This window comes from Pseudomonas sp. RW409 (assembly GCF_003184125.1).
In the GTDB taxonomy this organism is placed as follows: Bacteria; Pseudomonadota; Gammaproteobacteria; order Pseudomonadales; family Pseudomonadaceae; genus Aquipseudomonas; species Aquipseudomonas chlororaphis_I.
In genome coordinates, this window is sequence record NZ_QHHP01000002.1 from 211248 (window position 1) to 268161 (window position 56914).

The 56914-nt window shown below is 60.9% G+C and carries 52 protein-coding genes (2 of these 52 only partly in view); 35 read left to right on the forward strand and 17 right to left on the reverse strand.

Annotated features, from left to right (window positions below):
- On the reverse strand, positions 1-928 hold the start of the coding sequence (locus DK261_RS01065; protein WP_038630710.1) for a glycosyltransferase. 1667 nt of this gene lie to the left of the window's left edge; only the first 928 of its 2595 coding nucleotides appear in the window; the start codon lies at positions 926-928; its stop codon lies beyond the left edge, outside the window.
- 263 nt (positions 929-1191) lie between these two features.
- On the opposite strand from DK261_RS01065, the gene tcdA reads away from it, so the two are divergent.
- Positions 1192-2007, forward strand: coding sequence for a tRNA cyclic N6-threonylcarbamoyladenosine(37) synthase TcdA (gene tcdA, locus DK261_RS01070; RefSeq protein WP_162098622.1), 816 nt, complete (start codon positions 1192-1194; stop codon positions 2005-2007).
- Between the two features lie 99 nt (positions 2008-2106).
- On the opposite strand, the gene DK261_RS01075 is transcribed toward tcdA, so the two are convergent.
- The 4 genes from DK261_RS01075 to DK261_RS01090 form a co-directional block, all read right to left on the reverse strand.
- Positions 2107-2511: a SufE family protein gene (locus DK261_RS01075; protein WP_009047204.1), complete on the reverse strand. Its 405-nt coding sequence runs from the start codon at positions 2509-2511 to the stop codon at positions 2107-2109.
- Positions 2508-3713 carry an aminotransferase class V-fold PLP-dependent enzyme gene (locus DK261_RS01080; protein WP_110175167.1) on the reverse strand — a complete coding sequence of 402 codons (1206 nt, stop codon included), beginning with the start codon at positions 3711-3713 and terminating at the stop codon, positions 2508-2510. The genes DK261_RS01075 and DK261_RS01080 overlap by 4 nt, the downstream gene beginning before the upstream one ends.
- A gap of 76 nt (positions 3714-3789) precedes the next feature.
- Positions 3790-4824 carry a 2,3,4,5-tetrahydropyridine-2,6-dicarboxylate N-succinyltransferase gene (gene dapD / locus DK261_RS01085; RefSeq protein ID WP_009047206.1) on the reverse strand — a complete coding sequence of 345 codons (1035 nt, stop codon included), beginning with the start codon at positions 4822-4824 and terminating at the stop codon, positions 3790-3792.
- A 34-nt stretch (positions 4825-4858) separates the two neighbouring features.
- Positions 4859-5167 carry an arsenate reductase gene (locus DK261_RS01090; RefSeq protein WP_231999350.1) on the reverse strand — a complete coding sequence of 103 codons (309 nt, stop codon included), beginning with the start codon at positions 5165-5167 and terminating at the stop codon, positions 4859-4861.
- Between the two features lie 280 nt (positions 5168-5447).
- Between DK261_RS01090 and DK261_RS01095 the strand changes: the two genes are divergently transcribed.
- Complete coding sequence (locus DK261_RS01095; protein ID WP_016705305.1) at positions 5448-7094, forward strand: Na+/H+ antiporter; 1647 nt, start codon at positions 5448-5450, stop codon at positions 7092-7094.
- Between the two features lie 123 nt (positions 7095-7217).
- Here the strand turns inward: DK261_RS01095 and dapC are convergent, their stop codons facing one another.
- The 3 genes from dapC to map are packed head-to-tail and all read right to left on the reverse strand — an operon-like array spanning position 7218 to position 11989.
- A complete protein-coding gene (gene dapC, locus DK261_RS01100; RefSeq protein WP_009047209.1) occupies positions 7218-8417 on the reverse strand; it encodes a succinyldiaminopimelate transaminase in 1200 nt (399 codons plus the stop codon).
- Positions 8418-8456: 39 nt separating this feature from the next.
- On the reverse strand, positions 8457-11159 hold the full coding sequence (locus tag DK261_RS01105) for a [protein-PII] uridylyltransferase (RefSeq protein WP_038630713.1): 2703 nt from the start codon (positions 11157-11159) through the stop codon (positions 8457-8459).
- A 47-nt stretch (positions 11160-11206) separates the two neighbouring features.
- Positions 11207-11989: a type I methionyl aminopeptidase gene (gene map / locus DK261_RS01110; RefSeq protein ID WP_009047211.1), complete on the reverse strand. Its 783-nt coding sequence runs from the start codon at positions 11987-11989 to the stop codon at positions 11207-11209.
- Positions 11990-12396: 407 nt separating this feature from the next.
- Here map and rpsB point away from each other — a divergent pair, with 407 nt between their 5' ends.
- The 23 genes from rpsB (at position 12397) to ispD (ending at position 38543) form a co-directional block, all read left to right on the forward strand.
- Positions 12397-13137 carry a 30S ribosomal protein S2 gene (gene rpsB, locus DK261_RS01115; RefSeq protein WP_007924078.1) on the forward strand — a complete coding sequence of 247 codons (741 nt, stop codon included), beginning with the start codon at positions 12397-12399 and terminating at the stop codon, positions 13135-13137.
- A 204-nt stretch (positions 13138-13341) separates the two neighbouring features.
- Positions 13342-14208 carry a translation elongation factor Ts gene (gene tsf / locus DK261_RS01120; protein WP_009042383.1) on the forward strand — a complete coding sequence of 289 codons (867 nt, stop codon included), beginning with the start codon at positions 13342-13344 and terminating at the stop codon, positions 14206-14208.
- Between the two features lie 208 nt (positions 14209-14416).
- On the forward strand, positions 14417-15160 hold the full coding sequence (gene pyrH / locus DK261_RS01125) for a UMP kinase (RefSeq protein ID WP_007924076.1): 744 nt from the start codon (positions 14417-14419) through the stop codon (positions 15158-15160).
- Positions 15157-15714 (forward strand): ribosome recycling factor, encoded by a 558-nt coding sequence (gene frr / locus DK261_RS01130; protein WP_009047212.1) that lies wholly within the window; start codon positions 15157-15159, stop codon positions 15712-15714. Before pyrH ends, frr begins: the two co-directional genes overlap by 4 nt.
- Positions 15715-15730: 16 nt before the next feature.
- Complete coding sequence (gene uppS / locus DK261_RS01135) at positions 15731-16486, forward strand: polyprenyl diphosphate synthase (RefSeq protein ID WP_009047213.1); 756 nt, start codon at positions 15731-15733, stop codon at positions 16484-16486.
- On the forward strand, positions 16486-17292 hold the full coding sequence (locus DK261_RS01140; RefSeq protein WP_028681758.1) for a phosphatidate cytidylyltransferase: 807 nt from the start codon (positions 16486-16488) through the stop codon (positions 17290-17292). The genes uppS and DK261_RS01140 overlap by 1 nt, the downstream gene beginning before the upstream one ends.
- The gene (ispC, locus tag DK261_RS01145) at positions 17289-18479 is read left to right on the forward strand and encodes a 1-deoxy-D-xylulose-5-phosphate reductoisomerase (RefSeq protein ID WP_110175168.1); all 1191 of its coding nucleotides are present in this window, start codon (positions 17289-17291) and stop codon (positions 18477-18479) included. Before DK261_RS01140 ends, ispC begins: the two co-directional genes overlap by 4 nt.
- A 52-nt stretch (positions 18480-18531) precedes the next feature.
- Positions 18532-19884, forward strand: a complete 1353-nt coding sequence (gene rseP, locus DK261_RS01150) for a sigma E protease regulator RseP (protein WP_016705310.1) — start codon at positions 18532-18534, stop codon at positions 19882-19884.
- Between the two features lie 74 nt (positions 19885-19958).
- Positions 19959-22346: an outer membrane protein assembly factor BamA gene (gene bamA, locus DK261_RS01155; protein ID WP_009047217.1), complete on the forward strand. Its 2388-nt coding sequence runs from the start codon at positions 19959-19961 to the stop codon at positions 22344-22346.
- Between the two features lie 45 nt (positions 22347-22391).
- Complete coding sequence (locus tag DK261_RS01160; protein ID WP_007924063.1) at positions 22392-22895, forward strand: OmpH family outer membrane protein; 504 nt, start codon at positions 22392-22394, stop codon at positions 22893-22895.
- A 3-nt stretch (positions 22896-22898) separates the two neighbouring features.
- Positions 22899-23954 (forward strand): UDP-3-O-(3-hydroxymyristoyl)glucosamine N-acyltransferase, encoded by a 1056-nt coding sequence (lpxD, locus tag DK261_RS01165; protein WP_110175169.1) that lies wholly within the window; start codon positions 22899-22901, stop codon positions 23952-23954.
- A 109-nt stretch (positions 23955-24063) separates the two neighbouring features.
- The gene (gene fabZ / locus DK261_RS01170) at positions 24064-24504 is read left to right on the forward strand and encodes a 3-hydroxyacyl-ACP dehydratase FabZ (protein ID WP_007924058.1); all 441 of its coding nucleotides are present in this window, start codon (positions 24064-24066) and stop codon (positions 24502-24504) included.
- Positions 24501-25277: an acyl-ACP--UDP-N-acetylglucosamine O-acyltransferase gene (gene lpxA / locus DK261_RS01175; RefSeq protein WP_007924057.1), complete on the forward strand. Its 777-nt coding sequence runs from the start codon at positions 24501-24503 to the stop codon at positions 25275-25277. Before fabZ ends, lpxA begins: the two co-directional genes overlap by 4 nt.
- Positions 25278-25279: 2 nt before the next feature.
- Entirely contained in the window at positions 25280-26410 is a 1131-nt protein-coding gene (lpxB, locus tag DK261_RS01180) for a lipid-A-disaccharide synthase (RefSeq protein WP_110175170.1), read from the forward strand.
- Positions 26411-26421: 11 nt separating this feature from the next.
- Positions 26422-27054 (forward strand): ribonuclease HII, encoded by a 633-nt coding sequence (rnhB, locus tag DK261_RS01185; protein WP_016705311.1) that lies wholly within the window; start codon positions 26422-26424, stop codon positions 27052-27054.
- Between the two features lie 69 nt (positions 27055-27123).
- On the forward strand, positions 27124-30648 hold the full coding sequence (gene dnaE, locus DK261_RS01190; RefSeq protein WP_110175171.1) for a DNA polymerase III subunit alpha: 3525 nt from the start codon (positions 27124-27126) through the stop codon (positions 30646-30648).
- A 140-nt stretch (positions 30649-30788) separates the two neighbouring features.
- Positions 30789-31736, forward strand: coding sequence for an acetyl-CoA carboxylase carboxyltransferase subunit alpha (locus DK261_RS01195; RefSeq protein ID WP_101281884.1), 948 nt, complete (start codon positions 30789-30791; stop codon positions 31734-31736).
- A gap of 119 nt (positions 31737-31855) precedes the next feature.
- Entirely contained in the window at positions 31856-33184 is a 1329-nt protein-coding gene (gene tilS / locus DK261_RS01200) for a tRNA lysidine(34) synthetase TilS (RefSeq protein ID WP_101281885.1), read from the forward strand.
- 274 nt (positions 33185-33458) lie between these two features.
- Complete coding sequence (locus tag DK261_RS01205; RefSeq protein WP_007924045.1) at positions 33459-35090, forward strand: CTP synthase; 1632 nt, start codon at positions 33459-33461, stop codon at positions 35088-35090.
- A gap of 5 nt (positions 35091-35095) precedes the next feature.
- Entirely contained in the window at positions 35096-35941 is an 846-nt protein-coding gene (kdsA, locus tag DK261_RS01210) for a 3-deoxy-8-phosphooctulonate synthase (RefSeq protein ID WP_110175172.1), read from the forward strand.
- A 157-nt stretch (positions 35942-36098) separates the two neighbouring features.
- Positions 36099-37388 (forward strand): phosphopyruvate hydratase, encoded by a 1290-nt coding sequence (eno, locus tag DK261_RS01215; RefSeq protein ID WP_009047225.1) that lies wholly within the window; start codon positions 36099-36101, stop codon positions 37386-37388.
- Between the two features lie 172 nt (positions 37389-37560).
- Positions 37561-37839: a cell division protein FtsB gene (gene ftsB, locus DK261_RS01220; protein WP_007924039.1), complete on the forward strand. Its 279-nt coding sequence runs from the start codon at positions 37561-37563 to the stop codon at positions 37837-37839.
- Positions 37836-38543: a 2-C-methyl-D-erythritol 4-phosphate cytidylyltransferase gene (gene ispD, locus DK261_RS01225; protein ID WP_041985738.1), complete on the forward strand. Its 708-nt coding sequence runs from the start codon at positions 37836-37838 to the stop codon at positions 38541-38543. The genes ftsB and ispD overlap by 4 nt, the downstream gene beginning before the upstream one ends.
- A 177-nt stretch (positions 38544-38720) precedes the next feature.
- Here the strand turns inward: ispD and DK261_RS01230 are convergent, their stop codons facing one another.
- On the reverse strand, positions 38721-39617 hold the full coding sequence (locus DK261_RS01230; RefSeq protein WP_110175173.1) for a LysR substrate-binding domain-containing protein: 897 nt from the start codon (positions 39615-39617) through the stop codon (positions 38721-38723).
- 106 nt (positions 39618-39723) lie between these two features.
- On the opposite strand from DK261_RS01230, the gene DK261_RS01235 reads away from it, so the two are divergent.
- The 8 genes from DK261_RS01235 to rpoS all read left to right on the forward strand — a co-directional run bounded on the left by DK261_RS01235 (position 39724) and on the right by rpoS (position 46919).
- Complete coding sequence (locus DK261_RS01235; RefSeq protein WP_007924035.1) at positions 39724-40836, forward strand: S-(hydroxymethyl)glutathione dehydrogenase/class III alcohol dehydrogenase; 1113 nt, start codon at positions 39724-39726, stop codon at positions 40834-40836.
- 82 nt (positions 40837-40918) lie between these two features.
- Positions 40919-41770 (forward strand): S-formylglutathione hydrolase, encoded by an 852-nt coding sequence (gene fghA / locus DK261_RS01240; protein WP_162094495.1) that lies wholly within the window; start codon positions 40919-40921, stop codon positions 41768-41770.
- 52 nt (positions 41771-41822) lie between these two features.
- Positions 41823-42296: a 2-C-methyl-D-erythritol 2,4-cyclodiphosphate synthase gene (ispF, locus tag DK261_RS01245; protein WP_007924033.1), complete on the forward strand. Its 474-nt coding sequence runs from the start codon at positions 41823-41825 to the stop codon at positions 42294-42296.
- The gene (gene truD / locus DK261_RS01250) at positions 42293-43351 is read left to right on the forward strand and encodes a tRNA pseudouridine(13) synthase TruD (protein WP_009047228.1); all 1059 of its coding nucleotides are present in this window, start codon (positions 42293-42295) and stop codon (positions 43349-43351) included. Before ispF ends, truD begins: the two co-directional genes overlap by 4 nt.
- On the forward strand, positions 43339-44088 hold the full coding sequence (surE, locus tag DK261_RS01255; protein ID WP_009047229.1) for a 5'/3'-nucleotidase SurE: 750 nt from the start codon (positions 43339-43341) through the stop codon (positions 44086-44088). Before truD ends, surE begins: the two co-directional genes overlap by 13 nt.
- A 41-nt stretch (positions 44089-44129) precedes the next feature.
- Positions 44130-44765, forward strand: coding sequence for a protein-L-isoaspartate(D-aspartate) O-methyltransferase (locus DK261_RS01260; protein WP_172833404.1), 636 nt, complete (start codon positions 44130-44132; stop codon positions 44763-44765).
- Positions 44766-44974: 209 nt separating this feature from the next.
- Complete coding sequence (locus tag DK261_RS01265) at positions 44975-45808, forward strand: peptidoglycan DD-metalloendopeptidase family protein (protein WP_007924027.1); 834 nt, start codon at positions 44975-44977, stop codon at positions 45806-45808.
- Positions 45809-45914: 106 nt separating this feature from the next.
- Positions 45915-46919: an RNA polymerase sigma factor RpoS gene (gene rpoS, locus DK261_RS01270; protein WP_007924026.1), complete on the forward strand. Its 1005-nt coding sequence runs from the start codon at positions 45915-45917 to the stop codon at positions 46917-46919.
- 438 nt (positions 46920-47357) lie between these two features.
- Here rpoS and DK261_RS01275 read toward each other — a convergent pair whose 3' ends face one another.
- The 4 genes from DK261_RS01275 to DK261_RS01290 form a co-directional block, all read right to left on the reverse strand.
- Positions 47358-48563: an ISL3 family transposase gene (locus tag DK261_RS01275; protein WP_009047489.1), complete on the reverse strand. Its 1206-nt coding sequence runs from the start codon at positions 48561-48563 to the stop codon at positions 47358-47360.
- Positions 48564-48716: 153 nt separating this feature from the next.
- Positions 48717-49577, reverse strand: a complete 861-nt coding sequence (gene asd, locus DK261_RS01280) for an archaetidylserine decarboxylase (protein ID WP_016704504.1) — start codon at positions 49575-49577, stop codon at positions 48717-48719.
- A 16-nt stretch (positions 49578-49593) separates the two neighbouring features.
- Positions 49594-50409 (reverse strand): thiosulfate sulfurtransferase, encoded by an 816-nt coding sequence (gene rhdA, locus DK261_RS01285; protein WP_038582587.1) that lies wholly within the window; start codon positions 50407-50409, stop codon positions 49594-49596.
- Positions 50410-50452: 43 nt separating this feature from the next.
- On the reverse strand, positions 50453-51991 hold the full coding sequence (locus tag DK261_RS01290; protein WP_110175174.1) for an HDOD domain-containing protein: 1539 nt from the start codon (positions 51989-51991) through the stop codon (positions 50453-50455).
- Positions 51992-52157: 166 nt separating this feature from the next.
- Between DK261_RS01290 and motA the strand changes: the two genes are divergently transcribed.
- Positions 52158-53009 carry a flagellar motor stator protein MotA gene (motA, locus tag DK261_RS01295; protein WP_007921402.1) on the forward strand — a complete coding sequence of 284 codons (852 nt, stop codon included), beginning with the start codon at positions 52158-52160 and terminating at the stop codon, positions 53007-53009.
- A gap of 3 nt (positions 53010-53012) precedes the next feature.
- A complete protein-coding gene (gene motB / locus DK261_RS01300) occupies positions 53013-54029 on the forward strand; it encodes a flagellar motor protein MotB (RefSeq protein ID WP_038630459.1) in 1017 nt (338 codons plus the stop codon).
- A gap of 51 nt (positions 54030-54080) precedes the next feature.
- On the opposite strand, the gene DK261_RS01305 is transcribed toward motB, so the two are convergent.
- From DK261_RS01305 to rsgA, 4 genes are all read right to left on the reverse strand, one after another.
- Positions 54081-54572, reverse strand: coding sequence for a toll/interleukin-1 receptor domain-containing protein (locus DK261_RS01305; protein WP_038630460.1), 492 nt, complete (start codon positions 54570-54572; stop codon positions 54081-54083).
- A complete protein-coding gene (locus tag DK261_RS01310; protein WP_038630461.1) occupies positions 54572-55531 on the reverse strand; it encodes a caspase family protein in 960 nt (319 codons plus the stop codon). The genes DK261_RS01305 and DK261_RS01310 overlap by 1 nt, the downstream gene beginning before the upstream one ends.
- Positions 55532-55533: 2 nt before the next feature.
- Positions 55534-55941 carry a TIR domain-containing protein gene (locus tag DK261_RS01315; RefSeq protein ID WP_038630462.1) on the reverse strand — a complete coding sequence of 136 codons (408 nt, stop codon included), beginning with the start codon at positions 55939-55941 and terminating at the stop codon, positions 55534-55536.
- Between the two features lie 230 nt (positions 55942-56171).
- Positions 56172-56914, reverse strand: partial view of a small ribosomal subunit biogenesis GTPase RsgA gene (gene rsgA / locus DK261_RS01320; protein ID WP_009046685.1) — the 3' portion only. The gene runs 289 nt beyond the window's last position; only the last 743 of its 1032 coding nucleotides appear in the window; the start codon falls outside the window, past its right edge; its stop codon occupies positions 56172-56174.

Below are 56914 nucleotides of genomic sequence, written 5' to 3' on the forward strand. Positions count from 1 at the left end.
GGATCGCCACCACCGGGCCTTCGAAGTTGAACTTCTGCTGGCGCGCGGCGTTGAACACGCCCCAGTAGGCGCCCACCGAACCTTCGTCGCTGGCCTTCCACGGCTGGTCGAAGGCTTCGATCACGAAGTAGTTGTAGCCCTGGCGGTTGAGCTTGTTGACCAGGTTACGCAGGTAGATCGCCTGATCCGCCGGGCTGGCGTCGGCGCCGCCACGCATGCGGCCGTTGCTCGGCCAGCCCACCTCGGACAGCAGCAGCGGTTTTTTCGGGAACATCTTTTTCAGGTCACGGGCGCGGTCGAGGACGAACTGCCCGGCCTTGTCCATCGGGATGAATTCCCAGTAGGGCAGGACGTGGGCGGCGATCAGGTCGACGTGCTGGGCCAGTTCCGGGTGTTCTTCCCAGACGTGCCACTGCTCGGAGGTGGTGACTGGCACCTTGACGGCAGCGCGCACGCGATCGAGCAGGACGCTCAACTGGTCGGCGGTGATTTCCTTGCGGAAGATCGCTTCGTTACCGACCACCACGCGCACCACACTGCGCGAGTTGTTGGCGATGTCGATGGCGCGGGTGATTTCACGCTCGTTGCGTTCCAGGTCCGGGCTGATCCAGATCCCCAGGGTCACGCGCAGGCCGAACTCTTCCGCCAGCTTGGGGATGTTCTCCAGCGTGCCGTCGACCGAGTAGGTGCGAATGTTGTCGGTCAGCTTGCTCATGATCTCCAGGTCGCGACGCATTTCATCGTCGGTCGGGAACTGGTCTTTCTGCGGGAACTGGCCCAGCTGGAAAGGCGAGTAGGAAAAGCCGGAGATTTGTGCAGGCCAATTGGGGGCGGAGACCGGGCGGTTGACCAGTGCCCAGAAGCCGGTGAACAGGGCGGCGATTGCCAGAACCACCACCAGGTTGAGTCCAAATTTACGCGATGACATAGCTATTTCGGGTTCCAAAGGGTGTGGAACGGGGGAACGGTCGGCATGCGCCAAGCGGCGCGCATCCTACACTGGCCTTCGGCTGAGCGTACAGCGCACAGGAGAAGGCCGCAGGTTGGGCAATCCAACTCGATTTAAGTTCTCGGCGACGAAATTTTCAGATTGTTCCCTCATTAAAGCAGCCCTGACTGCCATTCATAGGGCAAAGATGCTCTTGGCGGACATCGGCCCTATAATGCGCGCCGGTTTTTGGGGTAATGGTCATGAGTACAGAAGATCCGCGGTTTGCTGGCGTCGCCCGTTTGTATGGCATCGAGGGGCTGGAGCGCTTGCGCGCCGCCCATGTGGCGATCGTCGGGGTCGGCGGTGTCGGTTCCTGGGCGGCGGAAGCCATTGCCCGTTGCGGCGTGGGCGAGATCTCGCTGTTCGACCTGGACGACGTCTGCGTCAGCAACAGCAATCGGCAGCTGCACGCCCTCGACAGCACGGTCGGCAAGGCCAAGGTCGAGGTCATGGCCGAGCGCCTGCGTGGGATCAATCCGGCTTGCACCGTGCATGCGGTGGCGGACTTCGTCACTCGCGAGACCATGGCCGAGTACATCACGCCGAATATCGACTGCGTGATCGACTGCATCGACAGCGTCAACGCCAAGGCGGCGCTGATCGCCTGGTGCAAGCGGCGCAAGATCCAGATCATCACCACCGGCGGCGCGGGCGGGCAGATCGACCCGACGCTGATCCAGGTCTGTGACCTGAACCGCACCTTCAACGACCCGCTGGCCTCGAAAGTGCGCTCGACCCTGCGTCGCGACTACGGTTTTTCCCGCACCGTGACCCGTCACTACAGCGTGCCTTGCGTGTTTTCCACCGAGCAACTGCGCTACCCGAAACCGGACGGCAGCATCTGCCTGCAGAAGAGCTTTGTCGGCGATGGCGTGAAACTCGACTGCGCCGGCGGTTTTGGCGCGGTGATGATGGTGACCGCGACCTTCGGCATGGTCGCGGCGACCAAGGCGGTGGACAAGCTGGTGGCTGGCGTGCGGCGCCCGGCGGACCGGGTCAAGCCCGCGGCCGTTTGACTCTGTAGGAGCGGCCGGTCGACGCTCGATTGCCCGCGAAATGCGGTGTGTCAGATAGACCGCTATCGCGGGCAAGCCTCGCTCCTACAGGGATGGGCGTCAGGCTGAGAGCTCGCGCATCCGCTGCAATACCGCATTCAGCCCATTGCTGCGCGACGGTGACAGCTGGCGAGACAGGCCCAGCTGATTGAACCAGTCCGGCAAATCCACCCGTTGCAGCTCCTCGGCGGACAGACCGTTGACCCGCGCCAGCAGCAGGGCCACCAGGCCACGGATCAGGCGCGCATCGCTGCTGGCGGCGAACTGCCAGTGACCGTCCTGCAAGGTGCCCACCAGCCAGACCTGGCTTTCACAGCCATGCACCCGATTGGCCTCGACCTTGTCGGCTTCAGCCAGCGGCGCCAGGCGTTCGCCCCATTGCATCAGCAAGCGTGCGCGCTGTTCCCAGCCGGGGGCGCCCTGGAAACTGTCGAGGGCGGCCAGGGCTTCGGCGGGCAGGCTCATCGCAACAGCTCCAGGGCCTGATCGAGGGCCTCGAAGAAGCGCTCCAGATCCTCGGAGTCGTTGTACAGCGCCAGGGACACGCGGATCGCCCCGGCCAGGCCGAAGCTTTTCAGCAGCGGCATGGCGCAGTGATGCCCGGCACGCACGGCGATGCCCTGTTCGGTCAGCAGGTGAGCCAGGTCGGCGTTGTGCACGCCATCGACCACGAAACTGACCAGCGCCAGCTGCGGCTTGCCCAGCAGGCGCAGGCCTTTGCGGGCCAGCAGGCCATGCAGCAGGTAGTCGTGCAGCGCGGCTTCATGGGCGTTGACGGCGTCCTGGTCGAGGCCGCTGAGGTAATCCAGGGTCGCGCCCAGGCCGATCACACTGGCAATCGGCGGTGTACCGGCCTCGAAACCCAGTGGGGCGGGGCGGAAGCTGGCGTGCTGGTAGTCGGCCTGCTGGACCATCTCGCCGCCAAACTGCCAGTGACGCAGGCCTGGCAACGCCTCGTTGCGTCCGTAGAGCACGCCGACACCGTCCGGGCCGTAGAGCTTGTGGCTGGAGAACACATAGAAATCGCAGCCCAGCGCCTGCACATCGTGGCGGCCGTGGACCACGCCCTGGGCGCCGTCAACCACGGTCAGGGCGTCGTGCGCCTTGGCCAGGGCCAGCAGCTGCGGCAGGGGTTGCCAGGCACCGAGCACATTGGACAGCTGGCTGACGGCCAGTAGCCGGGTGCGCGGACCGATCAGACGGGCCGCGGCGTCGAGATCGATCAGGCCGTCGTCGTCCAGCGGCAGGACCACCAGGTTGAGGCCGCGACGGTGCGCCAGTTGCTGCCAGGGCAGCAGGTTGGCGTGATGTTCCAGGGCGCTGATGACGATCTCGTCGCCCGGGTTGAACTGGTGTTCCAGGCCATAGGCCAGGAGATTCAGCGCGGAGGTCGCGCCGTGGGTGAAGATGATCTGCCCACGGTCACCGGCATTCAGCCACTGCGCCACTTTGTGCCGGCTGTTCTCGAACGCCTGGGTGGCGTGAGCACCGGGCAAGTGCTGCGCGCGATGCACGTTGGCCGCGCCATTGGCGTAGTAGTGCGCCAGGGCGTCCAGCAGGGCTTGGGGTTTTTGCGTGGTGGCGGCGTTGTCCAGGTAGGTCTGGTCCTGCCGTTGCAGGGCGGCGATGGCCGGGAAGTCGGCGCGCCAGGGGGAGGGTACAAGCATGGTGGCAGAACTCGTTTGAACAGGCCGGGCGCCGATGATAAGCGCCCGGCCGGTTTCAGTGGAACCGAATCGCTGCTTAGTTGTGAGCGTGCAGCGCTTCGTTCAGCTCGATGGCCGATTTGTGGGTCTTGCACTCCACGGCACCGGTCTCCGAATTGCGGCGGAACAGCAGGTCAGGCTGGCCGGCCAGTTCGCGGGCCTTGAGCACCTTGACCAGCTGGTTGTTCTCGTCCAGCAGCGCCACCTTGGTCCCGGCAGTCACGTACAGGCCCGATTCCACGGTGTTGCGGTCGCCCAGCGGGATACCGATGCCGGCGTTGGCGCCGATCAGGCAGCCTTCGCCGACCTTGATCACGATGTTGCCGCCGCCCGACAGGGTGCCCATGGTCGAGCAGCCGCCGCCCAGGTCGGACCCCTTGCCGACGAATACGCCCGCGGAAACCCGGCCTTCGATCATGCCCGGGCCTTCGGTGCCGGCGTTGAAGTTGACGAAACCTTCGTGCATCACGGTGGTGCCTTCGCCGATGTAGGCGCCCAGGCGAATGCGCGCGCTGTCAGCGATACGCACGCCGCTCGGTACCACGTAGTCGGTCATTTTCGGGAACTTGTCCACCGAGAACACTTCCAGCAGCTCGCCGCGCAGGCGCGCTTCCAGTTGACGCTCGGCCAGTTCGCCGAGGTCGACCGCGCCCTGGTTGGTCCAGGCCACGTTCGGCAGCAGCGGGAAGATCCCGGCCAGGTTCAGGCCGTGCGGCTTGACCAGGCGGTGGGACAGCAGGTGCAGCTTCAGGTAGGCCTCCGGGGTGGAGGTCAGCTGGGCGTCTTCGGCCAGCAGGGTGGCGACCAGCGGCTTGTGGCTTTCGGCCAGGCGGGTCAGCAGCGCGGCCTGGGTGGCGTCGATGCTTTTCAGTGCTTCGGCCAGTTGCGCGGCCTGGGCGGTGGTGAAGGTGATGGCCTGGTTGCCTTCGCTGTAGCCCAGTACCGGGGCGATGGCGGCAACGATTTCCGCGGATGGCTTGACCAGGGGGGCGGCGTAGAACACTTCCAGCCACGCGCCTTGACGGTTTTGAGTGCCGACACCAAAGGCCAGGCTGAACAGGGTAGTGGACATGCTGTTACCTCTTACAAAATTGAACGGGCAGGCGTTATTTGATTTCTGCCGCGTAGATATCGGGCTTGAAGCCAATCAGGGTTCGGTCACCGAGATCGAGCACCGGGCGCTTGATCATCGAGGGTTGTGCGAGCATCAGTTCGATCGCTTTCGCCTGGTCGAGATCGGCTTTGCGTTCGTCGTCGAGTTTGCGAAAGGTCGTGCCCGCACGGTTCAGCACCACCTGCCAGCCGTGCTCGTTGCACCACTGGGCCAGGTGTTCGCGGTCGATACCGACCGCTTTGTAGTCATGGAAGTCATAGCTGACAGCGTGTTCATCGAGCCAGGTGCGCGCCTTTTTCATGGTGTCGCAGGCTTTGATGCCGAAAAGGTGCAACGTTTTGCTTGAAGCGGTCAAGGAATTGCCCCCTTTTGAGATGCTGGAGTTAAAGGTCACGGATTATGCCATGCCCGCGCCGGTTCGGCGTCGGCGAAGGCCCGGCTTTGTAGCTTTGTGTGACAGCGGCATGGGCCACTTGCGACTTTTGTGCAGCGGCGAGGCCCGAGCTTAAGCGGCTAATATGGCACTTCGACGGTAACCTGTTGCCTGAAGTCTGCTGCTGATCGATTGGGAAAACCGCTTTATGCAAACCGCTTATACCGTCCTTATCCTGCTGATGCTGGTGAGTCTCTCGCGGCTGGTCGGACGGGTGATTCCGTTGCCGTTGCCGCTGGTGCAGATCGCCGCCGGGGCCTTGCTGGCCTGGCCCACCCTGGGGCTGCACGTGGCCCTGGACCCGGAATTGTTTCTATTCCTGTTCCTGCCGCCGCTGCTGTTCTCCGATGGCTGGCGCATGCCCAAGCGTGAGCTGTGGCGCCTGCGCGGGCCGATCCTGACCCTGGCCGTGGGCCTGGTGCTGTTCACCGTGGTGGGCGCTGGTTACTTCATTCACTGGTTGTTGCCGACCATTCCCTTGCCGGTGGCCTTTGCCCTGGCGGCAGTACTGTCGCCGACCGACGCCGTGGCGGTCTCGGCGATTTCCCAGAACCGCCTGCCGACGCCCTTGATGCACATGCTCCAGGGCGAGGCGCTGATGAACGACGCTTCCGGCCTGGTGACCTTCAAGTTCGCCCTGGCGGCGGCCGTGACCGGGGTGTTTTCCCTGGCCAATGCCAGCCTGACCTTTGTCCTGGTGGCGGTGGGTGGCCTGGCGGTCGGCGTGGCCCTGAGCTGGCTGGTGGGGCGCTTGCGTGCCTGGATGATCGCCCGCGGCTGGGATGACCCGGCGACCCATGTGGTGTTCATGCTGTTGCTGCCGTTCGCCGCCTACGTGCTGGCCGAGCGCCTGGGAGCCTCGGGCATCCTCTCGGCGGTGGCGGCGGGGATGATGCAGAGCTGGCTCGACCTGTTGCCCCGGCAGACCAGCACCCGCTTGCTCAACCGCAGTGTCTGGTCGCTGCTGGAATTCGCCTTCAACGGCCTGATCTTCCTGCTGTTGGGCCTGCAACTGCCCGACATCATCAAGGCCGTGGTCAGCCAGGAAACCACCTTGTGGCCGACCCTGTTCTATCGCTGCCTGGATGTCGGGGCGATCTTCCTGGTGTTGCTGGTGCTGCGTTTTATCTGGGTGCAAAGCATCTGGCGCCTGTCCGGCCTGTTGCGCCGCTGGCGTGGCAAGGGTGAGCTGACGCTGGTGCCGACCGCGCGTTCCTGCTGGTTGCTGACCCTGGGCGGGGTGCGCGGGGCGGTGACCCTGGCGGGTGTCATGTCGGTGCCGCTGTTGCTGGGGGCGGGCGAGGCTTTCCCCGAGCGCGACCTGCTGATCTTCATTGCCGCGGGGGTGATCCTGTTGTCGCTGATTGCCGCCTGTATCGCCCTGCCGCTGTTGCTGCGGGGCATCCAGAAGAGCCCCGACGAGAAGCGCCACGCCGAAGTGCGTGACGCCTGGCGCAAAACCGCCGAGGCGGCGATCCATGCCCTGGAAGCCGAGGAAGTGGCCGATGCGGCCAACTCGCCGGATGCGGCCCAGGCGGCGCTGGCCACCGAGCTCAAGGGGCGGTTGATGTCGGAATATCGCCATCAACTGGAGGTGTTCAACGATTCCGCCGAAGCCCAGGCATTGGCGTTTCAGATGGACTTGCTGGAGCGCAAGTTACGTTTGAAGGCGCTGCGGGCGCAGCGGCTGGAGTTATATCGGTTGAGCCGCCAGCACCAGATCGGCGACGACGTGTTGCGCGAGGTCCTGGGTGAGCTGGACCTCAGCGAGGCCAATCTGGGGCAGGTGAAATAACCCCGGTGTTCTGTAGGAGCAGGGGGACGCCCAGTCCTTGCTCGCGATGAATGATAACGCGGTGTATCAGATGTACGGCGTCGTCTCTATCGCGGGCAAGCCTCGCTCCTACAGGGGCGTGAGTTATTGACGGCGCTGAACGAAATCCCGGATCCGCTCGGCGGCTTCCACGCATTCGGCCAATGGCGCTACCAGGGCCATGCGTACCCGACCGGCTCCCGGGTTGCTGCCGTCGACATCGCGCGACAGATAGGAGCCCGGCACCACGGTCACATGCTCCTGTTCGAACAGGTCACGGCAGAACGCCGTATCGTCGCCCGCCACGTTCGGCCACAGGTAAAAGCTGCCGTCCGGGCGCTGCACGTCGAGCACCGGCGCCAGAATCTCCAGCACCGCATCGAACTTTTCGCGATACAGCGCGCGGTTGGCGCGCACATGCACTTCGTCGTTCCAGGCGGCGATGCTGGCCAGCTGGGTCTGAACCGGCATGGCGCAACCATGGTAGGTGCGGTACAGCAGGAAGCCCTTGAGGATATCCGCGTCGCCCGCGACGAAACCGGAGCGCAGGCCCGGCAGGTTGGAGCGCTTGGACAAGCTGTGGAACACCACGCAACGCTTGAAGTCCTGGCGTCCCAGTTCGGCGCAGGCAGTGAGCAGGCCGGGCGGCGGGGTCTGCTCGTCGAAGTACAGCTCGCTGTAGCACTCGTCGGCGGCGATCACGAAATCGTACTGGTCGGCCAGGGCGATGAGTTTCTTCAGGGTTTCGATCGGGATCAGCGCGCCGGTCGGGTTGCCCGGCGAGCACAGGAACAGGATCTGGCAGCGCTGCCAGATCTCGGCCGGTACCGCGTCGAAGTCCGGGTTGAAGCCGTTTTCATCCAGGCACGGCAGGTAGTGCGGCTTGGCCCCGGCGAGGAAGGCCGCGCCTTCGTAGATCTGATAGAAGGGGTTCGGGCTGACCACCAGCGCGTCGTCGCCACGGTTGACCACGGTCTGGGTGAAGGCGAACAGCGCCTCGCGGGTGCCGTTGACCGGCAGCACATTGCGCGCCGGATCGATCCAGCCATTGGGTACGCCAAAACGCCGTTCGCACCAGCCGGCGATGGCTTCGCGCAGGGCAGGGAGGCCCAGGGTCGTCGGATACACCGCCATCTGGTCCAGGTTGTTGGCCAGGGCTTCGGCGACAAAGCTCGGCGAGCGGTGCTTGGGCTCGCCGATGGACAGCGCGATAGGGCGCTTGGCCGGGTTCGGCTGGACGCCGCCGAGCAGGGCGCGGAGTTTCTCGAACGGGTAGGGCTGCAGCTGGTTCAGAGCGTTGTTCATCGGTGCGGTGTCTCACTCAAAGCGGGTCGTGGCGCGTGATCAGATGTTCAGGCGCGTCAAGGTGGTAGGCGGTTCGTGGCTGACGCTCAGCTGTTCGACGATGGCGTCCTGCAGTCGGCTGCACAGCTGGGGATCGGACAGTTGCTGGTTGTTCGCGTCGGTAATGAAGAACACGTCTTCCACGCGCTCGCCCAGGGTGGCGATCTTGGCGTTTTGCAGCGACAGGTCGAACTCCAGGAAGATCTTGCCGATGCGCGCCAGCAGGCCGGGGCGATCGGGGGCGCTCAGTTCGAGCACGGTGACCGGGCGCTGGGCGTCGTTGTGGATAGTCACTTGCGGCGGGAAGGCGAAGTGCTTGAGCTGACGCGGTACCCGACGCTGGATGATGGTCGGGTAGTCGTCAGGGTTGCGCAGGGCCTCGGTAAGGCCATCGCGGATCTGTTTGACGCGTTGCGGGTTGTTGCCGATCGAGCCGCCGTCGTTGTCGAGCACGATATAGGTGTCGAGGGTGAATTGGCTGCTCGAGGTGATGATCCGGGCGTCGTGGATGTTCAGGTTCAACTGGTCCATCGCGGCCACGGTCACGGCGAAGAAGTCGTGCTGGTCCGGGGCGTAGATGAAGATCTGCGTGCCACCCTCGAATTCGCGCTGGGTGGTTTCCTTGATCAGCACCAGCGGGCCGCCGTCGGCCGGCTGCTGGAGGATCGCGTCGCTGTGCCAGGCCACGTCGCCGGCAGTGTGGCGCAGGAAGTAGTCGTCCCCCAGTTGCGCCCAGAGCTGCTCGACGTCGTCCGGATCGGTGCCGGCGCGGACCAGGATGTCCAGCGCCGCGCTTTGCGTCTGGCGGATCTGCTCTTCGCGGTCCACCGGGTTTTCCAGGCCGCGGCGCAGGGCGCGCTTGGTCTCGGTGTAGAGCTGGCGCAACAGGCTGGCGCGCCAGGAGTTCCACAGCGTCGGGTTGGTGGCGTTGATGTCGGAAACCGTCAGCACGTACAGATAGTCCAGGCGGGTCTGGTCGACCACGACCTGGGCGAAGTCATGGATGACCTGCGGGTCGGACAGGTCCTTGCGCTGGGCGGTGGTCGACATCACCAGGTGGTTTTGCACCAGCCAGACGATCAGGCGGGTGTCCCACAGCGGCAGCTGGTGGCGGATGCAGAAGGCTTCCGCGTCCACGGCGCCGATTTCCGAGTGGTCGCCGTGCCGGCCCTTGCCGATGTCGTGGTAGAGCCCGGCCAGGTAGATCAGCTCGGGCTTGGGCAGCTTGGCCATGAGCTTGCTGGCCAGCGGGAATTTCTCCGAAACCTGGGTGTACTGCAGTTTGCGCAGGTGCTTGATCAGGTTCAGGGTGTGGGCGTCGACCGTATAGATGTGGAACAGGTCGTGCTGCATCTGCCCGACGATATGGCCGAACTCCGGCAGGTAACGCCCGAGAATGCCGTAGCGATTCATCCGTCGCAGGTTGCGGTGAATACCGATCTCGCACTTGAACAGCTCGATGAACAGGCTGGTATTACGAATGTCATGGCGGAAATCGTCGTCGATCAGGTGGCGATTTTCGCGCAACAGGCGAATGGTGTCGGCGCGTACGCCCTTGATCTCCGGGTGCTGGGCCATGAGCACGAAGATTTCCAGCATGGCGAACGGTGTGCGGCGGAACACGTTGGCGTTGATCGCCTCGATGTAGCCGTCGTGCAGCTGGAAGCGCGAGTTGATCGGCTGCGGCGGCGCTTCGTCTTCCGGGGCGAGGATGACTTCCTCGAAGTGCTGGATGATCAGGTCGCTGAGCTGGGCGATGCTCATCACCACCCGGTAGTACTGCTGCATGAAGCTTTCGATGGCCTGCTTGGCATCGTTGCCCTCGAAACCCAGCAACTTGGCGATCGAGCGCTGGTGATCGAACAGCAGGCGGTCTTCGGCGCGCCCGGCGAGCATGTGCAGGGCATAGCGGACCTTCCACAGGAACTCCTGGGACGAAGCCAGCAGCGCGTTCTCGCTTTCCACCAGGAAACCTTCGCCGGCCAGGGCTCGCAGGTTCAGCGTGCCGTACTGGCGACGGGCGACCCAGAGGATGGTCTGGATGTCGCGCAGGCCGCCGGGCGAGCCTTTGACGTTGGGTTCCAGGTTGTATTCGGTGTCGTTGTACTTGTGGTGCCGGGCCTTCTGTTCGGCGCGCTTGGCCAGGAAGAAGTCCTTGCTCGGCCACATGTGCGCGGTGCTGGTGACGTCGAGCATGCGCTGGCGCAGGCGTTCGGGGCCGCAGATGGTGCGGCTTTCCATCAGGTTGGTAACCACCGTCAGGTCGGCGCGGGCCTCTTCGGCGCATTCCTCCACCGAGCGCACGCTTTGCCCGACTTCCAGGCCGATGTCCCAGAGCAGGGTCAGGAAGCGTTCGATGGAATCGCGGAAAATCTCATGGTCGGCGCTGTCCAGCAGGATCAGCAGGTCGATGTCCGAGTAGGGGTGCAGCTCGCCACGACCGTAACCGCCGACCGCCACCAGGGCGATGTCGGCGTCTTCGCTCCAGTCGAACTGGTCCCAGGCCTTTTGCAGGATGTTATCGACGAACCAGGCGCGGTCCTCGATGAGCCGGCGGATATCCCGTCCGCTGCGAAAGCGCTCGTCGAGCACTTCACGTGCCTGACGAATGGCTTTCTTGAAGGCGGCGATAGGGCTTGCCTTCAGGGCCAGTTCCGCCTGGAACTGGCCGCGGTCGAACAATTCGGGATCCACCTGCGGCATCGATTGGCTTTCCTTTCTATCTATAGGTAAGGGCGCAACTGCGTGGATCAGGCCGAGACGCGGGGGATGGTGTCATCGCTGCGCAGGGTGAAGATCTCGTAGCCGGTCTCGGTCACCAGCAGGGTGTGTTCCCACTGCGCGGAGAGCTTGCGGTCCTTGGTGATCGCGGTCCAGCCGTCGCCCAGCACCTTGGTGTCGGCCTTGCCTTGGTTGATCATCGGCTCGATGGTGAAGGTCATGCCGGCTTTCAGTTCCATGCCGGTGCCGGCGCGGCCGTAGTGCAGGATCTGCGGCTCTTCGTGGAACACCTTGCCGATACCGTGGCCGCAGAACTCGCGGACCACCGAGAAGCCGTTCTTTTCAGCGTGCTTCTGGATGACTTCGCCGATGTCGCCCAGGCGGCAGCCCGGCTTGACCAGTTCGATGGCCTTGTACATGCATTCCTGGGTGATCTGCGACAGGCGCTCGGCCCAGACCGGCACGGTGCCAACGTGGAACATGCGGCTGGTGTCGCCATGGTAGCCGTCCTTGATGACGGTGACGTCGATGTTCAGGGTGTCGCCATCCTTCAGCGGCTTCTCGTTCGGGATGCCGTGGCACACCACGTGGTTGATCGAGGTGCAGATGGATTTGGGGAAACCCTTGTAATTCAGTGGCGCGGGAATCGCATGCTGCACATTGACGATGTAGTCGTGGCAGATGCGGTCCAGTTCTTCGGTGGTCACACCGGGTTTGACATGCTCGGCAATCATTTCCAGCACTTCGGCGGCCAGTTTGCCGGCGACACGCATTTTTGCGATGTCCTCGGGAGTTTTGAGGGTGACGGTCATACAGGCTCTCTTGACGCTCAGTGGCGCGGATAAACACGGAATGGCTTGAAAACGGTGTACCGAAGGCTGAGCCCGCTGTGGGGTCGCCACGTTTTCAAAAGCCTCAAAGGTGCGATTCTAACAGAGCCCCGGGGCAAATCTGAGGCTCTGTGCGTCGCTTCTTTCTATAACAGTGGAGCATTCTGGCCCGATTCCAAGGGGGGAGCAAAAAAGCGCCCCGGGGGAAATGAGAATCCGGGTTCCGTTTTTACCCTTCTTGTGGTATAAAATGCGCCGCTTTCCGGGGATGCTCCGAAAAGCCTAAACCCACACACGTGTCGACACGATGACCTGGGTGCCCTCAGCACAAGCTGTTGGTTGGTCATTGGGATACGTGGAGGCCTAACCCGACTTATTAAGGAACTATCATGTCCCAAGTCAACATGCGCGATATGCTGAAGGCCGGTGTGCACTTCGGTCACCAAACCCGTTACTGGAATCCGAAAATGGGCAAGTACATTTTCGGCGCGCGTAACAAGATTCACATCATCAACCTTGAAAAAACCCTGCCAATGTTCAACGAAGCTCTGACTTTCGTAGAGCGTCTGGCCCAGGGCAAAAACAAGATTCTGTTCGTCGGCACCAAGCGTTCCGCTGGCAAGATCGTTGCTGAAGAAGCAGCACGTTGCGGTTCGCCGTACGTCGATCACCGCTGGTTGGGCGGCATGCTGACCAACTACAAGACCATCCGTGCTTCCATCAAGCGTCTGCGTGACCTGGAAGTTCAGTCGGAAGACGGCACCTTCGCCAAGCTGACCAAGAAAGAGGCGCTGATGCGCACTCGCGATCTGGAAAAGCTGGATCGTAGCCTGGGTGGTATCAAGGACATGGGCGGTCTGCCTGACGCGCTGTTCGTGATCGACGTTGACCACGAGCGCATCGCGATCACCGAAGCCAACAAGCTGGGCATCCCGGTCATCGGCGTTGTCGATACCAACAGCAGCCCGGAAGGCGTTGACTACATCATCCCAGGCAACGATGACGCCATTCGCGCCATCCAGCTGTACATGGGTTCGATGGCTGACGCCGTGATCCGTGGCCGCAACAACGTTGCTGGCGGCACCGAAGTATTCGCTGAAGACGCTCCAGCGCCGGCAGCTGAAGCCTGAGTAACTGACGCTTAGCGTTTACTCAGTACGCAAAAAGGGGGCTAGGCCCCCTTTTTGCCACCTCGAAAATCATTTACCGATGGCGCCCCTGCAGTTCTTGTCATGTGTGGCGGCTATCAAGGGTTTTCGAGAGCGCAGCTCAAGAATTGATCGCCCGTTGAGTCGGGTGGAATGGTTGAAAACCTATCCAAGAGGAATTTGAAAATGGCAGAGATTACTGCGGCGTTGGTTAAAGAACTGCGCGAGCGTACCGGCGAAGGCATGATGGACTGCAAGAAAGCCTTGACCAAGGCTGGCGGCGACATCGAGAAAGCCATTGATGACATGCGTGCTTCGGGCGCCATCAAGGCTGCCAAGAAAGCAGGCAACATCGCTGCTGAAGGCGCCATCGCCATCAAGGACGACGGTAAAGCCGCCGTTCTGCTGGAAGTCAACTCGCAGACCGACTTCCTGGCTCTGCAGGATGACTTCAAGGCATTCGTTGCTGCCAGCGTTGAAAAAGCGTTCGCTGACAAGCTGACCGACGCCGCTCCGCTGATCGAAGCTCAAGAAGCCGATCGTCTGGTTCTGGTTGGTAAAACTGGCGAGAACGTCAACATCCGTCGTCTGGCTCGCGTTGAAGGTGACGTGGTCGGTACTTACCTGCACGGTAACAAGATCGGTGTTGCGGTTGTCCTGAAAGGCGGTTCCGTAGAGCTGGCCAAGGACATCGCCATGCACGTGGCTGCAAGCAACCCTGAGTTCCTGCTGCCATCGCAAGTTTCCGCTGAAGCCATCGAACGCGAGAAAGCCGTGTTCCTGCAGTTGAACGAAGACAAGATGAAAGGCAAGCCAGCCGAAATCGTTGAAAAAATGATCGGTGGCCGTATCAGCAAGTTCCTGGCCGAAGCCAGCCTGGTTGAGCAAGCTTTCGTCAAGGATCCAGAAATCACCGTAGGTGCCCTGGCCAAGAAAGGCGGCGCTGAAATCGTTTCGTTCACCCGCTTCGCGGTAGGTGAAGGCATCGAGAAGAAAGAAGACAACTTCGCTGAAGAAGTTGCCGCACAACTGGCTGCTGCCAAGCAACAGTAAGACGGTTTTTCAACTGTCGCCCGAAAGAGGCTGCCCGCTCACGCGCGCAGCCTCTTTTCAAATGGGGTAACCAATTTAGTTGGTTGCCTTCGGAACCGGTTTACAAAGTCGTGTTCTGATGGCGCTGTGACAGCGTCAAGCTAGAGTGAACGCAGGCTGCAAACAGCTTGCAGAGAATTTTTAAAATACGCCGCAGGAGAGATTCGCAATGGCTCAGCAGGGCAGTGGTTATCAAGCTCGCTATAAACGCATTCTACTCAAGCTTAGCGGCGAGGCCCTGATGGGCTCGGAAGAGTTCGGGATCGACCCTAAGGTGCTGGATCGCATGGCGCTGGAAGTCGGCCAGCTGGTTGGCATCGGTGTTCAGGTCGGTCTGGTCATCGGCGGTGGCAACCTGTTCCGTGGCGCGGCGCTCAGCGCGGCCGGCATGGATCGGGTGACAGGCGACCACATGGGCATGCTGGCCACTGTGATGAACGGCCTGGCCATGCGCGACGCGCTGGAACGTGCGAATATCTCGGCGATCGTCATGTCGGCCATTTCCATGGTCGGTGTGACCGATCACTATGACCGTCGCAAGGCGATGCGTCATCTGAACTCCAAGGAAGTGGTGATCTTCGCTGCCGGTACCGGCAACCCGTTCTTCACGACCGACTCCGCAGCATGCCTGCGGGCGATCGAGATCGATGCCGACGTCGTGCTCAAGGCAACCAAGGTTGACGGTGTATACACCGCAGACCCATTCAAAGACCCGCATGCCGAGAAGTTCGATCATCTGACCTACGATGAAGTACTGGATCGCAAGCTGGGTGTCATGGATCTGACGGCGATCTGCCTGTGCCGCGACCATAAGATGCCGTTGCGTGTCTTCAACATGAACAAGCCCGGCGCCCTGCTGAATATCGTGCATGGCGGCGCTGAAGGAACCCTGATCGAGGAAGGCGAACAATGATCAACGAAATCAAGAAAGACGCTCAAGAGCGCATGAAGAAGTCCCTGGAATCCCTGGCGCATGCATTCAGCCGCATCCGCACCGGCCAGGCTCACCCAAGCATCCTGGCAGGCGTGATGGTGCCTTACTACGGTGCTGACACCCCGATCAACCAGGTGGCCAACGTCACCGTGAAGGATGCTCGCACCCTGCAGGTCGTGGCCTTCGAGCGCAACATGCTGGCGGCGGTGGACAAGGCGATCCAGAGCTCCGGCCTGGGCTTCAACCCGACCAACCTGGGCGAGCTGCTGCTGATCACCATGCCGGCGCTGACCGAAGAAACCCGCAAGGGCTTCACCAAGCAGGCTCGTGAAGCGGCCGAAGACGCCCGTATTGCTGTGCGCAACGTGCGTCGTGACGCGCTGAGCCAGTTCAAGGACCTGGTCAAGGAGAAGGAAATCAGCGAAGACGACGAGCGTCGCGCCGCCGATGAAATCCAGAAGCTGACCGACAAGTTCGTGGCGGAAATCGAAGTCGCTGTGAAGCAAAAAGAAGCGGACCTGATGGCCGTATAAGGGTCAGGACGTTTTCATGGACAAGACCAAGCAGCCTGTACCGTCTTCGGTGCCGCGCCATGTCGCGATCATCATGGATGGGAACAATCGCTGGGCAAAAAAACGCTTTATGCCGGGTGTCGCCGGGCATAAAGCGGGTGTCGATGCTGTTCGTGCGGTGATTGAAGTGTGCGCCGAGGCCAAGGTCGAGGTGCTGACGCTGTTCGCCTTCTCCAGTGAAAACTGGCAGCGGCCGGCCGATGAAGTCAGTGCCTTGATGGATCTGTTCTTCAAGGCATTGCGCCGCGAGGCCAAGCGTCTCAACGAAAACAACATCAGCCTGCGCATCATCGGCGATCGCTCGCGCTTCCATCCCGAGCTGCAAGCGGCGATGCGCGAGGCGGAAGCGATGACCGCGGGGAGTAATCGCTTCATTCTGCAGATCGCCGCCAACTATGGCGGTCAGTGGGATATTGCCCAGGCCGCTCAGCGCCTGGCGCGGGAAGTCCAGGCAGGGCACCTGCGCCCTGACGACATTACCCCCGAGTTGTTGCAAACCTGCCTGGCGACTGGCGACCTGCCGTTGCCGGACCTGTGCATCCGTACGGGCGGCGAACACCGCATCAGCAATTTCCTGCTCTGGCAGCTGGCTTATGCCGAGCTGTACTTCTCCGACCTGTTCTGGCCGGACTTCAAACACGATGCCATGCGCGCTGCGCTGGCCGATTACGCTTCTCGCCAGCGCCGCTTCGGTAAAACGAGCGAGCAGGTCGAAGCTGGAGCCCGGGTTTAATGCTCAAACAACGAATCATTACTGCGCTGATCCTGCTACCGATCGCCTTGTGCGGTTTTTTCCTGCTCGAAGGTTCCGCCTTCGCCCTGTTTATCGGGCTGGTGGTGACCCTTGGGGCCTGGGAGTGGGCGCGCCTGGCGGGTTTCGACGCTCAACCGACCCGTATTGCCTATGCAGTAGTGGTCGCTGCGCTGTTGTTCCTGATGCAGCTGTTGCCGGGTATCGCGCCTTGGGTGCTTGGTGCCGCGGTACTCTGGTGGGGGCTGGCGACTTTCCTGGTGCTCACCTATCCGCGTACCAGAGAGCATTGGGCCGGTGCCGCGGCCAAGCTGGTGATCGGTCTGCTGATTCTGCTGCCGGCCTGGCAAGGCCTGGTCTTCATCAAACAGCAGCCTTTGGGTAACTGGTTGATCATGGCGGTGATGGTGCTGGTCTGGGGCGCAGATATCGGTGCCTACTTCTCCGGCAAGGCATTCGGCAAGCGAAAGCTGGCGCCGCAGGTCAGCCCGGGCAAGAGCTGGGAAGGGGTGTACGGCGGTCTGCTGCTGAGCCTGGTGATCACTGCGGTGGTCGGTCTGGTTGCAGGCTGGTCCTTCGGGCAGATCATCCTTGGTTTGCTGGGAGCGGCTGTCGTGGTGTTCATCTCGGTGGTCGGCGACCTGACCGAAAGCATGTTCAAGCGCCAGGCCGGGATCAAGGACAGCAGTAACCTGCTGCCGGGCCATGGTGGCGTGCTTGATCGTATCGATAGCCTGACCGCGGCCATTCCGGTATTCGCCGTGTTGTTGTGGATGGCTGCATTGTGAGTCGCCCACAGCAGATTACGGTTCTCGGGGCCACCGGCTCTATCGGCCTCAGCACCCTGGATGTCATTGCCCGCCATCCCGAGCGTTATCAGGTCTTCGCCTTGAGCGGTTTCAGTCGTCTGGCCGAGCTGCTGGCGCTGTGTATCCGTCATGCTCCCCGTTTTGCCGTCGTCCCGCATATCGCTGCCGCGCGCAGCCTGCAGGAAGACTTGCGCAATGCCGGTTCGCGCACCCGTGTACTGGTGGGCGAGGAGGGCTTGTGTGAAGTGGCGTCCGACCCTGAAGTCGACGCGGTCATGGCGGCTATCGTCGGTGCCGCGGGCTTGCGTCCGACCCTGGCTGCCGTCGAGGCTGGCAAGAAAATTCTCCTGGCCAATAAAGAAGCGCTGGTCATGTCCGGCGCATTGTTCATGCAGGCGGTGGGCAAGAGCGGTTCGGTATTGTTGCCCATCGACAGTGAGCACAACGCCATCTTCCAGTGCATGCCCGCGGACTTTTCCCGTGGGTTGAGCCATGTGGGGGTGCGGCGCATTTTGCTGACCGCATCCGGTGGCCCGTTCCGGCAAACGCCGCTGGCCGACCTGGAGCAGGTAACGCCTGAGCAGGCATGTGCTCACCCCAACTGGTCGATGGGGCGCAAGATTTCCGTCGATTCGGCCAGCATGATGAATAAAGGCCTTGAGCTGATCGAGGCGTGCTGGCTGTTCGATGCCAAGCCTGCCCAGGTCGAGGTGGTGATTCATCCGCAAAGCGTGATTCACTCGCTGGTCGACTATGTGGACGGTTCGGTGCTGGCCCAGTTGGGCAACCCGGATATGCGCACGCCGATCGCCAATGCCCTGGCCTGGCCGGAGCGAATCGACTCGGGCGTGCCGCCGCTGGATCTGTTCGCCGTGGCGCGCCTGGATTTCCAGGCGCCTGATGAAGAGCGGTTCCCGTGCTTGCGTCTGGCGCGCCAGTCCGCCGAGGCCGGCAACAGTGCTCCGGCCATGTTGAATGCCGCCAACGAGGTAGCTGTTGCCGCGTTTCTCGAACGGCGCATCCGCTACCCCGAGATCGCGAGTATCATCGAAGAAGTTTTAAGCCTTGAACCGGTTGTCGCAGTCGATGAGCTGAGCGCCGTGTTCGCGGCGGACGCCAAAGCCCGTGCCCTGGCTGAGCAGTGGCTGGGTCGCAACAGCCGGTAAGTTGCGACAAGCCCGAGCGTATCGGTACTGGATAGGATTGCGGAGAAAGTAGATGAGCGCGCTCTATATGATTGTCGGCACCCTGATCGCCTTGGGTGTGCTGGTCACCTTCCATGAATTCGGTCACTTCTGGGTGGCGCGTCGTTGCGGCGTCAAGGTTCTGCGTTTCTCCGTGGGCTTCGGCATGCCGTTGCTGCGTTGGTATGACCGGCAAGGTACCGAATTCGTGATTGCCGCCATTCCGCTGGGTGGCTACGTGAAGATGCTTGACGAGCGCGAAGGCGAAGTACCCGTCGACCAGCTCGACCAGTCGTTCAATCGCAAGTCGGTACGCCAGCGTATCGCCATCGTTGCTGCCGGTCCTGTCGCCAACTTCCTGCTGGCACTGGTGTTCTTCTGGGGGCTGGCGATGCTCGGTACCGAGCAGGTGCGTCCGGTCATCGGCAGTGTCGAGTCTGGAAGCATTGCCGCCAAGGCTGGCCTGAGCCCTGGCCAGGAAATTGTTGCCATCGATGGCGAGCCCACCGTGGGCTGGTCGGCGGTCAACCTGCAACTGATCCGACGTCTGGGCGAAAGCGGTACCTTGCAGTTGCTGGTGCGTGAGCAGGGTTCGACCGCCGATTCGCCGCGCGAGCTGGTGCTCGACAACTGGCTCAAGGGTACCGATGAACCTGATCCTATTCGTTCCCTGGGGATTCGCCCCTGGCGTCCGGCGCTCGCCCCCGTTCTGGCTGAGCTCGATCCGAAAGGCCCGGCCCAGGCGGCTGGCCTGAAAGCCGGTGACCGCTTGCTGGCGCTGGATGGTCAGGCGCTGACCGATTGGCAGCAGGTCGTCGACTGGGTGCGTGTACGTCCTGATACCAAAATTGTGCTGCACGTCGAGCGTGATGGTGCTCAAATCGACGTCCCGGTGACCCTGGCCGCACGCGGTAAAGAGAAGGTCGCCAGTGGTTATCTGGGGGCTGGGGTGAAGGCGGTCGATTGGCCGCCGGAAATGCTTCGCGAGGTCAGTTATGGTCCGCTGGCTGCCATTGGGGAAGGTGCCCGGCGTACTTGGACCATGAGCGTGCTGACCCTCGACTCACTGAAGAAAATGTTGTTCGGCGAGCTCTCGGTAAAAAACTTGAGTGGACCGATAACCATTGCTAAAGTGGCGGGCGCTTCTGCCCAGTCGGGCGTTGCTGATTTCTTGAATTTCCTTGCTTATCTGAGTATTAGCCTAGGGGTTCTGAACTTGCTGCCCATTCCTGTACTGGATGGGGGGCATCTGTTGTTTTATCTGATCGAGTGGGCGCGTGGTCGTCCCTTGTCGGATCGGGTGCAAGGTTGGGGGATACAGATCGGTATCAGCTTGGTGGTCGGGGTGATGTTGCTTGCCCTGGTCAACGATCTGGGTCGTCTGTAACGCTTCGCTGAATTGCGAATCTGCCGCATTTTGCGGCAGTTTCTTTATTGCCAGTTGGAATAAGAAAGGACTTCATGAAACGTCTGCTGCTAACTGCGGTTCTCTCCGTATTGATGATCGCCGAAGTTCACGCCGAGTCCTTCACTATCTCCGATATCCGCGTCAATGGCCTCCAGCGGGTCTCCGCGGGTAGCGTCTTTGGGGCCTTGCCGCTGAACGTCGGTGAGCAGGCGGACGATCGTCGCCTCGTGGAATCCACTCGTGCGCTGTTCAAAACCGGCTTCTTTCAAGATATCCAGCTGGGCCGCGATGGCAATGTCCTGGTCATCACGGTAGTCGAGCGTCCATCCGTCGCCAGTATCGAAATCGAAGGCAACAAGGCGATTTCCACTGAAGACCTGATGAAAGGCCTCAAGCAATCCGGTCTCGCGGAAGGCGAAATCTTCCAGCGTGCGACCCTTGAAGGTGTTCGTAACGAACTGCAGCGCCAATATGTCGCTCAGGGCCGCTACTCGGCCACCGTCGATACCGAAGTGGTCCCGCAGCCGCGCAACCGTGTGGCGTTGAAGGTCAATATCAACGAAGGCACCGTAGCGGCCATCCAGCACATCAACGTCGTGGGCAACACTGTATTCCCGGACGAAGACCTGGTTGATCTGTTCGAGCTGAAAACCACCAACTGGCTGTCGTTCTTCAAGAACGATGACAAGTATGCCCGTGAGAAGCTGTCCGGTGACCTGGAACGCCTGCGTTCCTACTACCTGGACCGTGGCTATATCAACATGGATATCGCTTCGACCCAGGTTTCGATCACTCCGGACAAGAAACACGTCTACATCACTGTGAACGTCAACGAAGGCGAGAAGTACAGCGTTCGTGACGTGAAGCTCAGCGGTGACCTGAAAGTGCCTGAAGACCAGGTCAAGTCGCTGCTGCTGGTCGAGAAGGGCCAGGTGTTCTCGCGCAAACTGATGACCACCACTTCCGAGCTGATCACCCGCCGCCTGGGCAACGAGGGTTATACCTTCGCCAACGTCAACGGTGTTCCGCAGCCGCACGACGAAGATCACACGGTCGATATCACTTTCGTGGTCGATCCCGGCAAGCGTGCCTACGTGAACCGCATCAACTTCCGCGGCAACACCAAGTCCGAAGACGAAGTGCTGCGCCGTGAAATGCGTCAGATGGAAGGTGGCTGGGCTTCGACCTACCTGATCGACCAGTCCAAGACCCGTCTGGAGCGCCTGGGCTTCTTCAAGGAAGTCAACGTCGAAACCCCGGCCGTGCCAGGTGTCGACGATCAGGTAGACGTCAACTACGCAGTAGAAGAACAGGCTTCCGGTTCGATTACCGCCAGCGTCGGTTTCGCCCAGAGTGCGGGCCTGATCCTCGGTGGTTCGATCACCCAGAACAACTTCCTGGGTACCGGTAACAAGGTCAGCATCGGCCTGACCCGCAGCGAATACCAAAGCCGTTACAACTTCGGTTATGTCGATCCCTACTGGACTGCCGATGGCGTGAGCCTGGGTTACAACGCGTTCTATCGCACCACCGACTACGACGACCTCGATGTCGACGTGGCGAGCTATGCGGTAGACAGCCTGGGTGCCGGCGTCAGCGTTGGTTACCCGATCAGCGAGACTTCGCGTCTGACCTTCGGCCTGACCGCGCAGCAGGACAAGATCAAGACCGGTCGTTATACCGTCGACGAAATCTTCGACTTCGTGAACCGCGAAGGCGACAACTATCTGAACTTCAAGGCTTCGGCCGGCTGGTCCGAGTCGACCCTGAACAAAGGTGTCCTGGCGACCCGTGGTCATTCCCAGAGCCTGGTGCTGGAAGCCACTACTCCGGGCAGCGACCTGTCGTTCTTCAAGCTCGACTACCGCGGCCAGTTGTTCCAGCCGCTGACCGACACCTACACCATGCGCCTGCACACCGAGCTGGGTTATGGCGACGGTTATGGTTCGACCGACGGCTTGCCGTTCTATGAAAACTACTATGCTGGTGGTTTCAACTCGGTCCGTGGTTTCAAGGACAGCACCCTGGGTCCTCGCAGTACTCCGAGCCGTGGTGCAGGTGCGACGGGCAACGCCGGCACGACTCGTGATCCGGATCAGGATCCGCTGCCATTCGGTGGCAACGTGCTGATCCAGGGCGGTGTCGAGGTGCTGTTCCCGATGCCGTTCGTCAAGGACCAACGCTCTCTTCGTACCTCCGTATTCTGGGACGTGGGTAATGTGTTCGACTCCAAATGCGAGCAGGTCAGAAACCCTAGTGGTTTGCGTTCCGATACGCAGTGTAATGACGTCAGTCTGAGCAATCTGGCCAGTTCCGTGGGTGTCGGCGTGACGTGGGTAACCGCTCTGGGGCCGCTGAGTTTTGCTCTTGCAATGCCGGTCAAGAAACCTGACAACGCTGAAACCCAGGTGTTCCAATTCTCCCTCGGCCAGACTTTCTAAGAGCCTGACCCAAGATAACGACAATGGATTTTGTAGGAGTGCATCGTGCGTAAGTTGACTCAATTGGTTCTCCTGGCGACTGTCCTGGTAGCAGGTCCGGCCTTCGCCGACATGAAAATCGCCGTACTGAACTATCAGATGGCCCTGCTGGAATCCGATGCTGCGAAGAAATACGCAGTGGATGCCGAGAAGAAGTTCGGCCCGCAGTTGAACAAGCTGAAAACCCTGGAAAGCAGCGCCAAGGGCATCCAGGATCGTCTGGTTGCCGGTGGCGACAAGATGCAGCAGGGCGAGCGTGAGCGCCTGGAGCTCGAATTCAAGCAGAAAGCCCGTGACTTCCAGTTCCAGTCCAAGGAACTGAACGAAGCCAAGGCCGTTGCCGATCGTGAAATGCTCAAGCAACTGAAGCCGAAACTCGACAGCGCCGTGGAAGAAGTCATCAAGAAAGGTGGTTTTGACCTGGTGTTCGAGCGTGGTGCAGTGATTGATGTCAAACCTCAGTACGACATCACTCGCCAGGTTATCGAGCGCATGAATCAGCTGAAGTAACCCATGACAGCGACTATAAAGCTCGGCCAGCTGGCCGAGTTCCTCGGAGCCACCCTGCGTGGCTCCGCAGAGAAAGAAATCACTGGGCTAGCCACCTTGCAGGAGGCTGGCCCAGCTCAGTTGAGCTTTTTGGCAAATCCCCAATACCGTAAGTATCTGGCTGACAGCCAGGCGGGTGCCGTGCTGCTGAAGGCGGCGGATGCCGAAGGTTATGCCGGTGATGCCCTGGTAGTGGCCGACCCCTACCTGTCGTACGCACGCATTTCCCACCTGTTCGATCCCAAGCCCAAGACTGCTGCCGGTATTCATCCGACTGCGGTCATTGCCGAGGATGCTGTGGTCGACGCGGCTGCCAGTATTGGCGCGTTTGCGGTCATCGAGAGCGGTGCGCAAATCGCCGCGGGTGTCACGATCGGTGCTCATTGTTTTATCGGTGCCCGTTGCCAGATTGGCGAGGGCGGCTGGCTGGCTCCACGCGTGACGCTTTACCACGATGTGCGTATCGGCAAGCGTGTGGTCATTCAGTCTGGTGCGGTACTGGGCGGTGAAGGTTTCGGTTTCGCCAACGAGAAAGGCATCTGGCAGAAGATTGCGCAGGTTGGTGGCGTCACCATTGGCGATGATGTCGAGATTGGCGTGAATACCGCTATCGATCGCGGTGCGCTGGCCGATACCGTCATTGGCAATGGCGTGAAGCTGGATAACCAGATTCAGATCGCCCACAACGTCCAGGTCGGTGATCACACCGCCATGGCGGCCTGTGTCGGTATTTCCGGCAGCACCCGGATCGGCAAGCATTGCATGCTCGCCGGCGGTGTCGGGCTGGTCGGCCATATCGATATTTGCGACAACGTTTTCCTGACCGGGATGACCATGGTGACCCACTCGATTACCGAGCCGGGCTCCTACTCTTCCGGTACAGCCATGCAGCCTGCTGCCGAGTGGCGCAAAAGCGCGGCACGCATCCGTCAGCTCGATGATCTTGCGCGACGCCTGCGACAACTGGAAAAGCGCGTAGGGGACGTGACCCCCGACGGTAAAGCTTCATCAGATGGCTGATACCATTTCCATATCAAGTGTGCACAGCCGTTAGACTGCCTCCTTGATTTGCTAGAGGAGTGTGCGTTAGTCGCGCGCTCCCAATCTTTACTACAGGCTTCCCCCCGAAATGATGGACATCAACGAGATTCGCGAATACCTGCCTCACCGTTACCCGTTCCTGTTGGTGGACCGGGTAGTGGATCTGGATGTTGAGGGCAAGTGCATTCGTGCCTACAAGAATGTCAGCATCAACGAACCTTTCTTCAATGGTCACTTCCCCGCGCATCCAATCATGCCGGGCGTGCTGATCATCGAAGCCATGGCTCAGGCTGCGGGCATTCTTGGTTTCAAGATGCTGGACGTGAAGCCGGCCGATGGCACCCTCTACTACTTCGTCGGTTCCGACAAGCTGCGCTTCCGCCAGCCGGTACTGCCGGGCGACCAGTTGATCCTGGAAGCCAAGTTCATCAGCTGCAAGCGCCAGATCTGGAAATTCGAATGCCAGGCTTCGGTCGACGGCAAGCCAGTCTGCTCCGCTGAAATCATCTGTGCGGAACGCAAACTATGAGTTTGATTGACCCTCGCGCAATCATCGATCCGACGGCCATTCTGGCCGACGACGTTGAGGTTGGCCCGTGGTCGATCGTTGGCGCCGGTGTGGAAATCGGCGAGGGTACGGTGATCGGGCCGCATGTGGTGCTCAAAGGCCCGACCCGGATCGGTAAGCACAATCGTATCTACCAGTTCTCCTCGGTAGGCGAAGACACTCCCGATCTGAAATACAAAGGCGAGGAAACCCGCCTGGTGATTGGTGACCACAACGTCATTCGTGAAGGCGTGACCATTCATCGCGGCACTGTCCAGGACCGTTCCGAGACCACTCTCGGTGATCACAACCTGGTCATGGCGTATGCCCATATCGGTCACGACAGCGTGATCGGCAACCACTGCATCCTGGTCAACAACACGGCGTTGGCCGGCCATGTGCATGTGGACGATTGGGCGATCCTGTCCGGCTTCACCCTGGTTCACCAGTACTGCCATATCGGCGCCCACAGCTTTTCCGGCATGGGGACGGCGATCGGCAAGGATGTTCCGGCCTTTGTCACAGTGTTCGGCAACCCGGCCGAGGCGCGCAGCATGAACTTCGAGGGGATGCGCCGTCGTGGTTTCAGCGAGGACGCGATTCACGCCCTGCGTCGAGCCTATAAAGTGGTGTATCGCCAGGGCTTGACCGTCGATCAGGCGCTCGTCGAGCTGGCAGAAGCTGCTGCACAATTTCCCGAAGTCGCGGTATTTCGTGACTCGATCCAGTCTTCGACTCGCGGCATCACCCGTTAATCATGAGCAAACTGCGTATTGCGCTGGTGGCTGGCGAAGCTTCCGGCGACATTCTTGGCGCCGGTTTGATGCGCGCGCTCAAGGTCCAGCATCCCGCCGTTGAGTTCATCGGTGTCGGTGGCCCGCTGATGCAGGCCGAAGGGCTGGTTTCCTACTTCCCGATGGAGCGCCTGGCGGTCATGGGCCTGGTAGAGGTCCTGGGACGCCTGCGCGAACTGCTGGCCCGGCGCAAGAAGCTGGTGCAGACCCTGATCGCCGAAAAGCCGGACGTGTTCATCGGCATCGACGCCCCCGATTTCAACCTGAACATCGAACTCCAGTTGCGTCAGGCCGGCATCAAGACCGTGCACTACGTCAGTCCTTCGGTCTGGGCCTGGCGGCAAAAGCGCGTGCTGAAGATCCGCGAAGGTTGCGACCTGATGCTGACGCTGTTCCCGTTCGAAGCCAAATTCTATGAAGAGAAGGGCGTGCCGGTGCGGTTCGTCGGGCACTCCCTGGCCGATGCTATTCCGCTGGAGGCCGATCGGGCCGCGGCTCGCACTGAGCTGGGCTTGCCCGAGGGGCCGCTGGTGGCCCTGATGCCGGGCAGCCGTGGCGGCGAAGTCGGGCGCCTCGGGGCCTTGTTCCTCGACGCAGCACAACGCCTGCGCGCCTTGCGTCCAGGGGTGCGTTTCGTCATGCCTTGCGCGAGCCCCGAGCGGCGTACTCAGCTGGAAGAGCTGCTGGCCGGTCGCGACCTGCCGTTGACCCTGCTCAACGGCCAGTCGCATCAGGCGCTGGCGGCTTGCGATGCGGTATTGATCGCCTCCGGCACCGCAACCCTTGAGGCGCTGCTCTACAAGCGCCCGATGGTCGTCGCCTATCGCCTGGCGCCGCTGACCTTCTGGATTCTCAAGCGTATGGTCAAGAGCCCTTATATTTCCCTGCCGAACCTGCTGGCCCAGCGCCTGCTGGTTCCCGAACTGCTGCAGGATGACGCGACTGCGGAGGCCCTGGCCCAGACCCTGTCGCCCTTGATCGAAGACGGCCAGGAGCAGACCCGCGGTTTTGACGAGATCCATCGCACTTTGCGCCGGGATGCCTCCAACCAGGCGGCTGAAGCGGTGTTGAACCTGATTGGCAAACCGGCATGAGTAACGAAAAGATGCAGATGGGACTGGATTTCTCTCTGGTGGCCGATGCCGAAGACCTGGTGGCCGGTGTCGACGAAGTCGGGCGCGGCCCGTTGTGCGGCGCAGTGGTCACGGCTGCGGTCATTCTCGATCCGAGCCGGCCGATTCTCGGCCTGAACGACTCGAAGAAGCTCACCGAGGCCCGTCGCGAAAAGCTCTACGACGAGATTTGTGAGAAAGCCCTGAGCTGGTGCATTGCCCGCGCCGAAGTCGAGGAAATCGACGAGTTGAATATCCTGCATGCCACCATGCTGGCCATGCAGCGGGCGGTAGAAGGGCTGAGCGTGACCCCGAAACTGGCAATGATCGACGGTAATCGTTGCCCGAAACTGTCGATGCCTGCCGAAGCCGTGGTCCAGGGTGATAGCAAGGTGCCGGCGATCGCAGCGGCGTCGATTCTGGCCAAGGTCAGCCGGGATCGCGAGATGGCGGCGTTCGAGCTGATCTACCCGGGTTATGGCATCGGCGGTCACAAGGGCTACCCGACGCCCGTTCATCTGGAAGCGCTGGCCCGCCTGGGGCCGACGCCGATTCACCGGCGCTCGTTCGCGCCGGTGCGCCAAGCCTACGAAGCCCGTGAGAACCTGGGCGAGATTCAGTCCTGAGGCTGATGTTTTAGCGAAGGCCCGGTACAATCCGGGCCTTGTTGTTTTTGTGCTCATTACAGGATCACTATGCCGGCTTCATTCGTTCATCTACGCCTGCACACTGAATATTCCCTGGTTGACGGTCTGGTGCGGATCAAACCGCTGGTCAAGACGTTGACCGGCATGGGCATGCCCGCGGTGGCGGTTACCGACCAGAACAACATGTGTTCCCTGGTCAAGTTCTACAAGGCGGCCATGGGCACCGGGATCAAGCCGATCTGTGGCGCCGACCTGTGGCTGTCGAACAAGGATCCCGAGAATCCACTGAGCCGCATCAGCCTGCTGGTGATGAACGCCGTTGGCTATCGCAACCTGACCGAGCTGATTTCCCGCGGCTTTATCGATGGCCAGCGTAATGGCCAGATCATCATCGAGCGCGAGTGGGTGGCCGAGGCCGCCGAAGGCCTGATCATGCTCTCGGCCGCGAAAGAGGGCGAGATCGGTCTTGCCCTGCTCTCTGGCGACCTGCAAGAAGCGGAAACCCTGGCCCGCGAGTGGATGGCGGTATTCCCGGACCGTTTCTATCTGGAAGTGCAGCGTACCAACCGTCCCAACGACGAAGAGCAGTTGCACGCAGCCGTGGCCCTGGCGGACAAGATCGGCGCGCCGCTGGTGGCGACCAACGATGTGCGGTTCATCAAGCGCGAAGACTTCGAGGCCCATGAAACCCGGGTCTGCATCGGTGAAGGCCGCGCCCTCGACGACCCGCGTCGCTCGAAGAACTACAGCGACCAGCAGTACCTGAAAAGCGCCGAGGAAATGGCCGAGCTGTTCAGCGACCTGCCCGAGGCCCTGGAAAACACGGTCGAGATCGCCAAGCGCTGCAATATCGAAGTGAAGCTGGGCAAGCACTTCTTGCCTGACTATCCGATTCCCGATGGCATGACCATCGATGAATATTTCCGCAAGGTTTCCTTCGACGGGCTGGAAGAGCGCCTCAGCGTGCTGCTGCCCAAGGACACCACCGAAGACTATGAAGCCAAGCGCCAGGTGTATGTCGACCGGCTGAATTTCGAGCTGGATATCATCATCCAGATGGGGTTCCCCGGTTACTTCCTGATCGTTATGGATTTTATCCAGTGGGCCAAGAGCAACGGTGTGCCGGTAGGTCCTGGCCGGGGCTCGGGTGCCGGTTCCCTGGTGGCCTACGTGCAGAAGATTACCGACCTCGACCCGCTGGCCTACGACTTGCTGTTCGAACGTTTCCTCAACCCGGAACGGGTTTCCATGCCCGACTTCGACGTCGACTTCTGCATGGACGGTCGTGACCGGGTTATCGACTACGTGGCCGAGAAATATGGCCGCAACGCCGTAAGCCAGATCATCACCTTCGGTTCCATGGCCGCCAAGGCTGTGGTGCGGGACGTGGCGCGGGTGCAGGGCAAGTCCTACGGCCTGGCTGACCGTCTGTCGAAGATGATCCCCTTCGAAGTCGGCATGACCCTGGAAAAAGCCTACGAGCAGGAAGAAATCCTGCGCGACTTCATCAAGGTCGATGAAGAAGCGGCGGAAATCTGGGAGATGGCGCGCAAGCTCGAGGGCGTGGTGCGTAACGTCGGCAAGCACGCCGGTGGCGTAGTTATCGCCCCGACCAAGCTGACCGACTTCTCGCCGATCTATTGCGACGAAGCCGGCGACGGCCTGGTAACCCAGTTCGACAAGGACGACGTCGAGGCTGCCGGCCTGGTGAAGTTCGACTTCCTCGGCCTGCGGACCCTGACCATCATCAAGTGGGCGATGGAGACCATCAACCGCGAGCAGGTGAAAAAGAACCTGCCCGACGTCAACATCGACTTCATCCCGCTGGACGACAAGAAGACGTACGAGCTGCTGCAGAAGGCCGAGACCACCGCGGTGTTCCAGCTCGAATCCCGAGGCATGAAAGAGCTGATCAAGAAGCTCAAGCCCGACTGCCTGGAAGACTTGATCGCACTGGTAGCGTTGTTCCGTCCCGGTCCGTTGCAATCGGGCATGGTGGACGACTTCATCAACCGTAAGCACGGTCGCGCCGAACTGGCCTATCCGCATCCGGACTACCAGTACGATGGCTTGCGGCCGGTACTGGCGCCGACCTACGGCATCATCCTGTATCAGGAACAGGTGATGCAGATTGCCCAGGTGATGGCTGGCTACACCCTTGGCGGGGCCGACATGCTGCGTCGTGCCATGGGTAAGAAGAAACCCGAGGAGATGGCCAAGCAGCGCGGCGGCTTCATCGAAGGTTGCGCCAACAACGGTATCGATGCCGACCTGGCGGGCAACATCTTCGACCTGGTGGAAAAATTCGCCGGCTACGGTTTCAACAAGTCCCACTCGGCCGCCTACGGGCTGGTGTCCTACCAGACTGCATGGCTCAAGACGCATCACCCGGCGCCTTTCATGGCGGCGGTACTGTCCGCGGATATGCACAACACCGACAAGGTGGTGGTGCTGATCGAAGAAGTACGCAGCATGAAGCTGCGCCTCGATGCGCCGGATGTGAACAGTTCCGACTTCAAGTTCACCGTCAACAACGACGGCCGTATTGTCTATGGCCTGGGAGCGATCAAGGGTGTGGGCGAGGGGCCGGTGGAGGCGATCGTCGAGGCCCGTGCCGAAGGTGGCCCGTTCAAGGACCTGTTTGACTTCTGCAGCCGGGTCGACCTCAAACGCATCAACAAGCGTACCCTCGATGCGCTGATCCGCAGTGGTGCCCTGGATCGCCTGGGCCCCTACTTCCACGACGAACTCAAGGCCTACCAGGCCAACATCGACCGCAACCGCGCGGTGCTGTTGTCGGCCCTGGAGGAAGCGGTCAAGGCGGCCGAGCAGACCGCGCGAACCGCCGACAGTGGCCACGCCGACCTGTTCGGCGGGGTCTTCGTCGAAGAAGATGCGGATGTCTACGCCAATCATCGCAAGGCCAAGGAACTGACCCTCAAGGAGCGCCTGAAAGGGGAGAAAGATACCCTCGGCCTGTACCTGACCGGGCACCCGATCGACGAATACGAAGGTGAGATCCGGCGTTTCGCCCGCCAGCGCATCGTCGACCTGAAGCCGGCGCGCGATACCCAGACCGTCGCGGGCATGATCATTGCCCTGCGGGTCATGAAGAACAAAAAGGGCGACAAGATGGGGTTCATCACCCTTGACGATCGTTCGGGGCGGATCGAGGCCTCGCTGTTCGCCGATGCCTTCCATTCGGCGCAGTCCCTGCTGCAGACCGACGCGATGGTGGTGGTCGAGGGCGAGGTCAGCAACGACGACTTCTCCGGCGGCCTGCGCCTGCGGGTCAAGCGGGTGATGAGTATGGAAGATGCCCGCACCAACCTGGCGGAAAGCCTGCGCCTGAAGGTGCATACCGAAGCCCTCAAGGGCGATCAGCTACGCTGGCTGGGGGAGCTGTGCAAACGCCATCGCGGTGCTTGCCCGATCTCCATGGAGTACACCAAGGAGGACGCCAAGGCCTTGCTGCAGTTCGGCGAAGCCTGGCGGATCGATCCGGCGGATGCCTTGATTCAAGCCCTGCGTGACCAGTTCGGGCGAGATAACGTCTTCCTCCAATACCGTTGACGGTCAGGCGCCATGAAAGTGCGCCGATCTCGACCCGAACTTTTAATCTCGACCTGAACGCGCCTCTCCCTTAAGGTAGGGCGCGAATAGACAACCGGCCGGCCCAAGCTCTCTTGGACGTCGACCCAAGACGGACGCCTATGAACCCGAATTTTCTTGATTTCGAACAGCCGATCGCCGACCTGCAAGCCAAGATCGAAGAGTTGCGCTTGGTCGGTAATGACAATTCGCTGAATATCGGCGATGAGATCTCCCGCCTGCAAGACAAGAGCAGCACCTTGACCGAGGACATCTTCGGCAAGCTGACCAGCTGGCAGATCGCACGCCTGGCGCGTCACCCGCGTCGTCCGTACACCCTGGACTACATCGAGCACATCTTCACCGAGTTCGACGAGCTGCATGGCGACCGTCACTTCTCCGACGACGCCGCGATCGTCGGCGGTGTTGCCCGTCTGGACGACCAGCCGGTCATGATCATCGGCCACCAGAAAGGCCGTGAAGTGCGCGAGAAAGTCCGTCGCAACTTCGGCATGCCGCGTCCTGAAGGCTATCGCAAGGCGTGCCGCCTGATGGAAATGGCCGAACGCTTCAAGATGCCGATCCTGACCTTCATCGACACTCCGGGCGCCTATCCGGGTATCGACGCCGAAGAGCGCAACCAGAGCGAGGCTATCGCCTGGAACCTACGGGTCATGGCACGCCTGAAAACCCCGATCATCGCCACCGTGATTGGTGAAGGTGGTTCCGGCGGTGCGCTGGCCATTGGTGTCTGCGATCAACTGAACATGCTGCAGTACTCCACTTACGCGGTGATCTCGCCGGAAGGCTGCGCCTCGATCCTGTGGAAAACCGCCGAGAAAGCGCCGGATGCTGCCGAAGCCATGGGCATCACCGCCGAGCGCCTGAAAGGCCTGGGCATTGTCGATAAGGTCATCAGCGAGCCGCTGGGTGGCGCGCACCGTGATCCGGCTGCCGCTGCTGCTCTGATCCGCGCCGAGCTGACCTCCCAGCTGGTGATGCTCAAGAAGATGGATAACGATACCCTGCTGGCGCGTCGTTACGATCGCCTGATGAGCTACGGTCTCTGACAGATCGACGCTCCTTGTAGGGGCGGGCTTGCTCGCGAAATGGGCGCCTCGGCCATTCAGGTCGAGGCTTTTCAGGCACGGCGAGCAAGCTCGGTCTCTACTCAGGATCCGGTCCACTCATGAGCCCATTCGATACCGTCCTTACGCAAAAACTGCTGCAACGCCTCCTGCCCTGGCTGGATCGATCAGCCTGGCGCATCGCGTTCTCCGGTGGCCTCGATTCCACCGTCCTGCTGCACCTGCTTGCCCAACTCAGGCAGCGACACACACTTCCCCCTTTGACCGCCATCCATGTGCATCACGGCCTTCAGGCTGTGGCTGACGCCTGGCCGGAGCATTGTCGAACCCAGTGCGAGGCCTTGGGGGTGCCGTTGCAAATAGTGGCGGTGCAGGTGCAACCGGGGGCCAGCCTGGAGCGTGCAGCGCGGGAGGCGCGTTATGCTGCGTTCGAAGAAGTAACCGGCAGCAATGAGGTGCTGCTGACGGCCCAGCACCGCGACGATCAGGCGGAAACCCTGTTGTTCCGACTGCTGCGTGGGGCTGGGGTCAGGGGCTTGTCCGCCATGCCGGCGTCGCGTGCCTTGGGGCAGGGGCATTTGCTGCGGCCTTTACTCGACGTCTCCCGCGACGAACTGGAGCGTTACGCTCATGATCACCAGCTGCATTGGATCGAAGATCCCTCCAACCAGGACCGGCAGTTCTCCCGTAATTACCTGCGCCATCAGGTGTTCCCATTGCTGACTGCCCGCTGGCCACAAGCTGCCAGCAGCCTGGCGCGCAGCGCAGCGCATGTGCGCGAGGCCCGGGAGTTGCTGGATGAGTTGGCGCTCATCGATCTGCAAGAGGCGGCTGTGGGCGCTGAATTCGAGTGGCTGGGGTTGCCGTCCCTGGCGCTGGTGCCTTTGGTCGGCTTGTCGGAGGCGCGTCAGCGCAATGCCCTGGGTCACTGGCTGAGCCGGCTCACGCCGCTGCCTGACAGCGACCACTGGGCGGGCTGGCAGACGCTGCGCGATGCCGCGGGCGACAGCCGTCCGGTATGGCGGCTGGGGCAGGGCGAGTTGCAGCGGTCGGCAGGGCGCGTCTGGTGGTTGTCGGGTAGCTGGCTGCAATCCCCGCTATCGGTGCCGAGTTGGGTCGATACCGCTGCGCCTTTGCCGTTACCAGGCAATGGGCGATTGCAATTCATCGGTGGCGCGCCGCAAGGGCCCTTGCAGGTGCGTTACCGTCAGGGGGGCGAGGTGATGCAACTGCCTGGGCGCGGCCACCGCGATCTCAAGCGTCTGCTCAATGAGGCGGGTCTGCCGGCCTTCGTCCGTGGCAGATTGCCGCTGCTGTATCGAGGTGAAGAATTGCTCGCGGTGGCGAACCTGCCAGGTCTTGACGCAAATACCCATGAAGGCTGGCAATTGCATTGGCAGCCGCCTTCGAGCGATCAAGGTTTGAGCTGAAAGTCCCTTTCCGGTAGACTACGCTCCCTTCTTGATACAACTTCTGTGGATTCGCCTGAATTGCAGGAGTTGCCGATTACCAAGCAGTCTTTGCTGGGCGATTCCAAAAAATGTGTAGCGAGCAACGTACCGGTGTTTTCTCTTCCGGTCTGTCCCAACGCGGCGGTTTTTTTGAAAGGTGCACTGTGATTAATGCAGGTGATCGGGGGCTTCGGCCTTCCTTCGCTTTCCCCGGCGGCTCGGACCGCTTTAACGCAGACTTCTAGGGTTTTTCATGACGCGCTACATATTCGTCACGGGCGGTGTTGTTTCTTCATTGGGGAAAGGCATTGCCTCGGCTTCATTGGCGGCCATCCTGGAGGCGCGGGGACTTAAGGTCACCATGCTCAAGCTGGACCCGTACATCAACGTCGACCCGGGCACCATGAGCCCGTTCCAGCACGGTGAAGTGTTCGTCACCCACGACGGCGCCGAGACCGACCTGGACCTGGGCCACTACGAGCGGTTCATCCGCACGACCATGACCCAGAACAACAACTTCACCACCGGTCGTGTCTACGAGCACGTGCTGCGCAAAGAGCGCCGTGGTGATTACCTGGGCGCCACCATCCAGGTGATTCCGCACATCACCGACGAGATCAAGCGTCGCATCATCAAGGGCGCCGGCGATGCCGACGTGGCCCTGGTGGAGATCGGCGGCACCGTGGGTGACATCGAGTCGCAACCGTTCCTCGAGGCCATCCGCCAGCTGCGCGTCGAAGTCGGTTCCAAGCGCGCGATGCTGATGCACCTGACCCTGGTTCCGTACATCGCCACCGCTGGCGAGACCAAGACCAAGCCGACCCAGCACTCGGTGAAAGAGCTGCGCTCCATCGGCCTGCAGCCTGACGTGCTGATCTGCCGCTCCGACCACCCGGTGGACGTGTCCTCGCGTCGCAAGATCGCGTTGTTCACCAACGTTGAAGAGCGCGCGGTGATCTCCCTGGAAGACGTCGACACCATCTACAAGATCCCGGCCGTGCTGCACGCCCAGGGTCTGGACGATTTCGTCGTCGAGCGTTTCGGCCTGCAATGCAACGGTGCCGATCTGTCCGAGTGGGAAAAAGTGGTCGACGCCAAGCTCAACCCCGAGCACGAAGTCACCATCGCCATGGTCGGCAAGTACATGGAGCTGCTGGACGCCTACAAGTCGCTGATCGAAGCGATGAGTCACGCCGGTATTACCAACCGTACCAAGGTCAACCTGCGTTACATCGACTCCGAAGACATCGAGAACCAGGGCACCGCGCTGCTCGAAGGCGTCGATGCGATCCTGGTTCCAGGCGGTTTCGGCCTGCGTGGCGTGGAAGGCAAGATCACCGCCGTCCAGTACGCTCGGGAAAACAAGGTGCCTTACCTGGGTATCTGCCTGGGCATGCAAGTGGCCGTGATCGAGTTCGCTCGTAACGTCATGGGCTGGAAGGACGCCAACTCCACCGAGTTCGATCGCGCCAGCGGTCACCCGGTCGTCGGCCTGATCACCGAGTGGGCTGATGCCACCGGTGCCGTCGAAACCCGTACCGAAGCTTCCGACCTGGGCGGCACCATGCGTCTCGGCGCTCAGGAATGCCTGCTCGAAGCCGGCTCCAAGGTGCACGATTGCTACGCCAAGGATGTGATCGTCGAGCGTCACCGTCACCGTTACGAAGTGAACAACAACCTGCTGCCACAGCTGATCGACGCCGGCCTGAAGATTTCCGGTCGTTCCGGCGATGGCGCGCTGGTTGAAGTGGTCGAGGCACAGGACCATCCATGGTTCGTCGCCTGCCAGTTCCACCCTGAGTTCACCTCGACCCCACGTGACGGCCATCCGCTGTTCAGTGGCTTCGTCAAGGCCGCTTTGGCTCAACACCAGAAGAAGGCGTAACCCCGATGGCACAGAAGATCATCCACGTCGGCGACATCGAGATTGCCAACGACAAGCCCATGGTGCTGTTCGGCGGCATGAACGTGCTGGAAAGCCGTGACATGGCCATGCAGGTCTGCGAAGAGTACGTGAAGGTCACCGAAAAGCTCGGTATCCCTTACGTGTTCAAGGCCAGTTTCGACAAGGCCAACCGGTCTTCTGTGACCTCTTATCGTGGTCCTGGCCTGGAAGAGGGCATGCGCATCTTCCAGGACATCAAGCAAGCCTTCGGCGTGCCGATCATCACCGACGTCCACGAGCCGTACCAGGCCGCGGTCGTCGCCGAGGTCTGCGACATCATTCAGCTGCCGGCCTTCCTTTCGCGCCAGACCGACCTGGTGGTCGCGATGGCCAAGACCGGTGCGGTGATCAACATCAAGAAAGCCCAGTTCCTCGCGCCCCAGGAAATGAAACACATCCTGAGCAAGTGCGAAGAAGCGGGTAACGATCAGTTGATCCTCTGCGAGCGTGGTTCGAGCTTCGGTTACAACAACCTGGTGGTGGACATGCTCGGCTTCGGCATCATGAAGCAGTTCGAATACCCGGTGTTCTTCGACGTGACCCACGCGCTGCAAATGCCCGGCGGTCGTGCCGACTCGGCCGGCGGTCGTCGTGCCCAGGTCACCGACCTGGCCAAGGCCGGCATGAGCCAGTCCCTGGCCGGCCTGTTCCTGGAAGCCCACCCGGATCCGGACAACGCCAAATGCGACGGTCCATGCGCCCTGCGCCTGGACAAGCTCGAACCTTTCCTGGCCCAGCTCAAGGCCCTGGACGAACTGGTTAAGAGTTTTCCGACGGTAGAGACCGCGTAAAACCGATTTCTCCGGTAAAGTACCGCACGATTAAATGCTCAGGCCCGCGGGCCTGAGCCTTATCGTCCGCAAGTCTGCCCCCTGTTCCCTGCTTGCCGACGGTAAAGAGATTCCCTTCAGCTGCGTCGTTTTCGTCAACTTTGGAGTGTTTACAACAATGGCAAAAATCGTCGACATCAAAGGTCGTGAAGTTCTCGACTCCCGTGGCAACCCCACCGTCGAAGCGGACGTGCTTCTCGATAACGGCATCATCGGCAGCGCCTGCGCGCCGTCCGGTGCTTCCACCGGCTCGCGTGAAGCGCTGGAGCTGCGTGATGGCGACAAGAGCCGTTACCTGGGCAAGGGCGTACTGAAGGCCGTAGCCAACATCAATGGTCCGATCCGTGACCTGCTGCTGGGTAAAGACCCAAGCGACCAGAAGGCCCTCGATCAGGCGATGATCAAGCTGGACGGTACTGAAAACAAGGCAACCCTGGGCGCCAACGCGATCCTCGCCGTGTCCCTGGCCGCGGCCAAGGCAGCAGCACAGGACCAGGACCTGCCGCTGTACGCGCACATCGCCAACCTGAACGGCACACCGGGCGTCTACTCGATGCCGGTGCCGATGATGAACATCATCAACGGTGGCGAGCACGCCGATAACAACGTCGACATCCAGGAATTCATGGTGCAGCCGGTTGGCGCCAAGTCCTTCTCCGAAGGCCTGCGCATGGGCACCGAGATTTTCCATCACCTCAAAGCCGTGCTGAAGGCCCGTGGCCTGAGCACCGCCGTAGGTGACGAAGGTGGTTTCGCACCGAACCTGGCTTCCAACGAAGACGCCCTGAAAGTGATCTCCGAAGCGGTGGCCAACGCCGGTTACAAGCTGGGCACCGACGTGACCCTGGCTCTGGACTGCGCAGCCAGCGAGTTCTTCGAAGACGGCAAGTACAACCTGTCCGGCGAAGGCCAGGTGTTCACCGCTGAAGGTTTCGCCGACTACCTCAAGGGCCTGACCGAGCGTTACCCGATCATCTCCATCGAAGACGGTCTGGACGAGTCCGACTGGGCTGGCTGGAAGATCCTCACCGACAAGATCGGCGAGAAGACCCAGCTGGTGGGCGACGACCTGTTCGTGACCAACACCAAGATCCTGAAAGAAGGCATCGACAAGAAGATCGCCAACTCGATCCTGATCAAGTTCAACCAGATCGGTACCCTGACCGAAACCCTGGAAGCCATCCAGATGGCCAAGGCTGCCGGTTACACCGCAGTGATTTCGCACCGTTCCGGCGAAACCGAAGATTCGACCATTGCCGACCTGGCCGTGGGCACCTCGGCTGGCCAGATCAAGACCGGTTCGCTGTGCCGTTCCGACCGCGTGTCCAAGTACAACCAATTGCTGCGTATCGAAGAGCAATTGAATGGCAAGGCCAAGTACAACGGCCGCAGCGAGTTTCGCGGTTAAGCGGTAGATGGTACAAAGACACCGGATTGGGTCAGAAAAATCGCATCAGCGAGGTTTTTGCCACTAATCTGATGCCTTAAGAGCACAAGCCTGGTTCTTCCAGGCTTCGTGCTGTCAGTAGGTTCGAAGTTGTTGGCATGGCTGTCTTTTTTCACTGGATACCCGATATTCGATGCGCAGTCCCAATTGGTTGTTCCTCGTCTTGCTCTTGCTGCTGGCTGGCCTGCAGTACCGCCTCTGGGTGGGGAATGGCAGCTTGGCGCAGGTAACCGACCTGACTCAGCAAATTGCCGATCAGCGCGCTGAAAACGAGCGCCTGCTGGAGCGCAATCGTGTACTCGACGCGGAAGTCATGGAATTGAAGAAAGGCATGGAGACCGTGGAAGAGCGGGCTCGTCATGAACTGGGCATGGTCAAGGAGGGCGAAACCCTCTACCAGTTGGCCCAATGATTCAGTCTCTACCGGCCTTCTGGGCCGTGATTCCTGCCGCGGGCGTCGGTGCCCGCATGGCCGCGGACCGTCCCAAGCAATACTTGCAACTGGGCGGGCGCACTATTCTCGAACACAGCCTCGGCTGTTTCCTCGACCATCCTTCCCTGAAGGGGCTGGTGGTCAGCCTGGCGCTTGACGATCCTTACTGGCCGACCCTGGCCTGTGCCCACGACCCGCGGATCCAGCGGGTCGAAGGCGGCGCGGAGCGTTCCGGATCGGTCCTCAATGCCTTGCTCCATCTGCACGCCCAGGGCGCTGCGGATGATGACTGGGTGCTGGTCCACGATGCCGCACGGCCGAACCTGTCCCGGGATGACCTGGACAAGTTGCTGAGCGAGCTGGCGGATGACCCCGTGGGCGGCCTGCTCGCGGTGCCGGCCCGTGACACCCTGAAACGGATCGACAAGCACGGCCGAGTGCTGGAAACCGTGGATCGCAGCCTGATCTGGCAAGCCTATACGCCGCAGATGTTCCGTCTTGGCGCCTTGCATCGCGCCTTGGCCGACAGCCTGGTGGCGGATGTGGCGATTACCGATGAGGCGTCGGCAATGGAGTGGGCCGGCCAGGCACCGCGCCTGATCGAAGGGCGTTCGGACAACCTCAAGGTGACCCGTCCGGAAGATCTGGAGTGGCTACGCCAGCGTTGGGCCAATCGCCGCTGATCTTAGGTTTCGCTGGTCCCTGTAGCCGCTGCCGCAGGCTGCGATCGGCCCGGAACGGGACGCGCTTTTTGCCGTCATCCTGTACTTCAAACTGATCGACCCTGTTGTCCGCTATTCCGCTATTCCGCTATAACGGCTACTGCGTAGCCTATCGCAGCCTGGGGCAGCGTCTACGGATCAATCCTTGTACTCCGGCCGCTTGGCCAACCCCTCCTTGAGATAGTCCACCAGCTTGCGCACCTTGGGCGACAGATGCCGTTGTTGCGGATACAGCGCCCACACCGCGGTATTCGGTGGCTGATGCGCCTCGAGCAGGGAAATCAGGGTGCCTTGATGCAGATGCTCCAGCACGTAATAGTCCGGTAGCTGGCAGAGGCCAACCCCCTGCAGCGCCGCATCCAGCACAGCCTGCCCGCTGTTACAGCGCCAGTTGCCTTGCACCCGCTGGGAGAACTCGCGGCCGTCCTGCTCCAGCTGCCAGATGTCCGAGCTGCCGATCAGGCAGTTGTGCCGACTCAACTCCGACAAGCTGTGGGGGCGACCATAATGCTCCAGGTAGGACGGCGAGGCGCAAAGGTACATGCGACGCGGCGCCAGGCGGGTCGCCACCAGTCGTGAATCCTGCAGGCGACCAAGACGGATCGCCAGGTCCAGGCCTTCATGCACCAGGTCCAAAGGGCGGTTGCTCAGTTCGATATCCACCCGCAGTTGCGGATAAAGCCCCATGAAACTGGTGACCAGCGGCACGATAAACCGTTCGCCATAGGCCACTGCGCAGGTCATGCGCAGCATGCCCTTGGGTTCGCTGGTCAGGTCGCCGACGGCGCGCAACGCCTCTTCGCGTCCATCCTGCAGGCGCTGGCAATGCTGCAAGAAAGTCTGCCCGGCTTCGGTCAGGGTCACCCGGCGGGTACTGCGATACAGCAGGCGGGTCTGCAGCCGTTCTTCCAGGCGGACGATCTGCCGGCTGATATGGGAAGACGACACCCCGAGGCGTTCCGCGGCGGCAGTGAACTGGCTGCACTCGGCCACGGCAACGAACTCATCGATACCTTCCCAGCGGTTTTCATTCATGACGATTATCCCTGTACAGCAATAATGTTTTGCTTTTGTCCGGATTATTCATCGCCAGGCGCTGTTTTACACTCCCTGTCTCGTTTTTATTCGCTGGAGACCCAGGATGATCAAGTCGCGCGCTGCCGTTGCCTTCGAGGCCAAGAAACCCCTTGAGATCGTTGAAGTCGATGTCGCCATGCCCAAGGCCGGCGAGGTGTTGTTGCGGGTCGTTGCTTCCGGCGTTTGCCATACCGACGCCTACACCCTGTCCGGGGCCGACCCGGAAGGCATCTTCCCGTCGATCCTCGGTCACGAAGGTGGTGCCGTGGTCGAGGCCATCGGCGAGGGCGTGACCTCGGTGGCCGTGGGCGATCATGTGATCCCGCTGTACACCCCGGAATGCGGCAAGTGCAAATTCTGCCTGTCGGGCAAGACCAACCTGTGCCAGGCGATCCGCGCCACCCAGGGCAAGGGCCTGATGCCGGACGGCACCACTCGTTTCTCCTATAAAGGCCAGCCGATTTTCCACTACATGGGCACCTCGACCTTTTCCGAGTACACCGTGTTGCCGGAAATCTCGGTAGCCAAGATCCCTAAAGAAGCGCCTCTGGAAAAAGTCTGCCTGCTGGGTTGCGGCGTCACCACCGGGATCGGTGCGGTGATCAATACCGCCAAGGTCAAGGCCGGCGACACCGTGGCGATCTTCGGCCTGGGCGGTATCGGCCTGTCGGCGGTGATTGGCGCGGTGAAAGCCAAGGCTGGCCGGATCATCGCCATCGACATCAACCCGGCCAAGTTCGAAATCGCCAAACAGCTGGGCGCCACTGATTGCGTGAACCCGAAAGACTTCGACCGGCCGATCCAGGAGGTCATCGTCGACATGACCGACGGCGGCGTGGACTTCTCCTTCGAGTGCATCGGCAACGTGCAGTTGATGCGTGCCGCGCTGGAGTGCTGCCACAAGGGCTGGGGCGAGTCGGTGATCATCGGCGTGGCCGGTGCCGGCCAGGAAATCTCCACCCGTCCGTTCCAGCTGGTGACCGGCCGTGTCTGGCGCGGTTCGGCGTTCGGCGGCGTGCGTGGCCGTTCCGAGTTGCCAAGCTATGTGGAAATGGCCCAGAGCGGCGAAATCCCGCTGGATACCTTCATCACCCACACCATGGGGCTGGAGGACATCAACAAGGCCTTCGACCTGATGCACGAAGGCAAGAGCATCCGTACCGTCATTCATTTCTAAGGAGCAGTGGCAAGCGGCAAGCAGAAGCTGCGAGAGCGATCACCGCCAACTTGCAGCCTGAAGCTTGAAGCCTGCGGCTGAAATGCCCATGAGTCTGGAAAACCTGTCCTGCCAGAAAAGCTTCGGCGGCTGGCACAAACGCTACAAGCATCATTCCGAGGTGCTGGGCTGCGACATGGTGTTTGCCGTGTACCTGCCGCCACAGGCGGAGCAGGGTGGCAAGCTGCCGGTGCTGTACTGGTTGTCCGGCCTGACCTGCACCGATGAGAACTTCATGCAAAAGGCCGGCGCCCAGCGCCTGGCCGCCGAACTGGGGTTGATCATCGTCGCGCCGGATACCAGCCCGCGTGGCCCTGGCGTGCCGGGCGATCCGGATGGCGCCTGGGACTTCGGCCTGGGGGCCGGGTTCTACCTGAATGCCACCCAGCAGCCCTGGGCCGAGCATTACCGCATGCATGACTATGTGGTGCAGGAGCTGCCGGCATTGGTCGAGGCGCATTTCCCGGCCTCGGACAAGCGTGGCATCAGCGGGCACTCCATGGGCGGCCACGGGGCTCTGGTCTGCGCGTTGCGCAATCCGGGGCGCTACCAGTCGGTATCGGCCTTCGCGCCGATCAGCAACCCGATGGATTGCCCGTGGGGGCAGAAAGCCTTTTCCCGCTACCTGGGCGAAGAGCGTTCCCGTTGGCGCGAATGGGATGCCAGCGTGCTGATCCAGGAGGCCAGCGAAAAGCTGCCGTTGCTGGTGGACCAGGGCGATCGTGACGATTTCCTGGCCAATCAGCTCAAGCCCGAAGTGCTGCAACAGGCGGCGAAAGCCGCGGGTCATCCGCTGACGTTGCGTCTGCAACCCGGCTACGACCACAGCTATTTCTTTATCGCCAGCTTCATTGGCGACCACCTGCAGCATCATGCGCGCGCTCTGAGCGGCTAATGTCCGCCAAAGCAGGTAGAATCACGCCCTGACTCAATCAGGGCGTTTTTTTATGCGTATTGGCCACGGCTACGATGTGCACCGTTTCGCTGAAGGCGATTTCATCACTCTGGGCGGTGTGCGGATTGCACACAGCTTCGGGCTGCTCGCCCACTCCGACGGCGACGTGCTGCTGCACGCTCTGAGCGATGCCTTGCTGGGTGCGGCCGCGCTGGGCGACATCGGCAAACATTTTCCGGACACCGATCCGCAGTTCAAGGGCGCCGACAGCCGTGCGCTGTTGCGTCATGTCGTCGCACTGATCCATGCCAAGGGCTGGAAGGTCGGCAACGTCGATAACACCATCGTGGCCCAGGCGCCGAAGATGGCCCCCCATATTGAAACGATGCGCGCGCTGATTGCCGCGGATCTGCAAGTCGAGCTGGATCAAGTGAACGTCAAGGCCACCACTACCGAAAAGCTCGGCTTCGTCGGGCGCGAAGAAGGCATCGCCGTACATTCCGTTGCCTTGTTGCTGCGCGCATGAACGAACTGCAACTGTTGGGCCCGCGGGCCTATGGCGAAGCCCTGGGCAGCGCGGTACTGAAGGCCACCGCCGAAGACTTCCAGGTCGACGAAGTCCTGGACATCCCTCTGACCGGCGAGGGCGAACACCTGTGGTTGTGGGTGGAAAAGCGCGGCCTGAACACCGAAGAAGCGGCGCGGCGGATTGCCAAGGCCGCGGGCGTGCCGTTGCGCACCGTCAGCTATGCCGGCTTGAAGGATCGCCAGGCGCTGACCCGGCAGTGGTTCAGCATCCAACTGCCTGGCAAGGCCGACCCCGATCTGTCGGCGGCTGAAAACGACACGCTGAAGATCCTCAAGCTGACCCGCCACAAGCGCAAGCTGCAACGCGGCGCCCATGCGGCCAACGGCTTTACCCTGCGCCTGACCGAATTGAAGGCAGACAAGGCGGGGATCGAAGAGCGCCTGCAATCGATCACCAAGCACGGCATCCCCAATTATTTCGGCGCCCAGCGTTTTGGCCATAACGGCGGCAACCTGGTCGATGCCCGCGATTGGGCCGCCCGCAAGGCCTTGCCGGAACAGCGCAACGTGCGTTCGCGGCTGCTTTCCACCGCGCGCAGCTATCTGTTCAACCGGGTGCTGGCGGCGCGTGTGGCCGATGGCAGCTGGCAGCGGGCCCAGGTCGGCGACCTGCTGGCCTTCACCGACAGCCGCAGTTTTTTCCCGGCCGGCGAAGCCGAATGCAGCGATCCGCGCCTGGCCATCCTCGACTTGCACCCGACCGGCCCGCAGTGGGGCGAAGGCGAATCGCCTGCCGCGGGAGCGACCCAACTGCTGGAACAGCAGGTGGCTGGCGACGAAGCGGATCTGCGCGATTGGTTGATTAAAGCCGGAATGAGCCACGAACGTCGCATCCTGCGGCTGCCCATTGGCGGGTTGACGTGGCATTATCCCGAGCCTGACATTCTGCAACTGGAATTCGTCCTGCCGGCCGGATGCTTCGCCACCGTATTGGTGCGTGAACTCGTCGATCTGGTGCCGGTGGGGCAGACGGACAGCCCATGCGTATTCTGATTTCTAACGACGATGGTGTAACAGCACCCGGTCTCGCCGCGCTTCATGCTGCGCTGGCGGATTACGCCGAGTGTGTGGTGATCGCCCCGGACCAGGACAAAAGTGGCGCCAGCAGCTCGCTGACGCTCGACCGGCCGTTGCACCCGCACACCTTGAGTAACGGTTTCATCAGTATCAATGGCACCCCCACCGACTGCGTGCACCTGGGCCTCAACGGGCTGCTGGAACGCGATCCGGACATGGTCGTATCCGGAATCAACCTCGGGGCGAACCTGGGTGACGACGTGCTGTATTCCGGTACTGTCGCCGCGGCCCTGGAAGGGCGTTTTCTGGGGCTTCCGGCATTTGCCTTTTCGTTTGTCTCGCGTCAGGTGGATAATCTGCCGACGGCGGCCTATTTCGCCCGCAAACTGGTCGAGGCCCATGGGCAGCTGGACCTTCCACCACGTACCGTGCTGAACGTGAACATTCCCAATCTACCCCTCGATCATATTCGCGGCATTCAGCTGACTCGTCTGGGCCATCGCGCCCGTGCGGCGGCGCCGATGAAGACGGTCGACCCGCGCGGCAAGGCCGGTTACTGGATCGCCGCGGCGGGGGACGCCGAGGACGGTGGCCCGGGTACGGACTTCCACGCGATCATGCAGGGTTATGTCTCGGTCACGCCGTTGCAGCTCGATCGCACCTTCAACGATGCTTTCAGAAGTCTTGATGGCTGGCTGGAGGGGCTGCGCTGATGGCTCGCGAACAGGACGATTTGTTGCGTCGCGGTATCGGGATGACTTCCCAGCGTACCCGCGAACGCCTGATCCAGCGTCTTTACGATGAAGGCCTGTCCAACGCCCAGGTGCTGGAAGTCATTCGGCGTACGCCGCGGCATCTGTTCGTCGACGAGGCCCTGGCGCATCGCGCCTATGAAGACACGGCCTTGCCGATCGGGCACAACCAGACGATCTCGCAGCCTTATATGGTGGCGCGCATGAGCGAGTTGCTGCTGGCGGCCGGCCCATTGGACAAGGTGCTGGAGATCGGCACTGGCTCGGGCTACCAGACAGCGGTGTTGTCGCAACTGGTGGAGCGGGTGTTCTCGGTCGAGCGCATCAAGGTGTTGCAGGATCGGGCCAAGGAACGTCTGGTCGAGCTGAACCTGCGCAACGTGGTATTCCGCTGGGGCGACGGCTGGGAAGGCTGGCCGGCGCTGGCGCCGTACAACGGGATCATCGTGACGGCGGTCGCCACCGACATCCCTCAGGCCCTGCTGGACCAGTTGGCGCCGGGTGGCCGGATGGTGATTCCGGTCGGGGCCGGCGAAGTGCAGCAACTGATGCTGGTCATTCGTGAAGAGCAGGGGTTTTCGCGGCAGGTTCTCGGCGCGGTTCGCTTCGTTCCCTTGCTCAACGGGCCGTTGGCCTGAGCATTTGTTTGGAGCGGGTGAATTCTGTTTGATCGGCTTGGTCTTACAGCTTGATCAATCGGTTAAGCAACCTTGAACCATGATCGATATGCCGGTACCTGCCGATTTCGCTTTACCGGGAGTAAAGCGCGGGTGGCCGGTTATACTTGCGACATTTCATGCCTGAGCCAGGCACCATTTATCTTCAACCACCACAAAGGGAGCGGCGGGTGAGTCTCACAGTCATTGCGCAGCGTATGGGTACAACAAGCTTTCAGCGACTGGTGATTGGCCTTGTCTTGAGTTCTCTGTTGGTCGGGTGTTCGAGCAATAAGTCGAGCAGCGCCCGGGTCGTCGATCGCACCAGTGCGGTACCGCAGCGCCCGACAGTGACCACGGGGCAGTACACGGTTCGTCGCGGCGACACCCTGTTTTCGATCGCCTTCCGTTATGGCTGGGATTACAAGGCCCTGGCCGCGCGCAACAATATTGCCGAGCCGTACACCATTCACCCGGGGCAGACCATCCGCTTCGACGGCCGCTCGGGTTCGGCACCGACAGCGGTGGTTACAAAGTCGGCTTCCAGTGCATCTTCTTCAAGTAAAACCACAGTAATTCGTCGTCCGGCAGGTGCCGCGCCAACGATTGCGAGCCAGCCCGCGCCGGCTCCATTACCGCCTGCAGGCCCCGCGCCAAAGGGCTGGGGCTGGCCTGCGAACGGTATTCTGATTGGAAAATTCTCTTCAAACGGTAGTTTGAATAAAGGCATTGATATCGCCGGGGATTTGGGACAGCCTGTTTTAGCTGCGTCTGATGGGACGGTGGTTTACGCCGGGAGTGGCTTAAGGGGCTACGGCGAACTGGTCATCATCAAACACAGCGATACCTACGTCAGTGCTTACGGCCACAGCCGTAGGCTGTTGGTTCGGGAGGGGCAGCAGGTCAAAGTCGGACAGACAATTGCCGAAATGGGATCAACTGGTACAGACCGGGTGAAACTGCACTTTGAGATTCGCCGACAAGGTAAACCTGTAGATCCGCTGCAATTCCTGCCACGTCGTTGATCCGTTACCAAGCCTGTTCCGTCACGTAGAGGGAACAGGTTCCAGCGTTGCCAAGGATAAAGGCGTCGCTTGAGCCTGAGGTCGAACTCACCAAAGGACTATAACAATGGCTCTCAGTAAAGAAGTGCCGGAGTTTGACATCGACGATGAAGTTCTCCTTATGGAGACGGATATCGCCACTGATTCGATGTCGAATGAGGGATCTGCTGTACCTTCAGTTCGTGCCAAATCCAAACACTCCGCTTCATTGAAACAACACAAGTACATTGATTACACGCGAGCGCTCGACGCGACGCAGTTGTATCTCAATGAAATCGGCTTTTCCCCATTGCTCTCTCCGGAAGAAGAAGTTCATTTTGCGCGTCTGTCGCAAAGTGGCGATCCGGCCGGGCGCAAGCGCATGATTGAAAGCAACCTGCGTCTGGTGGTGAAAATCGCCCGGCGTTATGTCAATCGTGGGCTTTCGCTGCTGGACCTGATCGAAGAGGGCAACCTCGGTTTGATCCGGGCGGTGGAGAAGTTCGATCCGGAGCGCGGTTTCCGCTTCTCGACCTATGCCACCTGGTGGATCCGTCAAACCATCGAACGGGCAATCATGAACCAGACCCGGACTATCCGGCTGCCGATTCATGTGGTCAAAGAGCTCAACGTCTACCTGCGGGCAGCACGGGAGCTGACACAGAAACTCGACCATGAACCCTCCCCTGAAGAAATCGCCAACCTGCTGGAGAAACCGGTAGGTGAGGTCAAGCGCATGCTGGGCTTGAACGAGCGGGTTTCTTCAGTCGACGTCTCGCTGGGTCCGGATTCGGATAAAACCCTGCTGGACACCCTCACCGACGATCGTCCTACCGATCCGTGCGAGCTGCTGCAGGATGACGACCTGTCGCAAAGCATCGATCAGTGGCTTTCCGAATTGACCGACAAGCAACGTGAAGTGGTCGTTCGCCGCTTCGGCTTGCGCGGCCACGAGAGCAGCACCCTGGAAGATGTGGGCCTGGAGATCGGGCTTACCCGAGAGCGGGTACGCCAGATCCAGGTCGAAGGTCTCAAGCGTCTGCGTGAGATCCTCGAGAAGAACGGCCTCTCCAGCGAGTCGCTGTTCCAGTAACGGTACGAGCAATCCTGCCGTGAAAAGCCCCGACATGTTCGGGGCTTTTTATTGGGTGATCGATAGGAGTCAGATGAAATAGGCAGGCGCGCGTTCAATAGCTGAAAGAGCATGTAAGTAAAGGCTTACTCTTTCGTAAGTGTTCGGTTTTTATGCGGTATGAAAGTTGTCTATTTGATCTGAGGTTTTTGGTTATCTTATTGATTAATAAGAACTTATTCTAGGGTATAGAACGGTGTTCGACACTTTTTATAGCTGTCAGTGCCATTGCTCTGTCATGGAAACTCTCTAATATCAGCCCTGTGTCGACGGATAGACACAGCCATCAAGGATGATGGTCAGGACATCGCAGGATGCGATTCATCAGGACGATGAAAAGGAACACAGGGACTAGGGAAAAAAGGTGGGCGGGTCATACCGCCCCTTTTTTTTGGTTCTTCACGGAATACCGGGAAAGACGCTCTTGATCTTCATGAAAAAGAATTCGCTATCCCGGTAACCGTACGCCATTCGTTTGATGACCTTTATGCGATTGTTTATTCCTTCCAGCTGACCGGTGTGCATCGGCCAGCGAACGCGGCTGACGATGCCCCGCCAGTAACTCTTTAGCCGTTTGGCGAACTGGATCAGTGCCGGTATTTCGCTTTCATGAGCATGGCGCAACCATTGCTTCCAGGCCGATCTCCAGCTCCAAGCGGTATTCGGCGTCCAGAGCGTTTTGAGTTCAGCCTTCATCAAGTAGACCGTCATCAACGCTTGGTTGGCCGCCAGTAAATCCTGCAAGTGAACCTGTTGTTCCGGCGTTTTCAGATTCTGTGGATTGCGTAGCAGTAGCCATCGCGCTTGCTTGATGACCTTACGAGCAGGCTTGTCGTGGCGTAGTCGATTAGCCTCGTCAACGCGGACCCGATCAATCACCTCTCGGCCATATTTGGCCACCACATGGAAGAGGTCGTAGACCACGCGCGCTTTGGGGCAGTGCCGGCGAACCTCCAGGTCAAAAGCGGTGTTCATGTCCATCGCCACCGCTTCGATTCGGGCGCAACCCTCTGGTCCCAACTCTTCGAAGAACGGCCTGACCGCCGCACGGCTGCGGCCTTCGCCGATCCACAGCACTCGTCGTGTATCCGCATCCAGCACCACACTGGCGTAACGATGGCCCTTGAACAGAGCGAACTCGTCCATCACCAGACGCCGTGGTTGCGCCTTCGGCAGATCGCTCAATGCCGTTTGCAAGGCGCGACGCTCTAGCAGCCGAACGGTGTCCCAATGCAACCCAAACAGTTGAGCCACGTGTAACGTGGGAAGGCGTTCGCAGGCTTGAATCACCGCATCGGCCAAGCGGCGCGTCATACGGGCATAGCGATCCAGCCAACTGACAGTCTCCATGCGTTTGCCGCAGTCACGACAGCCAACACGTCTGAGCAAAACGCTGAGGCGCACTGCACGGCCGAGAATGGGCAAATCACGAACGACTCGCTCGCAATACTCGTGAGTGGTTGAACAGGGCTTTTGGCATCCACCACAGGAAGGGAATCGGGTGGTGTGGGGCGTCAGATCGATCTGTAGGGCATCACCATCAGGCTTGATCGTGACGACAGAAAAGCCCTCCCAAAAAGGAAGGAAAGTATTAATATCGTGCATAAGAACGCCGGTTTTTTAGATGTGTTTGCTCGCACGAACATCATCAATCAAATCGGCGTTCTTGTTTCTGTGTTTCCCGGAATTCCGTGAAGAACCAAAAAAAACGCCGCGATCTGCGGCGTTTTTTTATGTCCAGCTTTTTATGCCCAAAGCTCAGGCCTTGGGTAGGCCCATGCCTTGGCCCACCTGTACTGGCGAGCCGGCCGCCAGTTCTTCGGCCCACTGCACTTGCTCCGGCCCGAACAGCACGATCGCGGTGGAGCCCAGCTTGAAGCGGCCCAATTCGGCGCCTTTTTCCAGGTGGATCGGTGCGCGGGCGGCTTCGTCGTAGCGTACGGTCTTCAGTTCGCGCTTCGGCGGAGTCACCAGGCCGGCCCAGACGGTTTCGATCGAGGCTACGATCATCGCGCCCACCAATACCACGGCCATCGGGCCGCGCTCGGTATCGAAAACGCACACCACGCGCTCGTTGCGGGCGAACAGCTCTGGCACGTTTTCCGCGGTGGTCTGGTTGACCGAGAAGATCCGCCCTGGCACGTAGACCATTTCCCGCAGGGTGCCGGCCAACGGCATGTGCACGCGATGGTAGTCCTTCGGCGACAGGTAGATGGTGGCGAAGTCGCCGCCCATGAACGGAGCCGCCAGGGCCGAATCGCCACCCAGCAGTTCCAGCACGCTGAAGCTGTGGCCCTTGGCCTGGAATACCCGGCCGTGTTCGATCGGGCCGAGCTGGCTGACCGCGCCGTCGGCCGGGCTGAGGATCGCGCCCGGCGTCTGGTCCAGCGGGCGGGCGCCGTCTTTCAGGGCGCGGGTGAAGAAGGCGTTGAAGTGCTCGTAGGCGGTCAGGTCTTCCACCAGTGCTTGCGACATGTCCACCTGATAACGCTTGGCGAACCAGGCGGTGAAGGCATTCTTGAACCAGCGCACGCGGCACTCGGCAATGCAGCCGGCCAGGCGCGACAGCAGGTGGTGAGGCAGCAGGTACTGGCTGAGGATAAACAAACGCTTTTTCATTAACTGTCCTTAAACCTTAAATCTCTACGGGCGTGTCAGGGTGGTTGCCCCATTCGCCCCAGGAACCGGCATAGCCTTTGACCCGCGGATAACCGAGCGCCTTGGCCACCAGGTAGGTGAAGCCAGAGCGGTGGTGAGTCTGGCAGTGGGTAATCACTTCTTTGTCTTTGCTGATGCCGAGCTGTTCGAGGATCTGCGGCATGTCGCTGCGGATCCGCAGGTTGCGCGCCTGGTCCATGCCCGCCGTCCACTCGAAGTTGATCGCGCCGGGAATGTGCCCACCCTTGGCGGCGAGGACTTTCTCCCCCGAGTACTCCAGCGGGCCGCGAGCATCCCAGATCGCCAGGTCGGCCGCGCCAAGCCGGCTTTGCAGGTATTCGCGGGTGGCGGTCGGCTCGTCGTGCAGGGTCAGGGCGACAGGGCCGCCAACGGCTGCCGGGACTTCGCTCGAGACCGGCAGGCCGTCCGCCAGCCAGGCCAATAGCCCGCCGTCCAGGTAGTGGTAACGGGAGTGGCCGATGACATCCAGCAACCAGATGAAGCGCCCGGCCCAGCCGCCGCCTTCGTCGTCGTAGACCACGTAGACAGCATCCGGGTTATGCCCCAGTTCGCCGAACAGGGCTTCCAGGGCCGCCTGTGGTGGCATCAGCCCGGGCGCCGGTGCCTGACCGAGCTGGGTACGTTTAGGGTCGACGAAGCGCGCGCCGGGGATGTGGCCCGCGGCATAGCGGGCGGCGCTGGTCAGGTCCACCAGGATCAGTTCGCGGGCGTCCAGGCGAGGGAGCAGGTCGCTCGGCTCGATCACCAGCGGCAAGCCAGAGAAGTCAGGCATGTGAGGTCTCCAGGGCACAAAGGGGAGGATTGTAGCGCAAGCGTCAGCGGCTGCGGTTGGTAAAGCTGTGCAGGGCCTTTTCGATGCATTGGGCGGTCTTGCCGAACGCCTGTACGGAGATTTCCGAGAAGGGCTGGCCGCCCTGGTCGGCGACGATCAGCATGATCACCCGGCCATTGCTGGGCACCGAGCGCATCAGCAGATGCTCGCCACGAAACAGCGTGCGCAGGCTGGCGGGCAGGCGGGCGGAGAACTGGGCGTTGTTGGTCGGCGTCAGGCGTACTTGCGCCGGGGCGTCCAGCAGCCGCTGCAGTACGCTGCTCTGGCTGATCGTCAGCATCAGGCTCGAGGCTGGCGCAGGCAGCCCGGCGATCTGATGCACCCGCAACTGGGTCCGCGTGCGGTCGACCATCAGCAGCATCACCCGGCGCATGCCACATGCCACCAGGGCGTCGCGGGCAAAGGTGGTCAGGTGCATGGCATTGCTGAAACGGCTGGGTTCCACCAGCAATTCGCTGCACTGCTTGCGCCACTTGGCCAGGTCTTCGGCGGTTGGTGCGGGCACTGGAAGCTCGCCGCGATGCACGCCCCGGGCCTCCCAAGGCCAGAGCAGCGCCTCGGCCGGATGCCACAGGTCGGGCATGCGGTGATGCCGGGCACTCTGCGCGGCTTGCTGGTGCAGCTGTTGTTGCAGCTCGTCCATCGGCATCTGCAGATACAGGCTGGTCAGGTATTGCCAGCGCATGCAGTGCGGGCCGGTCCAGGACTCTTGCGCCGAGAGGGCCAGGGCGTTGGCCAGCAACACACTGTTGGCCGGTTGGTTCAGCCAGTGCTGCAGGGCCGGATCGGCATCCAGGCATTGTTGCTGGTGCAGCGGGTGGGCGTTGTCCCGGGCGATATGCAGGGCCTTGACCAATTGCTCCTGCTCGTCGATCAACAGGCGGTAGCCTTGCTGTACCCAGATCGGCAAGTGCCAGATCTCCACCAGGGCCTGGCCCAGCTGAAGCAGGCCGACACCGAACAGTTGCTGCTCGACCTCCTGGGCCGGTTCGGCCTTGTGGACGACCCGCAGCTCCCACTCTTCGAGCAGTTTTGGATAGGTCAGCGCCAAGGGCCACAGTGGCGAGAGAAACAGCAGGCTGCCCCAGTGAATGTCCTGCCAGAGCCTGGCCAGGCGACTGGCAAAAAAGCCGTTGGCCTGTTGGGTCGCGTGCTGGCTGATCAGTTGCAACTGGCGCAGTCCGACCGGGATCTCCTGTTCGGGCTGGGCAGGCAGGCGGGCGAGCAATTCTTCGGTACGCGCGAGGCCCAGGCGGTTGAGGGCAACCTCGAGGTTCTCGGCCGGCTCGCCCATGCTGCCGTGGGTGTGGCGATTGGCTTCGCGAATCACGCTCAAGGCCAGCGCGGGGCTGTCCTGCATCAGGTCGGCAATGTCGCGCAACGAGCTGCGATTGTCCCTGATGGCTTTGCAGACCCGGTCGTGGCTGGCTTGCGGCACCGGCAAACGGACCGCGTCAAGCAGCTTTATCCAGGATTCGAGGGAGTGGGGGGCGGTAGTTGGGACTGTCGTTTTATTAGACATGGCTGGGCGCAATCATCGTCTGCTGTAAACACGCCCAGAGCGGGCCAAACTGGCTTTTCGCCTTAACGGCCTATAGTCTGGCGCAGTTTTGCCGATAAGTAGAAGAAGAGTTTTAAGAACTTCCGAATATGACCTTGAACCCGACTCAGTAAGTACCTTCCTACCTATGGCTAAAATTATCGGCATCATCGTCGTGTTCGCGAGCGTGCTCGGCGGATACGTGCTTTCTCACGGCAAGATTGCCGCCCTGATCCAGCCTTTCGAGGTGCTGATTATCGGTGGCGCCGCGCTGGGGGCGTTCCTGCAGGCGAACCCCGGCTACATGACCATGCACGTGCTCAAGAAGTCCTTGGGGATGTTTGGTTCGCGCTTTTCCCAGACCTTCTACCTGGAAGTGCTGGGGCTGATCTACGAGATCCTCAACAAGAGCCGCCGCGAAGGCATGATGGCGATCGAGGGCGATATCGAAGATGCCGCCGCCAGCCCGATTTTCGCCAAGTACCCATCCGTGCTCAAAGACGAGCGCATGACCGCGTTCATCTGTGACTACCTGCGCATCATGTCCTCCGGCAACATGGCTCCCCACGAGCTGGAAGGCCTGTTCGACATGGAGCTGTTCAGCCTCAAGGAAGACCTCGAGCATCCGTCCCATGCGGTCAACGGCATCGCCGACGGCATGCCGGGTTTCGGTATCGTCGCGGCAGTACTGGGTATCGTGGTGACCATGGCGTCCCTGGGTGATGGCGACCAGAAGTCCATCGGCCTGCACGTAGGTGCGGCGCTGGTCGGTACCTTCTTCGGTATTCTCGCGGCCTACGGCTTCTTCGGCCCGCTGGCTCATTCCCTGGCGCACGACGCCAAGGAAGAGCTGAACGTCTACGAAGCCATCAAGGCCTCCCTGGTGGCCTCGGCTTCCGGCATGCCGCCATCGCTGGCCGTGGAGTTCGGGCGCAAGGTGCTGTACCCGGCGCACCGTCCGAGCTTCGCCGAGCTGGAACAAGCGGTTCGCGGTCGCTAAGCCATGGAAAACAATCAGCCGATTATCATCAAGCGCGTCAAGCGCTTTGCCGGCGGACATCACGGCGGGGCGTGGAAGATCGCCTTCGCCGACTTCGCCACGGCGATGATGGCGTTCTTCCTGGTGCTGTGGCTGTTATCCACCGCCACCCCGGAACAGAAGATCGCCATCGCCGGTTACTTCAAGGACCCGATCGGCTTCTCGGAAAGCGGCACGCCCTACATCATCGACCTGGGCGGTTCTCCCGAGCTGGCGCCGGAAAACACGCTCAACCCCGAGATCAAGTCGCAGCCGCAGCCGGACAAGGTTACGGTCGATACCGATCAGGTCGAGAGCATGGCCGAGCAGGTGGAAAGAGAGCGTCTGGAGCTGTTGCTGCAGGAGTTGCAGAACAAGGTCGAAGAAAACCCGCAATTGCAGAAGTTCAAGGACCAGATCCTGTTCGAGATCACTCCGGACGGCCTGCGTATCCAGATCATCGATTCGGAAAACCGGCCGATGTTCGACTCCGGCAGTGCACGCCTGAAGCCGTACTTCGAGGACATCCTGCTGGCCATGGCCGACACCATCAAGGCGGTGCCGAACAAGATCAGCATCAGCGGTCACACCGATGCCAAACCTTACGCGGGCACCGGAGATTTCGGTAACTGGGAGCTTTCGGCCAACCGTGCCAACGCCGCGCGTCGGGCGCTGGTGGCGGGCAGCTATCCGGACGGTCAGGTGGCTCGCGTGGTGGGTTATGCCTCGTCGTCGCTGTTCGATCGCAAGAACCCGTTCAACCCGATCAACCGGCGTATCGACATCGTGGTTCTGACCAAGAAGGCCCAGCGCGCGATCGAAGGTGAAGTCGCTCCCGAGGCTCCGGCTCCAACCCAGGGCCAGGGCGCCCCGGGCGAAGTGCCGGTCGACCCGAACGCCTTGCCGCCGGAGCAGGAGCCGCTCCCGGCCCATGAGCTGCGCGAGCGCCTGAATATCTTCGACGACGCTGCACCGAAACCAGCTGAGCCACCGAAGCAGTGATTGACAAAAAAGCCGACAGAAATGTCGGCTTTTTTGTGGGCGTCAGAAAACTCAATAACCTCGGCGGATCCTGGCCTTGAGTTCTGTATGGAAACGGTCGGCGTTGCTTCTGTTGACGGCACGCTGGGATTCGCTTCCGTTCACGGACTCAAGCGAGAACGAGCGTTTGAGGGCCGATTCGTTTCGGTAGGCTTCGATGAAAAAATCGATGTCGCTGGCTTTGGTCAGCTTCGGCCATTTGTCGAGGTATTCCGGTAATTCGCTGGTGCTGGTCTTGAACGAGCAGATCCGTCGATTACTGATGGTCGCCTCACCGATCTCGAATGGTACCCACCAGGACTGCGCGGTCCTGTCCGACACCACTGCCAGCAGATGCGTGCATTCGGTGATATTGCGGGTAATGACTCCGGTGATGTCTTCTGTGCTCTGGGATTCCAGATCCAGTACATCGAGGTAGGTTTTGATGCTGGCGTCCTCCAGACGTTTGTTGATGCTCATGGCCTGAGGACGGTCGGTGTGTCGGTAGCTGATAAATACAGGCATCAGAAATGTCCTTTGATTGCCAGTTCGCGATAGTAGGCGCCGAGTGCGGTGAGGCGGCAGCCTGTGGAGTTGATGGCGGCGTAATACATATGTTCGGCGTCCACCGGTTCGATCAGGCTGTGTCGGTTGCACTTTTGCAGTTGGGAAAAAATGTCGCCGTGCTCGGGGTCGAACGATGGGTCCGTGGGTTCGTAGCTGGGGGCGAGGGCGAATACCGATTGGGCTTCGGGAAACCAGTCGGGCAGCTTGCGCAGGATTTCTTCCGGGATGAGTGGAGGGACTTCGCGCAGGGCGATGAATTGGGAGACGTTGGTCTTGAATACCGGCCGCTGTTCCCAGGCCCCCAGCGCATTGTCGACGAACGAATAGAGGCTGCCGGGAGTGATTGCGCCCAGGACGTTGGCGGCACCGCCGTGCAAGGCTTGCAACAGTAACCCGGTGAAGACCCCGTGGCCGCTCTGCTCCATGGCAGGCTGGGCTTTCTTGCAGGCGGTCAGAATGGTCATGCCTTCGCCGATGACGCTGGCACCGCCCCTCAGGCCGCGGGCTTCTGCGGCAGCGCCTGATTCGCAGCAGTCGAGAATGATGACCTTGTTCTTGATCTTCTCTGCTTCATTGGCCCATTGCAGGATATCGCTGATACGAATGCCATCGTGGCTGGTTTTGTAGTCCTGCGGAATCAGCATGCCTTCTTCGATGCTCTTATCGAAGTTGCCATGGCCGGCAAAGTACAGCAGTGCGACGTTACAGTCGCCGGAAAACAGCTCCTTGATACTTTCTTCGAGCATTCGACGCGTCAGGTTTTCTTCTGCGGAAGTTAAAACGTGGTTTTTGAAGTTTGGTTTTCCAGTTGCGTGACGCTCCAGTATTGAGGCCATGGCAATGGCGTCGTTATTGCAGCCGCTCAGCGGACTTATATGTGTGTAGTTATTGATTCCGATAAACAATGCCTTGCGCATACTTACACCGCCGTATGCAAACGAATTGCGCTAACAATGCTTTTGGTATTCCACGCACATTCGGCATGGGCAGCATCGCGCACCACCGTGGAAATCCGCTCGGCGCCAAACGGTTTGATGGCGATGATGGTCTTGCCCAGACGCTGAGCAATTGCGATTTCTTTGTTGATCCACTTGCTGTAGGTGGAATACATGCCAGCCATGATCAATACGGCCGAGCAGGGACGTATCTGGTTTTCGATGGCCTCCTCAAGTTGCTTGTCTGTATGCGCGCCGACGATAGGGTCTTGCCAGGGCACGGAGAAGTTTTTGAACTTGAAGCCGGGTTGGTCGTTGAGCATCTCCACCAGCCTGTCATGCTTGTCGGAGTAGCTCCAAGAATGGCTGATGAATAGGTGGTAAGTTTGCATGGATGGGTCCTCGATAGCGCAATATTGATGCGTGTCCGCATCGCCTGAATGACGACATGGCGAGGAGTTGAATGTATTGGAACAATTGCAGCTAACAAGGTCGCAAGCTGAAAGCAGATACTTCCTTGTTTGTGTGTTGGATAGTTCCTACAGGAAGTTGTCTATCATCGGGGTTTTTACAGGGTGCCGAATAAGTAACTTCGCATGCTTGCGAAGTTACTTATGTCTTTTTAGTAGCTGCTATCCGGCAGGCTGGCGATGATCGAGCGGTAGCTGTTCATCCGTTGCTGCTGGATCCGCCCGTCTTCCAGGGCCTTGAGCAGGGCGCAGCCCGGTTCGCGGTCATGCTTGCAGTCACGGAAGCGGCAGGTGCCCAGCAGGTCGTTGAACTCGATGAAACCCGCTTCGACATCGGCGCGGCTGACGTGGCCCAGGCCGAATTCGCGAATCCCCGGGGAGTCGATCAGTTCGCCGCCGCCCGGGAAGTGGAACAGGCGCGCGGTGGTGGTGGTGTGGGTGCCCTGGCCGGACAGCTCCGACAAAGGCCCGACGCGGGTTTCGACATCCGGCAGCAGGCTGTTCACCAGCGACGACTTGCCCACGCCAGACTGGCCGACGAACACACTGATCCGCCCGTCCAGCTGAGCTTGCAGCTGTTCCATGCCATTGCCGTGGTGGGCCGAGACTTCCAGCACCGGATAGCCCAGTTGCCGATAGACCGCCAGCAGGGCGTTCAGGGCAGGGGCGTTCTGCTCGTCGATCAGGTCGAACTTGTTGAGCAGCAGCAGCGGGCGGATGCCGGCATGTTCGGCCGCGACCAGGTAACGGTCGATCAGGTTGGCATGGGGCTCGGGCAGCGGGGCGAAGACGATCACGATCATGTCGACGTTGGCGGCGACCGGCTTGAGCTGGCCGCGGCTATCCGGACGGCAGAGTTCGGTGTGGCGCGGCAGTTGCGCGACGATTACGCCGA

Bases quoted from the DNA above. Each gene is read 5' to 3' on its own strand.
- frr (WP_009047212.1), top strand. From the start codon at position 15,157: ATGATCAACGAAATCAAGAAAGACGCTCAAGAGCGCATGAAGAAGTCC.
- fabZ (WP_007924058.1), top strand. From the start codon at position 24,064: ATGATGGACATCAACGAGATTCGCGAATACCTGCCTCACCGTTACCCG.
- bamA (WP_009047217.1), top strand. From the start codon at position 19,959: ATGAAACGTCTGCTGCTAACTGCGGTTCTCTCCGTATTGATGATCGCC.
- dapD (WP_009047206.1), bottom strand. From the start codon at position 4,824: ATGTCCACTACCCTGTTCAGCCTGGCCTTTGGTGTCGGCACTCAAAAC.
- DK261_RS01090 (WP_231999350.1), bottom strand. From the start codon at position 5,167: ATGAAAAAGGCGCGCACCTGGCTCGATGAACACGCTGTCAGCTATGAC.
- DK261_RS01290 (WP_110175174.1), bottom strand. From the start codon at position 51,991: ATGTCTAATAAAACGACAGTCCCAACTACCGCCCCCCACTCCCTCGAA.
- DK261_RS01275 (WP_009047489.1), bottom strand. From the start codon at position 48,563: ATGCACGATATTAATACTTTCCTTCCTTTTTGGGAGGGCTTTTCTGTC.
- ispD (WP_041985738.1), top strand. From the start codon at position 37,836: ATGATTCAGTCTCTACCGGCCTTCTGGGCCGTGATTCCTGCCGCGGGC.
- uppS (WP_009047213.1), top strand. From the start codon at position 15,731: ATGGACAAGACCAAGCAGCCTGTACCGTCTTCGGTGCCGCGCCATGTC.
- DK261_RS01105 (WP_038630713.1), bottom strand. From the start codon at position 11,159: ATGCCGCAGGTGGATCCCGAATTGTTCGACCGCGGCCAGTTCCAGGCG.
- DK261_RS01195 (WP_101281884.1), top strand. From the start codon at position 30,789: ATGAACCCGAATTTTCTTGATTTCGAACAGCCGATCGCCGACCTGCAA.
- ftsB (WP_007924039.1), top strand. From the start codon at position 37,561: ATGCGCAGTCCCAATTGGTTGTTCCTCGTCTTGCTCTTGCTGCTGGCT.
- dapC (WP_009047209.1), bottom strand. From the start codon at position 8,417: ATGAACAACGCTCTGAACCAGCTGCAGCCCTACCCGTTCGAGAAACTC.
- rseP (WP_016705310.1), top strand. From the start codon at position 18,532: ATGAGCGCGCTCTATATGATTGTCGGCACCCTGATCGCCTTGGGTGTG.
- DK261_RS01095 (WP_016705305.1), top strand. From the start codon at position 5,448: ATGCAAACCGCTTATACCGTCCTTATCCTGCTGATGCTGGTGAGTCTC.
- asd (WP_016704504.1), bottom strand. From the start codon at position 49,577: ATGAAAAAGCGTTTGTTTATCCTCAGCCAGTACCTGCTGCCTCACCAC.
- pyrH (WP_007924076.1), top strand. From the start codon at position 14,417: ATGGCTCAGCAGGGCAGTGGTTATCAAGCTCGCTATAAACGCATTCTA.
- rhdA (WP_038582587.1), bottom strand. From the start codon at position 50,409: ATGCCTGACTTCTCTGGCTTGCCGCTGGTGATCGAGCCGAGCGACCTG.
- ispF (WP_007924033.1), top strand. From the start codon at position 41,823: ATGCGTATTGGCCACGGCTACGATGTGCACCGTTTCGCTGAAGGCGAT.
- lpxD (WP_110175169.1), top strand. From the start codon at position 22,899: ATGACAGCGACTATAAAGCTCGGCCAGCTGGCCGAGTTCCTCGGAGCC.
- truD (WP_009047228.1), top strand. From the start codon at position 42,293: ATGAACGAACTGCAACTGTTGGGCCCGCGGGCCTATGGCGAAGCCCTG.
- dnaE (WP_110175171.1), top strand. From the start codon at position 27,124: ATGCCGGCTTCATTCGTTCATCTACGCCTGCACACTGAATATTCCCTG.
- DK261_RS01235 (WP_007924035.1), top strand. From the start codon at position 39,724: ATGATCAAGTCGCGCGCTGCCGTTGCCTTCGAGGCCAAGAAACCCCTT.
- DK261_RS01140 (WP_028681758.1), top strand. From the start codon at position 16,486: ATGCTCAAACAACGAATCATTACTGCGCTGATCCTGCTACCGATCGCC.
- DK261_RS01230 (WP_110175173.1), bottom strand. From the start codon at position 39,617: ATGAATGAAAACCGCTGGGAAGGTATCGATGAGTTCGTTGCCGTGGCC.
- DK261_RS01075 (WP_009047204.1), bottom strand. From the start codon at position 2,511: ATGAGCCTGCCCGCCGAAGCCCTGGCCGCCCTCGACAGTTTCCAGGGC.
- DK261_RS01310 (WP_038630461.1), bottom strand. From the start codon at position 55,531: ATGCGCAAGGCATTGTTTATCGGAATCAATAACTACACACATATAAGT.
- tilS (WP_101281885.1), top strand. From the start codon at position 31,856: ATGAGCCCATTCGATACCGTCCTTACGCAAAAACTGCTGCAACGCCTC.
- rpsB (WP_007924078.1), top strand. From the start codon at position 12,397: ATGTCCCAAGTCAACATGCGCGATATGCTGAAGGCCGGTGTGCACTTC.
- surE (WP_009047229.1), top strand. From the start codon at position 43,339: ATGCGTATTCTGATTTCTAACGACGATGGTGTAACAGCACCCGGTCTC.
- map (WP_009047211.1), bottom strand. From the start codon at position 11,989: ATGACCGTCACCCTCAAAACTCCCGAGGACATCGCAAAAATGCGTGTC.
- DK261_RS01205 (WP_007924045.1), top strand. From the start codon at position 33,459: ATGACGCGCTACATATTCGTCACGGGCGGTGTTGTTTCTTCATTGGGG.
- rpoS (WP_007924026.1), top strand. From the start codon at position 45,915: ATGGCTCTCAGTAAAGAAGTGCCGGAGTTTGACATCGACGATGAAGTT.
- DK261_RS01080 (WP_110175167.1), bottom strand. From the start codon at position 3,713: ATGCTTGTACCCTCCCCCTGGCGCGCCGACTTCCCGGCCATCGCCGCC.
- eno (WP_009047225.1), top strand. From the start codon at position 36,099: ATGGCAAAAATCGTCGACATCAAAGGTCGTGAAGTTCTCGACTCCCGT.
- tsf (WP_009042383.1), top strand. From the start codon at position 13,342: ATGGCAGAGATTACTGCGGCGTTGGTTAAAGAACTGCGCGAGCGTACC.
- rnhB (WP_016705311.1), top strand. From the start codon at position 26,422: ATGCAGATGGGACTGGATTTCTCTCTGGTGGCCGATGCCGAAGACCTG.
- tcdA (WP_162098622.1), top strand. From the start codon at position 1,192: ATGAGTACAGAAGATCCGCGGTTTGCTGGCGTCGCCCGTTTGTATGGC.
- fghA (WP_162094495.1), top strand. From the start codon at position 40,919: ATGCCCATGAGTCTGGAAAACCTGTCCTGCCAGAAAAGCTTCGGCGGC.
- lpxA (WP_007924057.1), top strand. From the start codon at position 24,501: ATGAGTTTGATTGACCCTCGCGCAATCATCGATCCGACGGCCATTCTG.
- DK261_RS01260 (WP_172833404.1), top strand. From the start codon at position 44,130: ATGACTTCCCAGCGTACCCGCGAACGCCTGATCCAGCGTCTTTACGAT.
- kdsA (WP_110175172.1), top strand. From the start codon at position 35,096: ATGGCACAGAAGATCATCCACGTCGGCGACATCGAGATTGCCAACGAC.
- DK261_RS01305 (WP_038630460.1), bottom strand. From the start codon at position 54,572: ATGCCTGTATTTATCAGCTACCGACACACCGACCGTCCTCAGGCCATG.
- motB (WP_038630459.1), top strand. From the start codon at position 53,013: ATGGAAAACAATCAGCCGATTATCATCAAGCGCGTCAAGCGCTTTGCC.
- motA (WP_007921402.1), top strand. From the start codon at position 52,158: ATGGCTAAAATTATCGGCATCATCGTCGTGTTCGCGAGCGTGCTCGGC.
- lpxB (WP_110175170.1), top strand. From the start codon at position 25,280: ATGAGCAAACTGCGTATTGCGCTGGTGGCTGGCGAAGCTTCCGGCGAC.
- DK261_RS01315 (WP_038630462.1), bottom strand. From the start codon at position 55,941: ATGCAAACTTACCACCTATTCATCAGCCATTCTTGGAGCTACTCCGAC.